The organism is Ruegeria sp. BHSC029, assembly GCF_059613085.1.
On sequence record NZ_JBXWRU010000007.1, the window covers coordinates 1 to 54,171 of the forward strand.

The window sequence follows — 54,171 nt, forward strand, 5'->3', positions numbered from 1 at the left end:
GCCGAAATACTTGGTGATTGCTGCGGTCAGCGTCGTCTTGCCGTGGTCAACGTGGCCAATCGTGCCAATGTTGACGTGCGGCTTATTACGCTCAAACTTTTCCTTTGCCATTCCTCAGGCGCCCTTTTGCGATTTGGGGGACCCTTGGTCCCGTGGTTACATCTGCGCGCGCGAGATATTTGGTTCAAAGCGGAAAATCAAGCACATCCTGAGGGAAATCCTCAAAACTATGCCGGGTTTTGTACCGCCTGTCCGGATTCAATCGGTTGGATCAGGCCGGGGCGCAGGTCGAACCAACCATTGTCCTTGTGCTCTTCAGCCAGCCATTCCTCGACGCGGTCCGCCACTTTCAGTGCCAAACCGCTCATCTGCTCTTCCTTGGTGCGTTCGTTGCCCGAGCCCTTCAGAGCGCTGCCACCGGTGGTATCTTCGAGGACCTGAAACTGCTTGCCCTTGGCCAGAAACTCTTTCTTGCCGACATCATAGACGTTGACCAGAACGATCGCTGTGCTTTTGGGGTTGTAGATCACCGGAATACCAGGAGGCGCCAGCATATAGCCTTCGAGGCTGATCCCGATGTCATACTCCTGCGAGCCCTGATAGCGACCAAGGCGGATATCGACGGCCTTCTGGATCGCTTCGGTCCATTCCTGGGGCGTCGCGTCACGAGACACCGGCCCCTGGACGGCCTTGTCGGCAAACGCATAGTTCACACGCAGCTTGAATTCACCCAGATCTTCCGGTTCTTCGTAGAGTTGCGTCTGCGTGCAGGCGCCCACCAGGGCCAGTCCGGTAATCAGGGTCAGAATGCGCAGCATTGTCTCGTCTCGATAGGCCTGTTTTTCTTTGATCTAGCGCACCGATGCAGCTTGTGCCAAGCCGTATCGGCAGATTTCCACCGTCGTCGGCGCACGATCACGAGAACTTGTAATCGCGCGGGAACCCATAGGGCGGTTTTTTTCCGACGCTTGCGCGCTTTGCCAGCCATTGAGACATATCTGCCTCATGCCGCGTCTTGTCGCCGCCCATTGACCATTTCAAACCGTCCTCCCAGTTGAACGTCGTCAGGTCGGACAGGCCGCCATCCAGCTCCAGCGTGCCCTGGCGCCCGCGCGCCATGTTGTATTTCTGGAGACGCACGCCCTTGCCCCGCGTCATCTCGGGCAGTTCGGAGACCGGGAACACCAGAAACTTGCCGTTCTGTGATACCACAGCGACGTGATCGCCCTCGATCGGCTTGCAGATCACCGCGCGCTCGTCATCCTTGACGTTCAGCACCTGTTTGCCGTTGCGTGTCTGGGCCAGCACCTCGTCCTCGGGCACCATGAACCCGTTGCCCGCATCCGAAGCAACCAGCAGCTTGCGCCCCGGCTTGTGGATCAGGATATCGACGATCTGCGCCTCGTTGGGCAGATCGACCATCAGGCGCAGCGGCTCACCCATTCCCCGGCCACCGGGAAGGTTCGCGGCGCTGACCGTGTAGACCCGCCCGTTCGATGCGAAGACCAGCAGCCGGTCGGTGGTTTCCGCATGGAAGATGAACCGCGGCCCGTCGCCGTCCTTGAACTTCAGCTCGCGGTTCAGGTCGATATGGCCGGTCATGGCGCGGATCCAGCCCATCTGCGAGCAGACGACCGTGATCGGCTCCTTGTCGATCATCGCCTCTAGCGGTACGTCCTCGACCTCGCCTGCTTCGGCAAAGCGGGTGCGACGCGCGCCGCCCTCATAATCCTTGCCGAAGGTCTTCTTGGTCTCTTTCAGCTGCTCGGCGATCTTGGCCCATTGCAGACCCTCATCCGCCAGCAGATCCTCGAGTTCTGCGCGCTCTTCCATCAGCGCGTCACGCTCACGGACCAGTTCCATCTCTTCGAGCCGACGCAGGCTGCGCAGGCGCATGTTCAGGATCGCGTCGACCTGAACTTCGGACAATTCGCCCTCGCCCGGCTTGGGCGAGACATAGTCGGCCTCGCTGGCGGCGCGGACATGGTCGATGCCCCAATTCTCGCGCATCAGCGCGGCCTTGGGATCGTCGTCATAGCGGATGATATCAATCACGCGGTCGAGATTCAGGAAGGCAACGATAAAGCCCTCCAACACCTCCAACCGGTGGTCGATCTTGGCCATGCGGTGACGCGAGCGGCGCAGCAGCACCTCTTGCCGGTGATCGAGGAAGGCGCGCAGTACCTCCTTCATCGAACAGACCTTGGGCGTCACCCCATCGATCAGCACGTTCATGTTCAGGCTGAACCGCACCTCGAGGTCCGAGTTGCGATACAGCATGTTCATCAACACCTCGGGGTCCACGTTTTTCGAACGCGGTTCGAGGATCAGGCGGATGTCGTCGGCGGATTCGTCGCGCACATCGCCCAGGATCGGTATCTTCTTGGTCTGGATCAGCTCGGCGATCTTTTCGATCAGCTTGGATTTCTGAACCTGGTACGGGATCTCGGTGACCACGATCTGCCACTGGCCGCGGCCCAGATCCTCGACCTCGTATTTGCAACGCAGCCGGAACGATCCGCGCCCGGTGCGATAGGCCTGCGCGATATTCTCGGCCGGCTCTACGATGACACCGCCCGTTGGGAAATCGGGCCCCGGCACATAGTTCAGCAGCGTGTCGTCACGCGCGTCGGGCGTCTTGATCAGATGCAGACAGGCGTCGCACAGCTCGGCGATGTTGTGGGGCGGGATGTTCGTTGCCATGCCCACGGCAATGCCTGAGGCGCCATTGGCCAGAAGGTTCGGGAACTGTGCCGGCAAGACGACCGGTTCGGTCAGCGTGCCGTCATAGTTGTCACGGAAATCGACGGCGTCCTCGTTCAGCCCCTCCAGCAACGCCTCGGCAACGATGGTCATCCGGGCCTCGGTGTAGCGCGAGGCCGCCGGGTTGTCGCCGTCGATATTGCCGAAATTCCCCTGCCCGTCGACCAGCGGGTAGCGGACGTTGAAATCCTGCGCCAGACGCGCCATCGCGTCATAGATCGCGGCGTCCCCGTGCGGGTGATAGTTACCCATCACGTCACCCGAGATCTTGGCCGACTTGCGGAACCCGCCCGAGGAGCTGAGTCGCAGCTCGCGCATAGCGTAGAGGATTCGCCGGTGAACCGGCTTCAGCCCGTCGCGCGCATCCGGCAGCGCGCGGTGCATGATGGTGGAGAGAGCATAGGTTAGATAACGCTCGCCAATTGCCCGGCGCAGCGGTTCGGCCACCTCGCCCCCGGCGTCGGGGGCCTCCATGTTGGGGTCGTCGATCGTGTCGTTCATAGATGATGTGATACGACGCCCGGCGCGCGTGGTAAAGCAACCAAGGCATATTTTGCTGGGGACAAGTCGGGGTTTTTGCAACAGGGGGAGCCAACCCGGCGATTTCCCCCGATTTTCGACTCGGGACCCGAACTATGGTAGGATCCCAACAATTGAATGCTGCCTTTTTCTTGTTGTTGTGATTACCGGGGGATGCGCCATGACGCGCCTTATGCTTGTTACTTTTGCCATGCTCGGCTGGTTCTTCTACGTCATGAGCGGTGGTTCCGAATTCGAACCGCGCGGAACCCGCGCCGAGGCACCACCCGTCGTTGCGACGGCTGAGAAACCCGAGCCCAGGCCACTGGTCCCCTCCCCGGCAACCGAGCTTGTGACGAAGGTGGCCCTGCGCCCCGCCAAGCCGTCCGAACCTAAGCCGGAACCGATCCCCGCCGCCGATGCCGTCGATACCGAGGCGTTGCTGGCGCAGATCGCGGCCGGTCTGAATTCTGATCTGTCCAGTTTCGACAATACCGGCGGTACCTTTTCGCTGGCGTCACTGGATGAAAACGCGGCCGTCCAGGTTTTGGACACCGACGCCGAACCGGAAACGGCAGCCGCCCCTGCACCCGTAGAGCCGCCGAAAGACATTCGTATCGTGTCCGGCACCCGCGTGAACATGCGCGACGGCCCCGGCACGATCTATCCGATCATCGGCAAAGCGCGGATGGGTCAGCAGGTCGAAGTTCTGAGCGAGTCCGGAACCGGTTGGCTGCGCCTGCGCGTGTTGCCCGAGCAACAGGTTGGCTGGATTTCCTCCTCGTTGATCCGAAAAAGCACAAATTGACGTGATGCCGTCATTGCCGGAGGCCGATCCTCGCAATAGTTTTTGCCGAGGACGACTTTGGGGCATACATGCAGAAATCCATCCTCATCACCGGATGCTCATCCGGCATTGGTCTGGACGCGGCACACGGGATGCGTGCACGCGGATGGCGCGTGTTTGCCGCCTGCAGACATCAGCGCGATTGCGACAGGCTGAGGGCTCAGGGCTTTGACAGCCCAAGAATCGACTATACCGATGCCGAAACGATCACTTCGGGATTGGCCAGTGTTCTCGAAGCAACGGGCGGCACGTTGGACGCGCTGTTCAACAACGGTGCCCATGGGCTGCCCGGCGCGATCGAAGATGTGCCCACCGACGGGTTGCGCCATATCTTCGAGACCAACGTTTTTGGCTGGCACGAACTGACGCGCCAGGTGATACCCGTCATGCGTGCACAGGGCCATGGCCGCATCGTGCAGAACTCGTCGGTACTGGGTCTGGTCGCCTTTCCCTGGCGCGGTGCCTACGTCGCCACGAAATACGCCATCGAAGGCCTGACCGATACGATGAGGCTGGAGCTGCGCGGCACCGGCATCAAAGTGGTGCTGATTGAACCCGGTCCCATCACCTCTAAACTGCGCGAAAAAGCCATACCGGTTTTTGAACGGTTCATAGATTGGGAAAACTCGGCCCTGCGCGACAAGTATGAGGGGTCGCTGCTCAAACGTCTGTACGAAGACTCGGGTCCCGACCGGTTCGAGCTGCCGGCGTCTGCGGTAACCGAAAAACTTGCCCGCGCGCTCGAGGCAAAGTCGCCCAAGGCTCGATACTACGTGACCACACCGACCTATATCGCGGGTTATCTGCGCCGCATTCTGCCAACGGGCACGATAGACCGCATCCTTTCGGGTATCTGAGACGAAATTACCCGTTCGCTTTCGCGGGCCGCCCCGCTAGATGGTGCGCAAAGGATACAACAAATGCGGACGGTGAGTTCATGGACCTTCTAATGGGCGTACTTCTTTTGGCCATGGCGGCGGTCGTCGTTGTTTTGGCCATCGGCATATCCAATTTCGGCAAGGGCGGCATGGCGGCTGCCAAGAAAAGCAACAAGATGATGCGGCTGCGCATCCTGTTTCAATTCATTGCCGTGGTACTGATCGTGCTCTACGTCTATCTGCGTGGACAGGGAGTGCAGTAGATGGTCGTTCTGAACAAGATTTATACCCGCACCGGGGACGATGGCAAAACCGCGCTGGGCAATGGCGAACGGGTTGCGAAATACGCGGGCCGCGTGGCGGCCTATGGCACGGTGGACGAGTTGAACGCCTTTGTCGGCGTGGCCCGCACCGAGGCCGAGGGCGAGGTCGATGCGGCGCTGGCCCGCATTCAGAACGATCTTTTCGACCTGGGTGCTGACCTGTGCCGCCCCGACATGGAAAAAGACGCCGAGGCCGACTACCCGCCCCTGCGGATCGCACCGGCCCAGATCGACCGGCTTGAGTCGGAAATCGACGCGATGAATGCCGATCTCGAGCCCTTGCGCAGCTTCATCCTGCCGGGCGGATCAAAGCTGGCGGCGCATCTGCATGTCTGCCGCACGGTCTCGCGGCGCGCCGAGCGTCTGGCAGTCGAACTGACCAACATGGAACCGGTTAACGAGGCCGCGGTAAAATACCTCAACCGCCTCAGCGACTGGTTCTTCGTGGCAGCCCGGTGCGCCAACAATGGCGGCCGCGATGACGTCTTGTGGGTTCCGGGCGCGAACCGCTGAAAGCGGCGCAACCTCCAGCGGACGTTGGGGCGACCGGAAGGGCGAAGCCCCGGCCCGAAGGGCAGGCGCTAACCGCTGAAACCCGACCTTATTGAATGCGTTTTCGCACCATCCGGCGCGGCAAAACCGCCCATCGGCCGGGTAACAATCTTTCGTTCCTTCACGTCAAAAAGCGTGAAACGCGACGTCCCCACGACATGACGTGACGATTTTGCCCTGTCCCGACGCCCCGCAAGGCGCTATCTAGGCCGACGAGAGCATTGGTGGAGTCGCATTGCGGCTTGCCGTTTTTGTAAGGAGCGTACGCAAAAATGAAGGTACTTGTGCCTGTCAAGCGCGTGATCGACTACAACGTTAAAGTTCGCGTCAAAGCGGACGGCAGCGGTGTTGATCTCGCCAATGTCAAAATGTCGATGAACCCGTTCGACGAGATTGCCGTCGAAGAGGCGATCCGCCTGAAAGAAGCCGGCAAGGCCGAAGAGGTCGTGGCCGTTTCGATCGGCGTCAAGCAGGCGCAGGAAACGCTGCGCACCGCGCTGGCGATGGGAGCAGACCGCGCCATCTTGGTCGTCGCGGCGGACGACGTCCACCAGGACATCGAGCCGCTGGCAGTCGCCAAGATCCTGGCCAAGGTGGTCGAGGAAGAGCAGCCCGGACTGGTTCTGTGCGGCAAGCAGGCGATCGACAACGACATGAACGCCACCGGTCAGATGCTGTCGGCACTGCTGGGCTGGAGCCAGGGCACCTTCGCGTCCGAACTGGACATCGAAGGCGACACCGCCAAGGTCACGCGTGAAGTTGACGGCGGTCTGCAGACCATCAGTGTCAAGATGCCGGCCATCATCACCGTCGACCTGCGCCTGAACGAGCCACGCTATGCGTCGCTGCCGAACATCATGAAGGCCAAGAAAAAGCCGCTGGACGAAAAAACCGCCGCCGATTACGGCGTCGACGTCACGCCGCGCCTCGAAGTCGTCAAGACCGAAGAGCCGCCGGCACGCGCCGCTGGCATCATCGTGGGCTCGGTCGACGAGCTGGTCGGGAAACTCAAAGAAGCGGGGGCTGTGTAATGGCTATACTTCTGCTTGCCGAAGTCAACAATGGCGAACTGGCGATGGACGCAACCGCCAAGGCGGTCACCGCAGCCAAGCAGCTGGGTGACGTGACCGTTCTGGCCGCGGGCGGCTCGGCCGCCGCTGCCGGCGAAGCCGCCGCCAAGATCGACGGTGTGTCCAAGGTGCTGGTCGCCGAAGACCCGTCGCTGGGCCACCGTCTGGCCGAATCGACCGCCGCGCTGATCGTCAGCCTGGCCGATGGCTATGAACATATCGTGGCGCCCGCCACCACCGACGCCAAGAACGTGATGCCGCGCGTGGCCGCGCTGCTGGACGTGATGGTGATCTCGGACGCTTCGGGCGTGGTGGACGGCTCGACCTTCGAGCGCCCGATCTACGCGGGCAACGCGATCCAGACCGTCAAGTCGAACGACGCCAAGAAGGTCATCACCTTCCGTACGGCCAGCTTTGATGCGGCCGGCGAAGGCGGATCGGCCCCGGTCGAGACCGTATCGGTCGGTGAAAACCCCGGCCTGTCGGAATGGGTCGAGGACAAGGTCGCCGAAAGCGACCGTCCCGAACTGACCTCGGCCGGCGTCGTTGTCTCGGGCGGCCGTGGTGTTGGCTCGGAAGAAGACTTCAAACTGATAGAAGCCCTGGCCGACAAGCTGGGCGCGGCGGTTGGTGCCAGCCGTGCGGCAGTCGACTCGGGCTATGCCCCGAACGACTGGCAGGTGGGTCAGACCGGCAAGGTCGTTGCACCCGATCTGTACATCGCGGTTGGCATTTCGGGTGCGATCCAGCACCTGGCCGGCATGAAGGATTCGAAGATCATCGTCGCGATCAACAAAGACGAAGAAGCTCCGATCTTCCAGGTCGCGGACTACGGCCTGGTTGCGGACCTGTTCCAGGCCGTGCCGGAGCTGACCGAAAAGCTGGGCTGACGGCCCTTCTTTTCGAGAATTCAAGGCCCGCCAAATTGGCGGGCCTTTTTCATTCGAGGTCTCGGATCGCAGGCAGCAAACGTTCGGCAATGGCCCGGTGCGTGGCAGGCCCGATCATATATTCCGCCATCGGTTGCTGCATCGTGCCGAACAGCATGTCCTCAAGATCATCCGAAGCACCTGAAGGGCGCGCCGTCATCTTCACGATTGCCACCCCTCCATCCGACACCCCATCAATCATGACCTGTGTAATTGGCACCGGATCAGATACCCCACGCGCATCCAGCCCGACTGCCGGGCTGTGATCCCAGTCCAGCCACAGCAGCAGAACCCGGCTAGTGACGTTGTCCAACAGGGTGCGAAGAGCCTCTGCCCAAGCCCGCCGCAACTCGGCGGCCACCACTTCGAACCGTGCGTCCGAAAATGCCGACAACCTGGACATAAGGTGCCGCACAAAATGAACGTCCGCGAAGTCAACTTCGGGGTACAAGGCGGAAAGGTCCGATGTTGCCTGGAGCACCCGATCATTACGTCGGGGATGAACACGGTAGAACCGGTTGGACTGATTCAGCGCCGAGGGCAGTTGCAGCACGCAAACCTCGGCGCCATTCATCAGGCTCAGAATTTCCGGATCCCGCGCCAATCCCTCGGCACCCGTGAACAGACTGCCCAGATTCAGACACTGCATTTCCAGCCGCTGCTCCAACACGGTGGGAAACGGAGAATCGACGAACCGACCGAATGTCTCGGTGCCGCCGACGCAGGCCACATATGGTACCTGCAACGCACGCTTTGGCCCGCGAAACCACAGTTTTGACGCCCTGTACCGGCAGACGGATTCCTCGACACCGGTCGCGTCCGACTCATGATAACTCATGTCAACCACCCATTTTCTTCACCCATTTCCCATTCTGCGGCCTTAGGTGTTTAGAAAACTCTAATGTGCGCATTTGAAGCGAATTGGACCGGTCCCAACCCCTTGCCGCCCAACCCGGACTGCCGATAATGTCCCCCTGAACCTTGATGCGGAAGGCAGTTCAATATGGACGTGAAATCAGTCGGAGTAATCGGCGCGGGCCAGATGGGCAACGGAATTGCCCATGTGATGGCGTTGGCAGGGTATGACGTTCTGCTGAACGACATCAGCCAGGATGCGCTGGATGCTGCCATTGAAACGATCAAGGGCAACCTGGCTCGTCAGGTGTCACGCGGCAAGATCGGTGACGACGAGATGCAGGCCGCACTGCAGCGGATCAAGACCACGCTGAACCTTCCCGAGATCGGCCAGACGGACCTCGTGATCGAAGCCGCGACCGAACGTGAGGCCATCAAGCAGGCGATTTTCGAGGATCTGCAGCCGCATTTGCAGGCCCACACGATCCTGACGTCGAACACTTCGTCCATTTCGATCACACGGCTTGCCAGCCGGACGGATCGGCCGGAGCGTTTCATGGGGTTCCACTTCATGAACCCGGTGCCTGTCATGCAATTGGTCGAGTTGATTCGCGGTATCGCCACCGACGAAGAAACCTTCGCCACCTGCAAGGCCGTGGTGGATCGGTTGGGCAAAACCGCCGCCAGCGCCGAGGATTTCCCGGCTTTCATCGTGAATCGCATCCTGATGCCGATGATCAACGAGGCCGTCTATACTCTGTATGAAGGGGTCGGCAGTGTTCAGTCGATCGACCAGTCCATGAAGCTGGGCGCCAATCACCCCATGGGTCCGCTGGAACTGGCCGATTTCATCGGGCTGGACACCTGTCTGGCCATCATGAACGTCCTCCATGATGGGTTGGCGGATACAAAGTACCGCCCCTGCCCGTTACTGACGAAATACGTCGAGGCCGGCTGGCTGGGCCGCAAGACCGATCGCGGGTTTTATGACTACCGTGGCGAGGTTCCGGTCCCGACGCGCTAAGCCGTCAAGAGACCGCCCCGCTCGCCCGCGATTTTTTCGCGCCAATGAACGGTGGATCAGGCTTGTGGTGACTGCCCCAAGCCCAGCGTGTGTTTTCTGAGCCAGGTCATGAATCCGCGCGGGTCGCGTTCGAGCAGTTTCATGTCCTCGTCCGAAATCGGCTCTCCGATCACGGGGCCGACCGGTTTGTTGCAGGACCGGACGATCTCGTGCAGCAGAAGTCCCTGACGCAAAATTGCCGATAGTTTGTTGGCAATCTGGTACCAGCGCGAATTGCTGCCGGGGAAGTAGATGGGCAGAACCTTGGCACCGGATCGCCGGATCATCTTGGCGGTAAACACGTTCCATTCGCGTTCCTGAGCCGGGCCGAACCACGTGTCCGAAGACATCACCACACCGGATGGGAACAGCGCGACGACACCACCGTTCTTGAGGTGCTCCATCGCTTTGCCCCGCATCTCAAGCATCTTGCTCTGGGCTTCGGGGTCATGTGGAAACGGGACCGGGATCATGAACGATGTCGCGGCCTCGTCCAGCCCGGTCAGAACCGAGCGGGTCAGGATGCGATAGTCCTGGCGCACCCGTCCGATCAACTCGGCCAGGATCATGCCGTCCACCATCCCATGCGGGTGATTGGCCACCACCACAACGGGCCCCTCTTTCGGAATGCGCGCAATCTGGTGTTCGGGCGTGGTCAGGTCGATTCCCATGATACCCAGGGCACCACCCCAGAATTTCTGGCCGCGATACTTTTCATTCTGCTTTTCAAACTTGTTGACCATGCGCAGAATGGTCAGCTTGCCTGTGCACCATTCGATCGCCTTGATGGCCGTCGAGGTCCAGGCGTCGTCAAACGAATTTGCGTAGGTCAGCGTGCGGCGGTCGTAGATTTCGCCCGCTTCCGCGGTCTCGGCCACCACCGTGTTGGTCTTGGTATCGTGCGTGGTTTCCGCCAATTCCTGGTCTTCCCGTTCTTGTTTTGTGGCAGTGCCCTGCGTCAGAAACCTTCGCCGAACTTGTCGTTCACCAATGCTTCCAGCGCATCTGCCAGCGCCTCAGCATCCGGCCCGGACGTTTCGACGTCAATAGTCGTTCCACGCGAAGCCGCCAACATCAAAAGGCCCATAATGCTGTCACCCGACGCGGACATGCCGTCTTTGGACACTTCGGCGCGGGCGTCAAACCCTTCGACTACCTCGACCAATTTGGCTGAAGCGCGCGCGTGCAAGCCCTTTTCGTTGATGATTTTCAAGCTTTTGGTGGCCATATTCAATCGATCCGATGTCAGTCCAATGTCACATTTTGCGCATTGATGTACTTTCGTCCAGCCTCCATAGCCCTACGGACGGCGTCCCCGACCGGAAGTTGGCGGCTTTTGGCCAGTTTGATCAGCATCGGAAGGTTGGCGCCGTAAAGAATTCTACGGTCCTGCGGCGCACAGGCGCGCAGGCTGAGATTCGAGGGGCTGCCCCCGAACAGATCGGTCACGACAACAACACCGTCGCCGACATCCACAGCATCCGCGGCCCGACAGATTTCGGCCTGCTTTTCTTCGCGATCATGATCAGCGTCGATCGACACTGCCACAAGGCCGGGTTGCTTGCCCACGACGTGTTGCATGGCCGCCAGGTATTCCTGGGCCAATCCGCCATGCGCCACGATTACAATTCCGATCAATCCGGCCTCACATTCAACGATCGACGTTCCATCTCGCGGTGTCTAATTGCCACCGGCTGCCCCTGCTCTGCAAGGGCTTTTGCGACCGCTTCGGCCATCGCGACCGAGCGGTGCTGACCCCCGGTACAGCCGAAGGCGACCGACAGGTGCGTTTTGCCCTCGGCCTTGAAGGCGGGCAGCAGAGACAGCAACAGCTCCACCACCCGTTCAAAAAAGGCGGTATAGTTCGTGTCAGCCTGAACATAGGACGCAACGTCCGGATTTCGACCATCAGCCTCGCGCAGCTCCGGACGCCAATAGGGGTTGGCCAGAAATCGGCAGTCGAACACCATGTCCAGGCCCAGCGGCAGCCCCCGTTTGTAGGAGAAGGACTCGATAGAAACGGCCAGATGCCGGCCTCCTTCGGGGGCGAACCAGCGTTCGACCTCGGATCGCAGCTGGTGCACGTTGAGCACGCTGGTGTCGATCAGGGTGTCGGCGATCTCGCGGATCGGCTCCAACAATTCCTTTTCCTGGCGGATGCCGGTTTCGGGGCTGGCATCGGTTGCAACCGGATGACGGCGCCGGGTTTCCGAAAACCGGCGCAACAGCACGTCGTCGCTGCAATCCAGATAGAGCGTGGACAGGTCCACCTGGCTCATCCGGCCCAGTTTGGCGACCAATTCGATAAAGCCGATGGTCGAGAAATCACGATTGCGGGCATCGATTCCCAGCGCCATCGGCCGGGATGGATCCGCGCCCTCCATCAGGCGCAGCAACAGGCCCATCGGCAAGTTGTCGATGGCCTCATAGCCCAGATCCTCGAGCACATGAATCGCCGTCGACCGGCCCGCGCCCGACGGACCTGTCACTAGAACGATACGCGTTTGTGCTGTCATGTGCTTGGCCATTGCGGATCGACGCGCCCCATTTTCATCAGTTGAACAAGTGCTGATGCCAAGTTGGGGACGCCGGCGGCACGAAGCAAGGGAACAGGATGTCCCAGCACAAGAACCTGTCGCGGTTCCGGCAGTCGCTGGGATTCCACTTGATCCAGATCCACGATCCATTCCAACGGAACGGGGCCGCAGGCCGTGGCGCGCAGCAGGCCGACGCCGCGGGCCTCGACCAATCCTCGGATCTGAGGGACCGCATCCGCAATCACCCGGTCGCCCGACAGGGTTAGGTTTACACGATCATCGGCGACCATGTCCGCGCCGAAGCCCATCATCTGCAATGCAAGTGCCGATTTTCCGGCCCCGGACGGCCCCGAAATCAGGGCGCCGCGGCCAGCAACGGCAACGCATGTGGCGTGCACGCAGACCGGATCATCGCTGGGCTTTTCCGGAAGGCGCAAAGCCCACATCGCTTAAAGGGGAAGACCCACGACAAACCGCGCACCTTGCGGGTCCGACGTGATGTCCGCCTCGGTCGGGCGGATGTTCTCGGCCCAGATGACGCCGCCGTGGGCCTCGACAATCTGTTTCGAGATCGCAAGTCCAAGACCCGAGTTGTTGCCGAAATGCTCGGCCGGGCGCTGCGAATAGAAGCGCTTGAACACCTTGGTCAGGGCCTGATCCGGAATACCGGGGCCAGTGTCTTCAACAACAACCAGAACCCGGTTTTCGCGTTGGCGCACCCAAACGCGGATCGCGTCGCTTTCCTCGCAGAAGGAGATGGCATTTGTAATCAGGTTCACGAAAACCTGTGCCAGACGGGCCTCGAGCCCGTTTATGACGATGGGCTTGGACGGCAAATCCGTGATGTAGTCGATCCCCTTCGATCGGGCATCTTCGCCCAGGTACTGACTGATATTGCCGATCAGCTTCAGAAGATCGAAGGGCTGCTCCTGCTCTTTGACCAGTTCAGCGTCCAGGCGGGACGCATTCGAGATGTCGCTGACAAGGCGGTCCAATCGGCGGACATCGTGCTCAATAACGCCCAACAATTTCTCGCGCTGATCGTCACGCTTGACCATTCGCAGCGTACCGACGGCCGATTGCAGGCTGGCCAAGGGGTTCTTGATTTCATGCGCGACGTCAGCCGCGAACTGTTCGTTGGCGTCTATCCGGTTGTAGAGCGCCGTCACCATTCCCCGCAGCGCACGGCTAAGCCGACCAATCTCGTCCGGGCGGGCGCTCAGGTCGGGGATGCGGATACGGCCGGGATTGACCCCAGTGCCGCGGTCCTTGCCCATTTCCGCCGCGGCGGCCAGATCCGCCAGCGGGTTCGCGATGGTCGAGGCCAGCACAAGGCTGAGACCCACCGAGACCAGCAGGGCAACGACAAACATCTGTAGAATGCGCTCCTGCTCTTTTCGAGCCAGTGCATCGATTTCTCCGGCGGGGCCAGCCATTGCGACAGCCCCCACAGGGGCGCCATCCAGAACGATTGGCGACGCCGCCACAATCACGGTGTCTCCGGCCGCATCAGACACGGCGTGAACCTGCATGTGGCCGTCCAGCGCGTTTGGTATGATGTCCTGAACCCGCTGTGCCAGCGTCGGCGCCTCGGTTTCAGATCCGGTGGTGAAAACCGAATACAGACCATTCCAGACGGCGGTCAGGGCATCAGAGATCAATGTGCTGCCGGTCGGAACATCCGCCTCGGCCTGAATCAGGCCCGGCAATTCCGACACGGTCGAGGAACCCCGTGTCCAGCCGATCAACGTGCCGGTGCTGTCATAGACGAAGACTTCGCCGCCTTCGGGGATGCTCAGCCCGGCAAGTGTCGCCTTGACGTTCAGGTCAGAAGCGTCCCGCGATCCGGCAACCTGGCGCAGCTGGGCCTCGAAGACGTTGCTGACCAGTTGCGCATCGCCGATCAGGTTCCGCGCCGTTTGCTGGACCCTCTCTTTTCGGGTGTCATCCAGATACAGCAGCCCTGCGACCAGGATCACCAAAGCAATCAGGTTGAACGTGATGATCTTGCGCGCCAGCGGCGAGTTGCGCAGCGTGAACAGAGTACGCCGCGATCGCCGCGCGCGCAGCTCGGCCGACTCGGGGTCTTGCGGGATGACCCAATCATCGCCCAGAACGACGTCACCGTCGCGCAACTCGCTGGATTGCTCGGTGTCACGCACGAAACAAATTCACCTTTGCAGAAAGCCGGCCCGGCTTATTCCTCGTTGTAACGGTACCCGATACCGTACAGCGTTTCGATAGCCGAAAACTCGGGATCAGCCGCACGCATCTTCTTGCGCAGACGCTTGATGTGGCTGTCGATGGTCCGGTCGTCGACATAGACCTGATCGTCATATGCGACATCCATCAGCTGATCGCGGCTTTTGACGAAGCCGGGGCGTTGCGCCAAGGCCTGCAGCAGCAGGAATTCCGTGACCGTCAGCGAAACATCGGTCCCCTTCCAGCTGACCGCGTGACGCAGGGGGTCCATGCGCAGATCGCCGCGCTCCATCACCTTTGCGTCCCCGGTGGTTGCAGCCGACGCATCCCCGTCGGTCGCTTCCTGACGGCGCAGCAGTGCACGGATGCGCTCGACCAGAAGGCGTTGAGAGAATGGCTTTTTCACGTAGTCATCCGCGCCCATCCGCAGGCCCAGAACCTCGTCGATCTCATCGTCTTTGGACGTGAGGAAAATCACCGGCATCTGGGTTTTCTGCCGCAGCCGCTGCAGCAAATCCATGCCGTCCATGCGAGGCATCTTGATGTCCAGAACCGCCATGTCCGGCAGTTTCTTGTTGAACGCATCAAGGGCTGCCTGCCCGTCATTGTAGGTTTCGACCTCGAACCCTTCGGCCTCGAGCGTCATGGATACGGACGTCAGAATGTTCCGATCGTCATCCACCAGTGCAATCTTAGACATAGGGCTGCCCCTTTACCTGCTCACTCACGATGTATTTTTGCTTTTTGTAGGGCATTCTTGGCTTTTTTAAGGCCGCGAATCAATCCGGATGTACGAATCGCGCCACATTGTTCACGATCCTGCGACAAAAAGGTCGTCCTGCGCTTCCGAAAGTGTCCGGGTTTTCCGACCGGAAAATCTTGGTTGCGCTAAACCCGGCCTTGGTTGCGCTAACTGTGCCAAACCGTCCTGTTCATGCCCTAAACGGCCGTGATATGAGGCCCTTATCCGCCGGACTAACCGGCACTACGCCTCATGAGCGCAGACGGCCCCAACCGCCGCAGCGCCGCCACAGGAGAAGACACGAATGACATTTGGACGGGTAAACCCGCAGTTCCGCCTCGAAGATCAAGGCATCGAGGGGCTGGGCAATGTCTATTACAACTTGATGGAGCCGGCGCTGATTCAGAAGGCGCTCAAGCGGAATGAAGGCACGCTGGGCAATGGCGGAGCGTTTCTGGTGTCCACCGGCAAGTTCACGGGCCGGTCACCCAAGGACAAGCACGTCGTCCGGACCGAAAGCGTGGCGGACAGCATCTGGTGGGAAAACAACGCGGAAATGAGCCCCGATGGCTTTGACGCGCTGTACGCCGACATGCTGGCCCATATGAAAGGCAAGGACTACTTCGTTCAGGATCTGGTTGGCGGCGCTGATCCTGCCTATGCGATCAATGTGCGCATGGTTACGGAACTGGCCTGGCACAACCTGTTCATCCGGCACCTGCTGCGTCGCCCGGACCGCGAGGACCTGGACGAATTCATCGCAGATTACACCATCATCAACTGCCCCAGTTTCCAGGCGGACCCGAAAAAGCACGATTGCCGAAGCGAAACGGTGATCGCGCTGAACTTTGACCGCAAATTGATTCTCATCGGCGGCACCGAATACGCGGGCGAGAACAAGAAGTCCGTGTTTACGCTTCTGAACTACCTGCTGCCGGAAAAAGGCGTGATGCCGATGCATTGCTCGGCCAACCATGCGGTGGGCAACCCCGTCGACACCGCCGTTTTCTTCGGCCTGTCCGGCACCGGAAAGACCACGCTTTCGGCTGATCCGGCACGTGTTCTGATCGGCGACGACGAGCACGGCTGGTCGGATCGCGGGACCTTCAACTTCGAAGGCGGATGCTATGCCAAGACCATCAATCTGAGCGCCGAAGCGGAACCCGAGATCTACGCGACCACGTCGAAGTTCGGCACGGTGATCGAGAACATGGTCTTCGATCCCGAGACCCTGAAACTGGATTTCAACGATGACAGCCTGACCGCGAACATGCGGTGCGCCTACCCGCTGGAATACATTTCGAACGCCTCCAAGACGGCGCTGGGCGGGCACCCGAAAAACATCATCATGCTGACCTGTGATGCCTTCGGCGTGCTGCCGCCAATCGCGCGGCTGACCCCGGCGCAGGCGATGTACCACTTCCTGTCGGGCTTCACCTCGAAGGTTGCCGGAACCGAACGCGGCGTGACCGAGCCGCAACCCACCTTCTCGACCTGTTTCGGCGCCCCGTTCATGCCGCGCCGCCCCGAGGAATACGGCAAGCTGCTGCGCGACAAGATCGCCCAGCACGGCGCAACCTGCTGGCTGGTCAATACCGGCTGGACCGGCGGCGCATACGGCGTTGGCAGCCGGATGCCGATCAAGGCCACGCGTGCCCTGCTGACGGCCGCACTGGACGGGTCGCTGGCCGATGCCGAGTATCGCAAGGACGCCAATTTCGGCTTCGACGTTCCGGTGACGGTCCCCGGCGTGCCCGAAGTTCTGTTGGATCCGCGTCGCACATGGGACGATCAGGCCGCTTTCGACAAACAGGCGGAAAAGCTGGTGCACATGTTTGCCGAGAACTTTGAACAGTATTTGCCGTTCATCGACGAAGACATCAAAGCCGTCGCAATCGGCTGAACCGACATGCAGGGGCGCGGTTACGGGCCCCTGCGCGCACAATAACGGGTCCTTGCAGTTGTTTGTTCTTCCTGCAGTTGTAATGTGACATTGGCATGAACAAATTCGTTGCCCGCCTAAAAATCATGCAGTAAATCAAGGACCCATTACAAGGAAATAGCCCGGCGCAAAATGCACCGGGCCGAGACTGAAAAAACCTTTGGGCAGCTCGCGCGCGGACACTCACACTCGCAAGATGAGCAGCCTAATCAAGGCGGTAGTGTATTATCAAGGGGATGAGTGTCAACATGAGATATGCCGTGTGATAGGCGACTATCATGGGTCATTTGACCAAGCGGATATCAACTGGTGGCGCTGGTAAAATCAGGAATGGAAATGACCGAGATCTCGAAACTGGCGGAACTGCGCAAGTTGATGCAGAGCATGGAACGCACGTTGGGGCTCGAAGAGCTTTCTCCGGTAGAGCGTGACATTTATTACGCGGCCGAAGAATTGTCGAAAGACTCGCGCGAAGTCCGGACCTATGGCCTGATCGAGCACACTTTGGTGCAAAGCGTTTCGCGCCCGACCTTCTTCCGCGCCCTCAAGTCGCTGGTACAGAAGGGCTACTTGTCCCAAAGCGGGAACGCCAACCGGGGACGGTATGTCGTCAACGCCCCGCGTTGACCGCTGAGCAATCCTGAAAGAAGCATGACGTGATGCGATCGTGGGCCTCTGACACGTTTTACGCTTCTTTGGCCTATATCGGCGCATCGTTTCTGACATTTTGGGTTTTGATGCCCATGCAGAACGTGTTCTTTCCAGAGTACCCCAGCCGCGCCAGCCTGTTGTTTCTTCCGCACGGCGTGCGGGTCCTTGCGGCGTGGCTCTTGGGGTGGCGTGCGATACTGGCCATGCTGCCCGGTGTCTTTCTGGTTTTCGCGACACTCGGTGGCTCGGACGTTTTTTTGACAAGCCGCCTGTTGGCCATCTTGATTGCGGTCACGACGGCGCCGGCCGTATTCTATTTGTTGAAATGGCTGGGATGGGATCTGTTTCCCGCCGCTGATCGCGCGCCCTGCTGGGCCTGCATCATGGGGGTCGGGGTCATCACGTCAATCCTGGTGTCCGGCCTGACCAACCTGGCTTTTGGCAGCGCGACGGCCGAGTATTTTGCCTTTTTGATCGGCGATCTGTCGGGACTGCTGTTCCTGATGTTCGGACTGTTTTTTGCCTTCCGCTACTTTGAGCGTAAAGGTTGAGCGTTCAACCGAACACCCCCCTGCGCAGCAAGTTCGCACCTGCGATCATCAGAACCAACAAAGTCGCCTTGCGGAACGTGGCCTGATCGATCCGATTATGCATCCGCAAACCCAGCCACATGCCGGCCAAAGCCGGAAGGGTCAGCGCAGCCGAAAACGGCACGGTTTCAGCCCGCAACACGCCTGATCCAATATGCGCCACGACCAGAGCCAAGGCTCCCAAGCCATAGATCACACCCTGAATGCGCAATTGTTCAGATTTGGGGGTATTCAGCGCAGTCAGATAGGCAACGGTCGGAGGTCCCCAAACGCCTGATATGCCGCCAATGAACCCGGTAACCGCACCGACTGCGGCCTCGATCTTCGGCGATTGTTCAGACAGGCTCAGTTTCACGCCCAGCAGTTGGATCGTGGCAAAGAACGTGACGGGAATTCCGATCATCAGAAGGAAAGCCTGCGATGGAACCAAGCTGATCAGCTGAGCGCTCCCCAACAGAAAAACCAGCCCGACGGAAAGAAAGACCCGGAACTGCCGGATGGAAGACATCGCTGCCGCGCGTCCTTCTCTCAAGGCCTGGATCCCGTTCGTCACAACCGTTGGCAGGATCAGCCCGGCCAGCGCAAGCTGGGGCGGCAGCATCATGCTCAGCCCCGAAATCAGGACCATTGGCATGGCGAAGCCGACCATGCCTTTCACCGCTCCGGCCAGAAAGGCGACCGCGAACGCAAGGCAGAGTTCGGGCAGGGACATCAAAGAAAACAGATCCATTGCCCCTACATATCACCGCAGATTTTCTCTGCACCGCAAAATTCGTTACGTAATTTTTGGACCTTTTCGACGCATTTTGTGAATTTTTGTTGCGCTGCAGTTGCAGCATGATATGACCAGACAACCCAGCAAAGGACGTGATTCATGGCCCATGACGGACAAGATATGACGAACATGACTTCTCAGCCGGTTCTGCCTGATCTTCTGACCCTGACGGGGGCCGCGCTGCCGGCGGTTCAGTCCGTCTTTGACCGGGCGCGCGATGCGGTGCGCGAGATGGTCTCGGCCGAAGGCCGAGTCTCGGGCGCTTTGGTCGAGGCGAACCAGACCGCCGCGCATGGGCTGGCCTGGCTGGCCACCTACAATCAGTCGCTGCAGCAGATGCAGAAATGGGCCGAGGCGCTGGACGCCCAGGGCAAGTTCGGCGAGATGGAACAGTTGCTGCACCAGATCGCCTTTGGCGAATATCTGCACCAGGTCGCCGGCGGCATCCCGATGAACCAGGGCGAGGTCGTGCGCCTGCAGGATCTGGGGCTGGGCTGGGATGCGCTGTCGGGCTTTCAATGCGCCGAGGTGCAGACTCTGATGGCACAGGCCAATAGCCAGGCCGCGCGCAGCCGTCTGGTTCAGCTGATGCAAGAGCAATCCGGAGCCACCATGTTCGGCGCCTCGGGCCTTGACGAAGAGCTCGAGATGATCCGCGAGCAGTTCCGCCGCTATGCGCTGGATCGGGTCGAGCCAAACGCCCATGAATGGCACCTCAAGGACGAGCTGATCCCGATGGAAATCATCGAGGAACTGGCCGAGATGGGCGTATTCGGCCTGACCATCCCCGAGGAATACGGCGGGTTCGGCCTGTCCAAGGCGTCGATGTGCGTGGTCTCCGAAGAACTGTCGCGCGGGTATATCGGCGTCGGCAGCCTTGGCACCCGGTCCGAGATCGCGGCCGAGTTGATCATCGCGGGCGGCACCGACGACCAAAAGGCCCAATGGTTGCCCAAGATCGCCAGCGCCGAGATCCTGCCGACGGCCGTGTTCACCGAACCCAACACCGGGTCGGATCTGGGCAGCCTGCGCACCCGCGCTGTCAAGGACGAAAACGGTGACTACAAGATCACCGGCAACAAGACCTGGATCACCCATGCCGCGCGCACCCATGTGATGACGCTGCTGGCGCGCACCGATCCCGAAACCACCGATCACCGGGGCTTGTCGATGTTCTTGGCTGAAAAAACGCCCGGCACCGACGACAACCCCTTCCCGACCCCCGGCATGACCGGCGGCGAAATCGAGGTGCTGGGCTATCGCGGCATGAAGGAATACGAGCTGGCCTTCGACGGCTTCCACGTCAAGGGCGAGAACCTGCTGGGCGGCGAGGAAGGTAAGGGCTTCAAGCAGCTCATGGAAACCTTCGAATCCGCGCGTATCCAGACCGCCGCCCGCGCCATCGGCGTGGCCCAAAGCGCGCTGGACATCGCCATGCAATACGCGCAGGAGCGCAAGCAATTCGGCAAGGCCCTGATCAACTTCCCGCGCGTGTCCGGCAAGCTGGCGATGATGGCGGTCGAGATCATGATCGCGCGCCAACTGACCTATTTCAGCGCCTGGGAGAAGGACAACGGCCACCGCTGCGACCTGGAGGCCGGGATGGCCAAGCTGCTGGGCGCCCGTGTCGCCTGGGCCGCGGCCGACAACGGGTTGCAGATTCACGGCGGCAACGGCTTTGCACTGGAATACAAGATCAGCCGGGTGCTGTGCGACGCCCGCATCCTGAACATCTTTGAAGGTGCCGCCGAGATTCAGGCGCAAGTCATCGCGCGGCGTCTGCTGGCCTGAACGCCCGCCCGTCGCGGTTTCCCCAACTTGACCCGGCCCAGCGCCGGGTCTTTTCTTTTCTGGCAAGCCAAAAGCGCCGAGTGACCAGATCTGCCCTGTTCATTTCACCCAACCGGACCCGCCGGACACATGGGCCGGGAAAATTCCCCCTTGGGTCCTGGTACAGGTTTCGGCTAAGTAGCGGTCGAACCGCATCGTGCTGCGCCGCGGCTACGCAGATGCCGAACCGATCTTTGCGGAGTGACCATGGCGCGCCTACTGATCCTTGTTCTTGGCCTCCTGTTTGCAGGATGCAGCACGCCCTCCGGCTCGACCTCGGGCGATGTTGCCGGTCTGACCCGCGCCATTCAGAACCTCGGCCCCGATGTCGATCCGCAGGAAGCCGCCCGCGCGGCGCAGATCGCCCATGACTATGCGCTGCAGCTGAGGGCCGAATACCGGGTCACCGATCCGGCGATCATCCACAACGCCAAAGTCATCAACGGTTTTCGCGAACGCGGGCTGTGCAATGACTGGGCCGAGGACATGCTCAAGCGGCTGCGGCAAGAGAATTTCCGCACGCTGGACCTGCACTGGATCACCTCGCCGCCGACCCCGTTCCGGATCATCCACCATTCGGCCGCGATCAGCGCCAAGGGCGAGGGGCCCTATGACGCGATCGTTCTGGACGGCTGGCGCAACGGGGGTGACCTGTTCTGGGCCCCGGTGCGCGAGGACACACGCTACAACTGGCGCCCCCGGATGGAGGTGCGCGCCGAACTGCTGGCGCAATGACGCCTAGTCGCGGTAGAAAACCCTCATGCTGCGCCTGAGCCTGATCCTGCCCGCCCTTGCCCTGCTGCAATGCGACCGCGACGAGAGCGTCGCCGCCTACGGCGCGGCCGACCGCACCTGGGTGCTGCAGGAGGTGAACGGCCAGCCCTATGAGGCCAGCGCCCTACTGCGCTTTCCGGAGGAAGGCAAGATTGCCGGCAACGCGCCCTGCAACAGCTACTCGGGCACATTGAACGCGCCCTATCCGTGGTTCGAAATCACCGACCTGTCCGCCACCCGCGCCGCCTGCGCCGGGCTTGAGGCCGAAGGGTTCTATTTCGCCGCGCTGCTGGCGATGACGCAGTCCGAAGTGTCGGGCGACGTGCTGATCCTGCGCAACGAGGACGGGCACGAGATGGTGTTCAAAGCCGCCGAGTGAACTGATCGACAAAGCGGGCACGGGATTCGGGCAGCGGCGTGTGACCCAGCGATGGCGCCACGCAATGCGCCAGGAAATAGCCGGTCGTGCGCAGCCCGGCGGCGATCTCGCCATCCGGGGCAGCCCCCTGCCCGCGCAGCACCGGCGGCAGAGGCAACAGCCGGTCGGCCCATTCCCCGGCGCCTTCGGCGCTGACCGCCCGGCCGGTCTTGGGCGAGACATAGGCCAGCCCCTCGGTGGTGCCGGTCACGGCGCATCGGGTCAGGTCTAGCCCAAAGCCCAGCTCTTCAAGCAGGGCCAGTTCCCAGCGCAGGTAAGCCAGCGGCCAGATCTCGTCCTGGCCCAGCAGATCCATCAGCTGTTCCGTCTGTCGATAGATGCCGGGGTGCGGTTCGCGTTCGGGCAGGCAGAAGGATAGCAGCGCCACGACCGCGTTCAGCCCCGACAGCGCCAGCCGCCCCGAAAACGCCGCCGCCGCGCGCGAGCGCAGCGGTTCGACCTGGAAAGTGCCGATATGTTCCTGCAGCCGCGCCCGCCACAGCACGTCCAACTGCGCGCCGGGCTGCAGGATGGGCCCGATCTTGCGGCTGGCACCCCCGCGCACCACGCCCGCATGGCGGCCATGGGTTTCGGTGAACACCTCGATGATGGCCGCGGTTTCGCCGTGGCGGCGGGCGGTCAGTAGAATGCCATGGTCGCGCCAGTCCATGCGGGGCCCTTGGGTTGCCTTGAGAACGCGTCGGACCGCGACGGTACGGCGCGGCGCGGAAAGAAGCAAATTCAATCGGAAGACGCCGGCTGACGTGCCGGAATTGTGGACTTGGACCCGGGGCGATATTACCCAGAACAGGCAGCCACGAGACCAGACATGACCGACGCGACCTTTCCTAGCATTTCCCCCGCTTTCCGCCGCGCGGACATGACGGTGCATGCGGTGGGCCTGACGGTGATCTTGATTGCGGGCGGCCTGCTGGTGGCAAAGGCGGCAACCCATCTGCAAGGTCCGCTGGTTGCTGCCGTCGTGGTTTACGTCTTGTGTGCGCTGGCGTCGAACCTGGCGTCCTGGGCCTATCACTTTCTACCGCTGCACGAGCGGCGCACACTGCTGCGGCGCATTGATCACGCGGCGATCTACCCCAGCATAACAGGCACCTTCACACCGTTCTTCGTTCTGGCTGGCACGACCTGGACCCTGGGCCTGCTGGTGGTGTGTTGGGCGCTGACAGCGGTGGCAGTTTGGAACAAGATCACCAACGAGACGGTGAAATCACGCTGGTCGACGGCATCCTACCTGGGGTTGGGCGCGCTGGGGCTGCTGGCCTTGCCCGACCTGCGGGGCGTACCAGTGGCAACGTTGTGGTGCATTCTGGCCGGGTCCGGCTGCTATGTGATCGGAACCGCGTTCTACGCCCGCAAGACGCTGCCCTACCGCTATGCGATCTGGCATATCTGGGTGAACCTGGGCGGGATCGCCATGTTCGCGGGCGTCTGGCTGGCGCTGTCGCCTTTGTGGTAAGGCAGCCCTAGTCCAGCCCTTCCTCGTTCAACAGATGCCGGCCTTGCCGGTCTTCGACCTCGATCACCCAGAGATCGGGGTCAAAGCTGCGCTGACGGGCGATGGCCTCGTCCACCTCGACCTCGGGACCTTTGGCCAGTTCGATCCATTTGCGCGCGCCGCTGAGCAGGTCGAAGCTGCGCTGAAAGGCGGTGGCATTGCCGTCAAGCGTGTTGAGCTTGACCAGAACCGCGCCGGCTGTGTCGTCGCCATGGGCTACGACAAAGGCGGGGATCTCGTGCAGGCGCAGCCGGGCTAGGTAGGCGTGGACCCAGAACTCGGCAGTCAGGCGGGTCATGCGTTGCCGTCTTTGAAGTCCAGCCCCATTTCCGAGTAGCGCTCGGCCTCTTCCAGCCAGTTGGGCCGGACCTTCACCTGCAGGAAAAGGTGGACCTTGCGATCAAGGAATTCCTCCAACTCGGCCCGAGCGGCCTGGCTGACGGCCTTGATTGTCTCGCCGCGCTTGCCCAGCACGATGCCCTTGTGGCCGTCGCGCATGACATAGATGACCTGGTCGATCTTGGCCGAACCATCCTTGCGCTCCTCCCAGTTCTCGGTCTCGACCGTCAGCTGATAGGGCAGTTCCTGATGCAGGCGCAGGGTCAGCTTTTCGCGCGTGATCTCGGCCGCGATCATGCGCAGCGGCAGATCGGCGATCTGGTCTTCGGGATAAAGCCAGGGGCCTTCGGGTAGATGCTGTGCCAGCCAGGCACGCAAGTCCTCGACGCCGTGGCCCTTTTCGGCCGAGATCATGAAGGTTTCGGCAAAGGGGAAGCGGTCATTCAGGTCGCGGGTCAGAGACAGCAGCGCGGGGGCTTCGACCCGGTCGATCTTGTTGATCGCCAGCGCCACCTTGCGGCCCTGCGCGATCTCGGACAGGCCATCCAGGATGCGCTCGACGCCTTCGGTGATACCGCGATGTGCTTCGACCATCAGCACGATGATGTCGGCATCGGCCGCGCCGCCCCACGCCGCCGCGACCATCGCGCGGTCAAGCCGGCGGCGGGGTTTGAACAGGCCCGGCGTATCGACGAAGACCAGTTGCGCATCACCCTCCATCGCGACGCCGCGGATCCGGGCACGCGTTGTCTGCACCTTGTGCGTCACGATCGAGACCTTGGCCCCGACCATGCGGTTCAGAAGGGTGGATTTGCCTGCGTTGGGCTCTCCGATCAGGGCGATGAATCCGGCGCGTGTCGTCATTGTGTGGTGATCCTGTTTTCAAGTGCGCATCCCTATCGCAGAAAGGCACAGCGGGCCAGAGGCATTTGTCGCATTGCCGGGCCGGTACGGGAATGGCAGGACAGGCGCACAGGCCAAGCCGATCCCAGCCAGGCCGCGACCCGCATCTTGAGGATCAGGCATGAAACGACGGGAGTTTCTTTTATCGGGCGGCGCCGCAATGGGGGCCGCGGGCTTGGGTGGACTTGCATTCGCGTCCAATAGCTCCGATCAGGCACTGGTGGTTCAAAGCGCCAGCTACATGTTTCGGGACCAGCCTACGCAAGGAATGGTCAGCCTGAGCCCCGACGCTCCGCCGCCCGTCCTTTTTGGACGTCAGGGTGAAGCGATGAGACTGACGGTCAAAAACACTTTGTCCGACTATACCTCGATGCACTGGCACGGGATGCGCATCCGCAATGATATGGACGGCGTGCCTTATCTGACCCAGATGCCGCTGGGACAGAACGAAAGCTTCACCTACGAGTTCACACCCCCAGACGCCGGAACCTACTGGTATCACCCGCATTGCATGACGATGGAGCAGATGGCGCACGGCCTGACCGGAGTGATGGTCATCGCCGAGCCTGAAGACGTCGGATTCGACAGCGAGCAAGTGATCAACCTGCGGGACTTTCGCCTGGGCGAGACGGGGGCATTTCTGCCCGCCTACACTCAGCGGGGCGCGGCCAGAGCCGGAACTTTCGGCAATGTGCAGACCGCGAACTGGCTCCAGCATCCAGTCTATGATCACGCGGCCGGAAGCCTCGTGCGGCTGCGACTTCTCAATTCGGATACGACCCGGATCTACAAGTTGCACCTGACGGGCGGAAACGCGCAGATCATCGCGTGGGACGGTCACCCGGTCACCGTCGAACTGCCGATGCCGAGTGCAGATGATCCCTTGCTGGCGGGCCCCGGTCAGCGTGTAGACTTTGCCGTTGCGATGCCGGACGGCGAAGGGGCACAGGTCGATCTTATGGCCAAACTGCCCGGTCAGCCCATGCGGACGATGGCCAGCCTGCGCTCGGTAGGACAATCCGCGCACCGGGACCTGAGAGAACTGAAGCCTTTGCCGAAGAACCCGGTCGCCCTGCCCGATCTCGGCAACGCTCAGGTGCACGAATTCGTCTTCGGCTGGACGCCAGAAGGTGAACTGCCGGACAATGGGTTCTGCGGGTCTCTTGGATACAATTTCTGGTCGATCAACCGGGTTCCCTGGCCCGGAGATGCTGCCGCGGACGTCGGGCCACTGGCGACGCTGGAACTGGGCAAAAGCTATGTCTTGAGGCTGCGCAATGAATCTCCGAACCTGCATCCGATCCATCTGCACGGGCTGGTCTTTGTGCCGTTGCGATCAAACCTGCGAGAATTGCCGCCGCTGTTGACGGACACCATGCTGCTGTTGAAAGACGAGGTCGTCGAAATCGGGCTGGTCGCAGACAATCCGGGCGACTGGGCCTTTCACTGCCATGTGATCGAACACCAGAAGACTGGGCTGACCGGGTTCTTGCGGGTCGTCTGAGCCGCAAGGTCTAGCCGCCGCAGACGCGGTTCGTGATAGGTGGACAACCCTCACGGACATTCCCGGGCAGATGAAGAGCAGGCAACGCCGCGATCGAAGAGATCAGCTTGTCACACGATCCAGCAGAGCCTGCGCGGCCGCCTGTTCCGCCTGACGTTTGGAGCCGGCGGTTGCCTGGGCCTCGGATCCGTCCTGCAGGCGGGCCGCGATGGTGAAAACAGGGGCGTGATCCGGGCCGCTGCGCGAAATCTCGACATAGGCGGGCGGTTTCTGCCCGCGCGCCTGCGCCCATTCCTGAAGCGATGTCTTGGCATCGCGCGCATCCGCTTCGACCGTGTGGATCCGGTCGCCCCACAGCGACAGGATCACTTTCTGCGCGGCCTCAAAACCGGCATCGCGATAGACCGCAGCGATAACTGCCTCCATGGCGTCGCCCAAAAGCGCCTGCTTGCGGCGCCCGCCCGACAGCATCTCTGACCGGCCCAGCTTCAGAACCGCGCCGATATCGATCTGGCGGGCAACGTCGGCACAGGTTTCCTTGCGCACCAGCGCGTTGAATCGGGGGGCCAGTTGGCCTTCGGTGGCCTTCTGATCGGCCTCGAGCAAAGCGGTGGCCATCACAAGCCCCAGCACACGGTCACCCAGAAACTCGAGCCGCTGGTTGTCCGGACGCGTCGAAGACGAGACCGAACCATGGGTCAGCGCCCGAACCAGTAGTTCGGGATTGGCGAACCTGTGTCCAAGGCGTTTTTCGAACGCCTTCATGTCGGTCGACAGCTTCAATTGACCGCCTTGAAGAACCGGTCACCGCGCCAGGTCCAGAAAAACAGCATCGAACGCCCGGCGGACGAGAACATGATGCGGTCGGCTCGACCGATCAGGTTTTCATAAGGAACGTAGCCGACGCCGCCTGCGACCTGCGGCACGCGGCTGTCACTGGAATTGTCACGGTTGTCGCCCATGAAGAAGTAGTGCCCTTCCGGCACGGTGTAGACACCCGTGTTGTCAGTGCTCTGATTGCCGATATTCAGGATTTCATGCGACACGCCGCCCGACAGCGTTTCGATCATCCGGGTCTTTTCACAGGTGCCGCCGACACCGACCGGGCCATTTTCACAGCGCGGCCGAAGACGTTGAGGCCCTTGCGGCTCGGCGATTTCGGTAAAAGTGCCATCCGGGGTCTGCTTGGCTTCGGTACCGTTGATGTAGACCACGCCATCCTTGATCTGGATCTTGTCTCCGGGCAGGCCGATCAGTCGCTTGATGTAGTCACGCCCCGAAACCGGATGGCGGAACACGATGACGTCGCCCCGCTCGGGCTCGCCGCCCAGCAGTCGGGTATTGTCGCCCCCCATCCAGCCGCAGATGTCCTCGGCATCGACATCGAGGCCGACGCTGGGGATGATCAGACTGGGGCAGGACGCGTAGGAATAGCCATAGGCCATCTTGTTGACGAACAGGAAATCACCGATCAGCAGCGTGGGTTTCATCGACCCCGACGGAATCCAGAACGGCTGAAAGAACAGAGTGCGGAAAACGCCCGCGATCAGCAGGGCATAGACGATGGTCTTGATCGTCTCCCAGATGGCGTTTCCGGATTTGGCTTGCTCGGCCATACTGCTCTCCAGTCCTTGCTCGGCTCGGGGGGTTACATGCGGCGCGGTCGCGGGGGTGTCAAGGCCGCTGCGTCGGGATCACCAAGCGGGCGCGCCTCGATCACCACGAAGGCCTGCGCCCATGGATGATCGTCGGTCAAGGTGACGTGGATGATCGCCTCGTGCCCTTCGGGCGTCATTTCCTTCAGCCGTTCGGCGGCCCAGCCGGTCACATGCATCACGGGCTGACCTGTGCGCAGATTGGTAACTGCCATGTCCTTCCAGGCGATGCCCATACGCAGCCCCGTGCCCAGCGCCTTGGAGCACGCCTCTTTTGCGGCCCAGCGCTTGGCGTAGGTTCCGGCCGTATCCCGCCGGCGCTCGGCCTTGCGCTGCTCGGTCTCGGTGAAGACACGGTTGCGGAACCGGTCACCGAACCGATCGAGCGTGCCCTGAATGCGCTCGATATTCGCAAGATCCGTACCAATGCCGAGTATCATGAGTGCGTCTCTTTCTTTGCCCTTTCAAGAGCCTTGAACGCAGACCGGGCGCCCACCCACAGGAATAGTCGCGAAATGAGAAACGCCACGACAAAGGTGATCGTGAAACCGATCACCAAAAAGTTCACCGGGATACCGGCCAATCCCTCGGACATGCCTGGAACGACAAGAAAGAACAGCCCAGCCATGACCAGGTTAGCCAACATGCCGACGATGCCCATCCATAGTGCGGCGCTCCACATGTCGCCGCTGCCCGGCATGGTCTGGTGCGTCTGAACCTGTCGGTGTCCTTCGAAAGTCGCGGCGGCCAAAAAGGGGATGAACGGCAGGAAACTGCTGGACAAGTCAATTCCGAACACCGCCGAAACGCCAAACAAAACAGCCGGGACCGCGATCGATGTGATCACGAAGACGACAAGAAACCTGGGAGTGTTCAAGCGCATCGGAAGATCCAGAAGAAGGAGGCTTCAAGGCAGTGGCTCATTGGCGCGCCTCATCCATTAGGCGGCGCATTTCCTGAATGGCTGGGGTGAGGCCCCGGAAGATGGACTCGCCGATCAGGAAATGACCAATGTTCAACTCGCGCACTTCGGGAAAGGCGGCAACGGGCTGGACCGTGTCATAGGACAGGCCATGGCCGGCATGCACTTCAAGGCCCAGCGAATGGGCAAAGGTGGACATCTTGCGCAGAGCCTCCAGTTCGCGTTGCGCGTCGTCCACCCGACCCTCGGCATGGGCGTCGCAATAGGCACCAGTGTGCAGCTCGATCACTTCGGCGCCGATGCGGTGGGCGGCCTCGATCTGCTTGGGGTCTGCGGCGATGAAGATCGACACCCGGCAACCGACGTCACGAAGCGGCGCGATGAAATGCGCCAGACGGTTTTCCTCGCGCGCGACTTCCAGGCCACCTTCGGTGGTACGTTCCTCGCGCTTCTCGGGGACGATGCAGACGGCGTGCGGCTTGTGGCGCAGAGCGATCTTCTGCATCTCATCCGTAGCCGCCATTTCAAAGTTCAGCGGAACAGTCAGAACCTCCATCAGCCCGTCGATATCCGCATCCGAGATATGCCGCCGGTCTTCGCGCAGGTGCGCAGTGATGCCGTCGGCCCCGGCCTCTTCGGCAAGCTTTGCGGCGCGAAGCGGGTCGGGATAGGCGCCGCCACGGGCGTTGCGCACGGTGGCAACATGGTCGATATTCACGCCCAGGCGCAGAGGGGTGTCAGACATCCTTCGAATCCTTTTTGTTCGCGTCGCCCGAGCCTATCGGGTTTGGTCGGGGAACGGCAGAGCTTGCTTCGGCCAAGCGTTTGATTTCTTCGAACTTCGCCTTGATCTTTGCGCGGCGGCGCATCTGATAGGTTCGGATCACCGGCAGGCTGATATAGGTGCAGATCACGCCGGCCACGATGCCGGGAATGATGCCGCCAATCATGTAGGGAAAGAACACTTCGTCATAAAATTGCGACAGCCCGTGCCAGTCAGCGACCCGATCGGAAAACATCGCCAGGAAGTTATCCTTGAGGTCCCCCATCGCGCTGGCAAATTTGCCCATCAGCCCCTTGGTGTCGCCCTCTTCGTATTCGGTGCCCAGCAGGAAATGCCCAGTTTGCAGGCAGACCACGCCGATCGGAACGTAGGTTAGCGGGTTGCCGAAAAACGTGCCGCTCAACGCGGCAAGGATGTTGCCGTTCAGCAGCCGGGCCAAGACCGCGGCAACCAGAAAATGAAGGCCGTAGAATGGGGTGAAGGACGCGAACACCCCGGCCCCTACCCCACGGGCAATGCGTTCGGGCGAGTCCGGAAGACGACGGACGCGGTGTTTGACATAGTGGAAGGCGCGGGTCCAACCGCCGCGAGGATAGACCAACTCGGACAGGACCTGGAGTACCGAGCGGCGATCACGGCGCTTGAAAACCACTCCTGATCACCCCTTCTCAGCCAGCTGCGACCGCAGCGCTTGTCATGTCCCGATACCGTTCGACCGCAGCCACGTCACTTTCCGCCTCGAGCATCAGCATCAGCGAATGCAGCTGTTCAAGATCCCGCACCTCGATACTGATAAGCAGACGATAGAAATCTGGCTTCCGGTCCACGAATTCCAGGTTCGAGATATTGGCCTTTTTCTCGCCGATCAATGTGCAAATACGTCCCAGCACGCCGGCGTCGTTGCCGATGGTCAGCTCCAACGTGGCGCCATAAGCGGCCGGGTGCGTGCCGGTATGCCAGTGAAGGTTCACCCACCGTTGCGGCTGATCCTCGAATTCGGCAAGGCGATCGCAATCGATGGAATGCACCACCACGCCCTTGCCCCGAGACGTGATGCCCACGATGCGTTCGCCCGGCAAAGGCTGGCAGCACGGCGCGCGTTCAAACCCCTGCCCCGGCTCAAGCCCGATCACGGCGCGACGCAAGGGGATTGCTTCGCCCTCGTCGCGGGTCAGGTCGGGATAGACCGCGGCCACTACATCATGGGCGGTCAGTTCGGCACTGCCGACGCGGGCCAGCAACTCATCGCTGTTCTTGATGCGCAGGTGTTTGGCGGCGGTTTCCAATGCCTTGTCGGTCGCCTTGCGGCCAACATGTTCGAACCCCGCGCGGACCAGTTCGCGTCCCAGTTTGATGAACCGTTCACGGTCAACCTCGCGCAGGGCGCGGCGGATGGCGGTGCGGGCCTTGCCGGTCACGGCAATCTCAAGCCAGGTCACCTGCGGGGTCTGGCCGTCGGCGGTGATGATGTCGACCGATTGGCCATTCTTGAGCCGCGTCCACAGCGGCACACGGATACCGTCCACCTTGGCTCCGACACAGGCATGGCCGATACGCGTATGGATCGCGTAGGCGAAATCGATCGGGGTCGCCCCGCGCGGCAGTTTCACCACGTCGCCCTTGGGGGTGAAGCAGAAGACCTGGTCCGAATACATCTCGAGCTTCACCGCCTCGAGGAAATCTTCGTGGTCTTCCTCGGTATCGAACTGCTCGGTCAGGTTGGCGATCCACTTGGCCGGATCGACCGCAAAGGGGTTTTCCGTCCGCACACCGTCACGATAGGACCAGTGCGCGGCCACACCTGTCTCGGCGACGTCATGCATCTGACGGGTACGGATCTGCACCTCGACCCGCTTGCCGTCACGGCCCGAGACCGTCGTATGGATCGAGCGGTAACCGTTCGATTTCGGCTGGCTGATATAGTCCTTGAACCGCCCCGGCACCGCGCGCCAGCGCTGGTGTATGGCCCCAAGGGTGCGATAGCAGTCTTCTTCGGTCTGGGTAATGATGCGGAAGCCATAGATGTCGGACAGGCGCGAAAAGCCCTGATCCTTTTCCTGCATCTTGCGCCATATCGAGTAGGGTTTCTTGGCGCGACCAAAGACTTCGGCCTCGATCCCCGCTTTCTCAAGCTCGTGCCGCATGTCGCCGGTGATCCGGTGAATCACGTCGCCGGTTTCGCGCTGCAGCGTGATGAAGCGGCGGATGATCGACTGGCGGCCTTCGGGATTGAGGACGCGGAACGCCAGGTCCTCAAGCTCTTCGCGCATCCACTGCATGCCCATCCGGCCGGCCAGCGGCGCGTAGATGTCCATCGTTTCGCGCGCTTTCTGCACCTGCTTTTCAGGGCGCATTGCCTTGATCGTGCGCATATTGTGCAGGCGGTCGGCCAGCTTGACCAGGATCACCCGCAGGTCCTTGGACATGGCCATGAACAGTTTGCGGAAGTTCTCGGCCTGCTTGGTTTCGCGACTGGAAAGCTGCAGGTTGGTCAGCTTGGTGACACCGTCGACCAGCATCGCCACCTCGTCACCGAACAGTTCGGCGATCTTGGAATAGCTTGCCTTGGTGTCCTCGATCGTGTCGTGCAGCAGCGCGGTGATGATCGTGGCATCGTCTAGGCGCTGCTCGGTCAGAATGGCGGCAACTGCGACGGGATGCGAAAAATAGGGCTCGCCCGAGTGCCGGAACTGCCCTTCATGCATCTGCATTCCGAACTCATAGGCCCGGGCGATGCGATCGGCATTTGTCTTGGGGTTGTAGTTGCGGACCAGCGCAATCAGGTCTTCAACAGAAATCATCCGGTCCGCACCTTCGCTTGCAGGGCTTACCCCTGCCCCTGGGCCTCCATCAGGGCACGCAGGAGTTTCTCTTCGGACATGTCGTCATCTGCCGGCTTGTCCGACTCTGCACCCATCAACAGCGCCATCTGATCTTCTTCGGGCTCGTCGACCTCGATCTGTGTCTGGTTGGCCTCGATCAGACGTTCACGCAGCTCGTCCGCCGTCTGGGTTTCTTCGGCAATCTCGCGCAGAGCCACGACGGGGTTCTTGTCGTTGTCGCGGTCAACGGTGATCGATCCGCCAGTGGAAATCTCGCGCGCACGATGGGCGGCAAGCATCACCAGTTCGAACCGGTTCGGTACCTTGTCTACGCAGTCTTCGACCGTCACGCGGGCCATGAGGCGCTCTCCACAAATGAATCCGTGTCAGGAAGGGGTTTATCTAAGCGCGATTCTCTGCCTTGACAAGCGGGAAATGCCCAGCATTGGCGGCTCAGAGGGGGGTTACGGCGGCAACCTCGTCCGCAGGCAGCTGTCCGATCATTTCCCGGACGGTCAAATCCAGCACCGGATGGCGCCAATCGGGCGCGACGTCAGCCATCGGAACCAGCACGAATGCCCGGTCCTGCAGGCGCGGGTGCGGCACGATCAGTTGTTCGGGCGCGGATCGCACCTGCTGCTCCATCGGCAAATCCAGCCAGCGGCGGTATCCGTCCAGGTCCGGCAGAACGCGGTCGTCCCAGCAGACAAGATCAAGATCAAGTGTGCGCATACCCCAACGCTGAACCCTGGCGCGGCCGAACTCGGCCTCGACCTCGTGCAGCAGGTCCAGAACACCGCGCGGATCCAGTTCCGTCTCGATCACAGCGGCTGCGTTCACGTAGTCCGGGCCGGCGCCCGCAGGGAAGCAGGGGGTCGAAAACAGCCGGCTTTTGGCCCGAATCACCAGCCCCTTGGCCTCCATGACCTCGAGAGCCTGCGCGAGTGTCACCTTGGGCCCGTTTCCTCTCAAGGTGAGATTTGCCCCCAACGCCACGACCACTTTTGACATGGATTTGACCACTTTTATCCCCGTATTCCGTTCAGAGAATACTTGCGATACAGGTCAAATAGCCTATTTTAAAGGCATCAATGCGCGAATTTATTTTTTTCACTCACAGACACCTCCGCGCGTTGAGCGATACCGGAAGGACAAATTAATGTTTTACAAGGACGAACGGCTTGCGCTGTTCATCGACGGCTCGAATCTGTACGCCGCCGCAAAAGCACTGGGGTTTGACATCGATTACAAGTTGCTTCGCCAGGAATTCATGCGTCGAGGCAAGCTTCTCAGAGCCTTCTACTACACAGCGCTGCTAGAAAACGACGAATACTCACCGATCCGTCCGCTTGTCGATTGGCTGCATTACAACGGCTTCACCATGGTGACCAAGCCGGCCAAGGAATACACCGACAGCATGGGGCGCCGTAAGGTCAAGGGGAACATGGACATCGAACTGACCGTCGATGCCATGGAGCTTGCGCCGCGCGTGGATCATATCGTGCTGTTTTCGGGTGATGGGGATTTCCGCCCGCTGATTGCCAGCCTGCAACGTCAGGGCGTGCGCGTGTCGGTCGTCTCGACCATCCGCAGCCAGCCGCCGATGATTTCGGACGAGCTGCGTCGTCAGGCGGACAATTTCATCGAGCTTGACGACCTGCGCGACGTGATCGGACGCCCTCCGCGGGACGTGTCCGATGAACCGCGTACGGTAGCCGTCGCAGGAAAATAAGAACTCCGCCATCCACCACTCACACATGTGGAGCAATCCCGCGGTCAGGACTTCGTGTCCTGGCCGCGCTTCTTTAATCAAGAACCCGTGCTCAAACGGGTATTGGCTAACAGGACTTCATGTCAGCATGGTGACAAGGCTGTCCTGACTGGACCAACAGGTGGAAAAGCCTTACCTGTCCCTTTCAAGGAGACAGACGCATGACCAAGCCCCCCCTGACCCTGTATCTGGCCGCCCCGCGCGGGTTCTGCGCTGGCGTGGACCGCGCGATCAAGATCGTGGAAATGGCCCTGCAGAAATGGGGCGCCCCGGTCTATGTCCGGCATGAGATCGTGCACAACAAGTTCGTCGTGGACGGGCTGCGCGCCAAGGGTGCCGTCTTCGTCGAAGAGCTGGACGAATGCCCCGATGACCGGCCGGTGATCTTTTCCGCCCACGGCGTGCCCAAATCGGTGCCCGCCGCAGCAGCCGCGCGCGAGATGATCTATGTCGACGCCACCTGCCCGCTGGTGTCCAAGGTCCATATCGAGGCCCAGCGCCACGCTGAGGCCGGGTTGCAGATGATCATGATCGGGCACAAGGGCCACCCAGAAACCGTCGGCACCATGGGCCAGCTGCCCGAGGGCGAAGTTCTGCTGGTGGAAACGGTTGACGATGTGGCCGGGGTGCAGGTCCGCGACCCCGAAAAACTGGCCTTTGTCACCCAGACTACCCTGTCGGTGGACGACACGCGCGACATCGTGGCCGCGCTGCAGGACCGGTTCCCGGCCATCGTCGGCCCGCACAAGGAAGACATCTGCTATGCCACCACCAACCGGCAGGAGGCAGTGAAGACCGTTGCGCCCAGGTCGGATGCGCTGCTGGTGGTAGGTGCGCCCAACTCCTCGAATTCGCGCCGCCTGGTCGAGGTGGCGTCCAAGGCGGGCTGCACCTATGCCCAGCTGGTGCAGCGCGCCACCGACATCGACTGGCGTGCGCTCGAGGGGATTTCCAGCATCGCCATCACCGCCGGTGCCTCGGCCCCCGAAGTTCTGGTGAACGAGGTGATCGACGCCTTCCGCGACCGCTATGACGTGACCGTCGAAACCGTCGAAACCGCCACCGAGAATGTCGAGTTCAAGGTGCCCCGCATTCTGCGCGTGCCCGCATGAGCGGCATCCCCCGCGCACCGTTGGTTCTGGGCCTGGCCGGTCTGATCCCTTTTGTCTGGGGCGCGCTGACCTACCTGAGCGGAGACCTGAACGACTGGGGCAGCCGCGCGCTGGGTCCTCGGTTCGTGGGACCCTATGTACAGCTGTTTTATGGCGCTGTGATCCTCAGCTTCATGTCCGGCGTTCTGTGGGGCTTTGCCACCAAGACCGCGGGCAGCCGGGCGGCGCTGTGCTATGGGCTGTCGGTCCTGCCGGCGCTGTGGGCGTTCTTCACCACCGGCGGCGGGCCGGTCGACGCGGGCACCAACCTGATGATCGGCTTTGCCGGGCTGCTGGTGCTGGACGCATTGTTCTGGTCCTGGGGCCTGACCCCGCGCTGGTGGATGAAACTGCGGTTGCTGTTGAGCGCCGTCGTACTGGCCTGCCTGGCCGTTGGAGTAGTCCTGTGAGCGACAAACGAACCATCGACGCCTACACAACCCGTGTGGACGACTATCTGGCAGTGCCGCTGCCACCCGAACAGATCGAATCGCGCGCAGCATTTGCGCAGGCGGTCGGAGACGGGCTGGTGCTGGATCTGGGGTCGGGTCCGGGTTCGGACAGCGGTTTCTTTCTGCGCCAGGGGCTGCGGGTTCGGGCGCTGGACGCCACACCTGCCTTTGTCGAACACGCCCGCGCAAATGGCGTGGACGCGCATTTGGGTACGTTCGACGACGTGACCGAAACGGCCGAATACGATGGGGTCTATGCCAGCTTTTCCCTGCTGCACGCCCCGCGCGCCGAATTCCCGCGACATCTGGCCGCCATCCACCGGGCCCTGAAGCCGGGCGGCGTGTTCTTTCTGGGCCTCAAACTGGGCACCGGAGAGCATCGCGACGAACTGGACCGCTACTACACCTATTTCACGCGCCCCGAGATCGAGACCGCGTTGGTCGAGGCCGGGTTCGTCATTGACCGTGTCACCACCGGTATGGGAAAGGGGCTGGCCGGTTCTTATGACGGTTTCATTCTGGTGCTGGCCCATGCCTGATCTGTTTGCCTATACCGATGGTGCCTGTTCCGGCAATCCCGGCCCGGGGGGCTGGGGCGTGCTGCTGCGGGCGATGGATGGAGAAACCGTCCTGAAAGAGCGCGAGTTGAGCGGCGGCGAGGCCGAGACCACCAACAACCGGATGGAGCTTCTGGCCGCGATCAGCGCGCTCGAAACATTGGAGCGGCCCTCGAAGATCACAATCGTGACCGACAGCGCCTATGTGAAAAACGGGGTGACGGGCTGGATCCACGGGTGGAAGCGCAACGGCTGGAAGACCGCAAGCAAGAAGCCCGTCAAGAACGTGGACCTGTGGCAGCGGCTGGACGAAGCCCAACAGCGCCATGACGTGACCTGGGAATGGGTCAAGGGCCATGCCGGCCACCCCGAAAACGAACGCGCAGATGAGTTGGCACGCGCAGGCATGGCCCCTTTCAAGCCGAAAAAGGCCCGCACATGAGCGGTCTGGCCCTGCTGGACTATGCCTCGGTTCTGGTCTTTGCGCTGACCGGGGCGCTGGTGGCCAGCCGGGCGCAGCTGGATCTTGTGGGATTTGCCTTCATCGCCTGTCTGACGGCGGTGGGCGGTGGCACGGTGCGTGATCTGCTGCTGGATCGGCACCCGGTCTTCTGGGTGGGCCAACCTGACTATATCCTGATCGCGGTGGCGGCGGCGGTGGTCGTGTTTTTCACCGCGCATCTGGTGGAAAGCCGCTACAACTGGTTGGTCTGGCTGGACAGTTTCGCGCTGTCGATCGCCGCGGCCGCGGGAACTGGCGCGGCGCTGGCGCTGGGTCAGTCGGGCGTGATCGTGGTGTTGATGGGTGTGACCACCGGTTGCCTGGGCGGGCTGATGCGCGACGTGGTCTGCAACGAGGTGCCGCTGGTGCTGAAACAGGGCGAGCTCTATGTCTCATGCGCCTTCACCGGGGCGCTTGTGGCCGTGTTGGCCACCCGTCTGGGGCTGGAGACGCTGCTGGCGCTGGGCCTGTGCGCACTCTCCTGCTGGGCATTGCGGGCCGGATCGCTGCTGTTCGGCTGGCAGTTGCCGGTCTACAAGGCACGCCCGCCGCGGAGCTAGAGGCCGCGCCAGACCTCTTCCTCGGTCAGGTTCAGAGATGTGAAATCTTCGGCCCGCAACGATCTGTCAGCCTCCCACTCCATGAAAAACTCATCCAATTGCGGCGGAGCGATCATCGTGTCCGAAAGCATCGAATGCACTTGTCCCCGATGGTGAATCTGGTGCTGCAGCAAGTGCAGGATCGTGCGGTCGTACCGCTCGACTTGCACCAATTCCCCACGTGGAATCCTGACGCGTGCAGTTTCATCCAAAACCTTCTCATCGCGGCAAACATCCACGAAACGTCGGTCGATGGCGCGTTGGTGCGCCGAAAGCTCGGGCAAGTCGGGATAGGGAGTTTCCGGGTCGAAGGCGTCCAATCCCATTGGCCGGCCTTCCAGAGCGGTGACGTAGAAAAGATCAACCGTAAAAATGTGATTGAGAGTCTCGATGATGGACGGGAAGAAACCAGTACGGTGCTTCGCCAGTTCTTCGGGGGGCAATTGCGCGCAAGCCTCCAGAATTCGGTGGTTGGCCCATGCGTTGTTATAAGCTTGTGGGAAAAAATAGTTTTTCATTGCCGATGCCTAGTTGATTGCCAAAGCACTGTCTAGCGTGGCCTGCGGCCTGCCGCATCAACGCCGGAAATAGGTCTTCCAGATCCAGATCAGCAGCAGCGCGCCCAGCACCGCGCCGACGAATCCGGGCATCCAGCCCATGACCGTCAGCAAGGCGCGCATGATCAGCCCGCCCACCACGGCCCCGGCGACACCGATCAGCAGGGTGGTGGGGATGTCCGCCTGGATCCGCATCAGGCGGGTGGCCAGAAATCCGGCCGCGGCGCCGATGACGATCAAGGCAAGGACGGGCATCTCATTTCCTCCAGTGCGTGGGCACGATGATCAAGGCCCCCACCGACGAGATCACCGCATCCAGCCCAGGCGGTCCAAAGCTGATGCCGAACATGATGCGGATGAAATAGAACAGGAACGCCCCGCCCACGCAGATGATGATGGATTGCAGATAACCGTTGTGGGTAAAGCCCGTCACCTCGGACAGATAGCCGACGATGCCGGCAATCACGACGGTACCCATCATCACCATGAACATCAGGACGTCTCCGAGCCGAGGCGGGTTCCGGCCGGGATCGGCCAGCCCCGCAGGAAGGTTTCCCTATCCTGCGCCGCCTTGCCCGCCCGTTGCAAGCGCAGCAGTTCGACTGCGCCGGTGCCGCAGGCCACGCGCAGCGCGTCGTCCAGCACCTCGCCCGGCATGCCCTGCCCGTCCGACAGGCGCGAGGCGAGCAGCTTGATGCGCTCGCCCTCAATCTGAGTCCAGGCGCCGGGAAAGGGCGACAGGCCGCGGATCTGGCGATCGACTTCGACAGCTGGGCGCGACCAGTCCACGCGGGCCTCGGCCTTGTCGATTTTTGCGGCATAGGTCACGCCGACCTCGGGCTGCGGTTCGGGAGTCAGCTCGGGCAGGCGGTCCAGAGCCTGCACGATCAGATCGGCGCCCATCGCCGACAGGCGGTCATGCAGCTGGGCGGTGGTTTCCTCGGGTCCGATCGGGGTGGCCTGACGCAGCAGGACGGGGCCGGTGTCCAGGCCGGCCTCCATCTGCATGATACAGACGCCGGTCTCGGCATCGCCCGCCATGATCGCCCGGTGGATCGGCGCGGCCCCGCGCCAGCGCGGCAGCAGGCTGGCGTGGATGTTCAGGCAGCCATGTCGGGGCGCGTCCAGGATCGGCTGCGGCAGGATCAGCCCATAGGCCACGACCACGGCCACATCGGCCTTCAGCGCAGCAAAGGCAGCCTGTTCCTCGGGCGATTTCAGCGAGGTGGGATGGCGCACCGGCAGGCCCAGCGCCTCGGCGCGGGCATGCACCGGTGTGGGCCGGTCCTTCTTGCCGCGACCGGCCGGGCGCGGGGGCTGGCAATAGACGGCGGCGATCTCGTGCCCGGCCTGCACCAGCGCGTCCAGCACCGGCACCGAAAACTCGGGCGTTCCCATGAAGATGACGCGCATACCGCCCTACCCCGCCTTTTTCGCCTTGCGCAGCAGCATGTCGCGTTTGACCTTGCTGAGACGGTCAAAATACATCCGGCCGTTCAGATGGTCGATCTGGTGCTGCACGCTGGTGGCTTCGATGCCGACGAAATCGCGCCGGTCGATCTCGCCTTTTTCATTGAGGAACCGGACCGTCACCGCACGCGGACGTTTGATCTTGGCCGACACGCCCGGCAGGTTCGGGCTGGCCTCGTCATGCTCGCGCAGTTCGATCGAGCTGTGCAGGATTTCGGGGTTGGCCAGGCGCACCGCGCGGCCACGCTCGGCCGAGCCGTCCACGACCGCCAGCCGCAGCATCACGCCGATCTGGGGCGCCGCCAGGCCGACGCCGGGCATCGCCTCCATCGTGTCGATCATGTCGTCCCAGATGGCGCGGATCTCGTCGGTAATTTCAGTCACCGGTTCGGCCTTGGTACGCAGGCGCTTGTCGGGCCATGGCAGGCAGGGACGGACGGTCATGCGCGGGCCAGCTCACGCTTGAGCTTGACCATCTTGCGCGTGATCATCTGCCGTTTCAGCGGCTTGAGATAGTCGATGAACAGCTTGCCGTTCAGGTGGTCGATCTCGTGCTGCACGCAGGTGGCCCAGAGCCCGTCGAAGGTTTCGCGCTGCGCCTTGCCGTTCTTGTCCATCCAGGCAACCTCGACCTCGGTCGGGCGGGTGACCTCGGCGAACTGATCGGGGATCGACAGGCAGCCTTCCTCGTAGACGGTGGTTTCGTCCGAGGCCGAGATGATCTCGGGGTTGAACATCACCAGCGGGCGGGGGGTGGCGCCTTCCTCTTTGACGCAATCCAGAACGATCAGCCGTTCCAGCACGCCGATCTGGGGCGCGGCCAGCCCGATGCCCGGCGCATCATACATGGTTTCCAGCATGTCGTCGGCCAGCGCGCGCAGCTCGTCCGACAGGTCGTCCACGGGCGCACAGACCTTTTTCAGGCGGGGATCGGGATGGATCAGGATGTTGCGTTTCATGGGGCTGATTTAGGTCATCGCGCGCGTGGCCGCAACGCCCCCCTTGCGCCGGGCGAATTTCCCGATAGCTTTCAGGCCAACGAATGGAGCAGACATGACTTTCAACGACCTCATCGACCGCCGGGGCACCTTCAGCTCGAAATGGGACAAGATGGAGCAGCTGTTCGGCGTCTCGCCCGAGGACGGGCTGGCCATGTGGACCGCCGACTCCGACTATGCCACCGCGCCCTGCGTGATTGAGGCGGTGCGCCGTGCGGCCGATCACGGGGTGTTCGGCTATTCCTGGCAGCACCCGGCCTATCTGCAGGCGGTGCAGTGGTGGATGCAGAACCGCCACGACTGGACGATCGACACCGATTGGATCCTGACCTCGCAAGGTCTGGGCAACGCCATCGCGCTGAGCCTCGATGTCTGGACCGAGCCGGGGGACGGGGTAGTGATCTTCACGCCGGTCTACCACGAGTTTGCGCACAAAGTGAACAAGACCGGCCGCCGGGTGGTAGAATGCCCGCTGGTGCGGGCCGGCGATACCTATGAGATCGACCTGGACGACGCGCAGTCGCGGCTAGACGGGTCGGAAAAGCTGTTGCTGTGGTGCTCGCCACAGAACCCTTCGGGGCGGGTCTGGACACCGGACGAGCTGCGTGCGGTGGCGGCCTTTGCCGAACGCAACGGGCTGATCCTGATCTCGGACGAGATCCATCACGATCTGGTCTATCCCGGGCACAAATTCGTGCCGATGGACGTGGCCGCGCCGGATGCACGGCCCTGGACGGTGACGCTGACAGCGGCGTCCAAGACCTTCAATATCGCAGGCCAGCGCACCGGGAACATGATCATTCCCGACGACACGCTGCGGGCGCAGATGCGTCACCGGCTGAACACGTTGGACTATGACCCCAGCGCACTTGGCGTGGCGATGATCACCGCGGCCTACACGCCCGAAGGTGCGCAATGGGTGGATGCCCAGATCGACCACCTGAGGGGCAACCGCGCGATATTCGATGCAGCGATCTCCGAAATCCCCGGTCTGTGGTCGATGCCCTTGCAGGCAACCTACCTGGCCTGGGTCGATTTCTCGGGCACCGGCATGGATCACGCCGAATTCGTGCGCCGTCTGCGCGATGATGCGCGGATCGCAACGTCATCCGGCCCAGGTTTTGGAACGGGAGGCGAGACCTTCGAACGGTTCAATCTCGCTACTCAGCGGGCGCGGGTCGAGGACGCGTGCGCCCGTTTGAAACTTGCTTTTTCCGACCTTCAATAAGGCCGCGTGAACGATCTGCCCTAGTCGTCTTTGCCGAGAAGGGCGATTGGGGCATCCGGCGCGCGATAGAAATCCAGTGGCGCCTTGTCCGCCGCGACGGTGCTGCGCTTGAACTCATATCGCATCTGGCCGCCGTCTTCCTCGTCAGCGACGATCAGGCATTGATACAGGTGGTTGGCGCCATCAAAAATATCGACCAGTCCACGCAGACGCGGTGTTGTCTCGGCCTCGACGGCGAAACCATCCTTCCACAATTTGAGGATTCTGTAGGTATTGTCGCCCATTTCCACCCGCAGGCGGCTGGACTTCTTGAGCGATGCGATTCGGGCCGCATCCAATTCGGCGCTAATTTCCTTGGAAACATAAGTACTCATCAAAATTCCCCCCAAGCTATGCTATCTATTGTGGGGGTATCTTCGTAAAAATCCAGTGAAGTCCGACCGTTGACGCGGACCTGTGGGCGATTTGTTGCACAGACATCCCGGGCGGCACTGTGCGACTGCGCAGAGATGCTGCGCGCCGTCGGCGATGTGAACTGCGGCGCTGTCGCACTAAGCTTTGTCCGGACTCGGAAACGGAGGATCCAAGATGGGCCTGTTGGTCGACGGCACCTGGCACGACACCTGGTACGACACGAAATCCACCGGCGGAGCGTTCAAACGTTCGGCGGCCCAGTTTCGAAACTGGATAACGACCGATGGCAGTGCGGGTCCCTCGGGCAAGGATGGTTTCAAGGCTGAAGCCGGGCGATATCACCTGTATGTCAGCCTGGCCTGTCCATGGGCGCACCGGACGTTGATCTTCCGCCAACTCAAGGAACTTCAGGACCTGATCACCGTATCGGTGGTTCATCCGGACATGCTGGACCGCGGATGGACTTTCCAGACCGACGATCACGGCGCCACCGGCGATGCTTTGTATGGGCTGGACTATGCCTATCAGGTCTACACACGCGCCGACCCGAACTACTCGGGCCGGGTGACGGTGCCGATCTTGTGGGACAAGGTGCAAGAGACCATCGTGTCGAATGAAAGCTCGGAAATCATCCGCATGTTCAATTCGGCCTTCGACCAAATCACTGGCAACACCGACGACTACTGGCCCGCCGAGATGCGCGACGCGATCGAAGAGGTCAATGCGAGGGTCTACTCAAACGTGAACAACGGCGTCTACAAATCCGGCTTTGCCACCTCGCAGGAGGCCTATGACGCGGCCGTGCGCCCCCTGTTCGACACGCTGGATTGGCTGGAAGATCGGCTGTCCACGCACCGATACCTGATGGGGGATCGCCTGACCGAGGCCGACTGGCGCCTATTCACGACCCTGATCCGGTTCGACCCGGTCTATCACCTGCATTTCAAGTGCAACCGCAGGCGGCTGATCGACTATCCCAACCTGTGGGCCTACACGCGCGAACTGTATCAATGGCCGGGCGTGGCGGGCACGGTAAACATGCACCATATCGTGCGGCACTATCACTACAGTCACGACAGCATCAATCCGCACCGGATCATCCCGATCAACCCCACCCTGGACTATTGGGAGCCGCACGGACGCGATCAACGCCCCGCGGCGTAGTGTTCGACCATCGCCGCCAGATCCTCGGGCGGCGTTCCGCTCTGGACATAGGCGCAGGCGTTGGGGCTGTGCGCAAAGATCGATCCGTCGGAAAAGAACGTTGTGTTGGTGACGAAGATCACCCGGGCATCCGGGCGGCGATAGCTGGCGAAATCCGCGACCGCCAACGCGCTGCCTGAATCCAGAACCAGGTCCAAGATTATGATGTCGAAGGGCGTGCCGTAAAGTGCAAGGATCGCTGCTTCCTGGCTTTCGACCAGAGAAACCTCAGCCCCCTGCCGTTCCAGGTGCCGCTGCCAGACCCGACCCAGGTCGGGGTTACTCTCAACAATCAGAACTTTCATTTGCAACAACCTCGGCACTTGATAAGGTGAGTGGTGCCGACCCCCATAAGCTGTGATCACGTTATTTCGTTAACAAAGGGTTAACGGTCGCTTCAGCGCTCAACTATGAACCGGATTTGCTTGTAAAAACGGCGTAAATCCGCTTGAAGCGGGGTAATTTCGGCGTTTTGGACGATTCCGGCATGACTGACCGCACTGACGACTTGAACCCGCGCGGCAAGCGTGACCACGGCGGTGGGTTGGACGACGCCATTGCCCGTCATGGCGGCGAGCGAGGCGATTGGATCGACCTGTCGACCGGGATCAACCCGCAACCCTACCCTGTCGAGGGGCTTTCGTCTGACGACTGGACCGCCCTGCCGGATCACGGGGCATTTGCCCGGCTGAGCAATGCGGCCCGTCGCTTCTGGGGTGTGCCGGAGAGCGCGGCAATCCTACCCGCACCGGGGGCCTCGGCCCTGATCGCGCGGATCCCGGCGCTGGCCCCCGTTGGTGCGGTCCAGATCACCACGCCCACCTACAACGAACATGCCGCTGCCTTTGCCGCGCAGGGCTGGACGGTGCAGCCCGGCGGCCCGACGCAGGCGCGGGTGATCGTGCATCCCAACAACCCCGACGGCCGAATCTGGCAGGCTAAGGACGCCGATGCGCCGCTGACCGTGATCGACGAAAGCTTTTGCGACGTGACGCCCGATGCCTCGCTGATCAGCCTGTCCGAGCGCCCCGGCGTGATCGTCCTGAAAAGCTTTGGCAAGTTCTGGGGTCTTGCGGGCCTGCGGCTGGGCTTTGCCATCGGGCATCCCGACCTGATCGCGAGGCTGAACGATCTGACCGGTCCATGGGCGGTGTCCGGCCCGGCCCTGCGCATCGGCGCGCAGGCCCTGAATGACACGACTTGGGCTGAAACCACGCGCGCGCGACTGGCCCGTGATACGGAACGGCTGGATACGCTGATGACCGGCAAGGGCGCGCATTTGGTCGGCGGCACCACGCTGTTCCGCCTGTACGAAGTGGACGATGCCGCCGCCTGGCAGGACCGGCTGGCACAGGCCCATATCTGGAGCCGCATCTTCCCCTATTCCGATCGGTTCCTGCGGCTGGGCCTGCCGCCCGAGCATGGCTGGTCGCGGCTCGAGGCGGCGCTGTGAGCACCGCCCTGACGCTGGCCTTGGCGATGCTGCTGGACGCCGCATTGGGCGAGCCCGACTGGCTGTGGTCGCGCCTGCGGCACCCGGCGGTTTTGATGGGCAACGCTATCGCCTGGCTGGACCGCCGCCTGAATCACGGCAAGCATCGGCGGGCCAAGGGCGTGCTCGTCGCCCTTCTACTGGTCTTGGGCGGCTGGGTGGTCGGTGCGGCGCTGGCGTGGCTTGGCTGGGTGGTCGAGGTCGTGGTCTGCGCGATCCTGTTGGCACAGAATTCTCTGGTGGCGCATGTCCGCGCCGTGTGCGTCGCGCTGCGGCAATCCCTGCCCGAGGGGCGCGCGGCGGTGGCGATGATCGTGTCACGCGACACCTCGCAGATGGCCGAGGCACAGGTGGCGCGCTCGGCCATCGAGAGCGCCGCCGAGAACCTCAGCGACGGGGTGATCGCCCCGGCCTTCTGGTTCCTGCTGGGTGGCTTGCCGGGGCTGCTGGTCTACAAGGCGGTGAACACCGCCGACAGCATGATCGGGTATCGCAACGAAACGTACCGAGACTTCGGCTGGGCCGCCGCCCGGCTGGACGATCTGCTGAACTTGATCCCGGCGCGGCTGACTGGACTGATGATCCTGGCCCTGTCGGGGCAGTGGCGCCAATGGCGGGCCATCGTCGCAGACGCGCAGCGCCACATCTCGCCCAATGCCGGCTGGCCCGAGGCCGCCATGGCCCGCGCGCTGGACGTGGCACTGGCCGGGCCCCGCAGCTATGACGGGCAGTTGCGCGATCTGGCCTGGGTCAATGGTGAAGCCCGGCGCACGATCGGCGCAACGGAGGTTTTCCGCGCATGCGGAATGCTTTGGCAGGTTTGGGGGCTTGCGTTGGCGGGGCTGACGGTGTGGGTTGGTCTGAACACGGTTTTCTGAGGATGGTTTTCGTCATGCGCTTTGTCTCGGGCCTTGTGGCCGCTTGCCTGTTCGCTGCCCCGGCCCTTGCCCAATGCGGCGGCGGCTTCAACGCCTTCGTTCGCGGACTGAAGGCCGAAGCGGCACAGCAGGGGTTCGATACGGCCACGGTCGATGCGTTCTTCAACGGTGCGCAACAGGACCCCAAGGTGCTGAAGGCCGACCGCGCGCAGGGCGTATTCCAGAAACCGTTCATCGAATTCTCGCGCCGCCTGATCTCGCAGGATCGGATCAGGCGCGGCCAGGCGATGGCACAGAAATACGATGCCGTGTTCGACCGGATCGAGGCCGAATACGGCGTGTCGCGCGGGGTCCTGTTGGCCTTCTGGGCGTTCGAGACAGATTACGGCGCGTTCCAAGGCGATTTCAACACCCGCAATGCGTTGGTGACGTTGGCCCATGATTGCCGCCGCCCCGAGCTGTTCCGGCCGCAGATCTTCGCCGCGATCGAGCTGTTCCGGAACGGCGATTTCGACCCGAACCGCACCACGGGCGCATGGGCGGGCGAGATCGGCATGGTGCAGATGCTGCCCCGCGACATTCTGGAAAACGGCGTGGACGGTGATGGCGACGGGCATGTGCGGCTGAAAACCTCGGCCCCCGATGCGCTGATGTCGGGTGGCAAGATGCTGTCTCATCTGGGCTGGCAGCCCGGTCAGCCTTGGCTGCAGGAGGTCACCGTGCCCGCACAGATGGACTGGTCGCTGAGCGGGCCGGGCAAACCGCGCCCGGTGTCAGACTGGCAGGCGATGGGCGTGCAGGCGCGCAGCGGGACATTGGCCAACCTGCCGGCTTCGCTGATCCTGCCGCAGGGGCGCAACGGGCCAGCCTTTCTGGCCTATCCGAATTTCGATGTCTATTTCGAGTGGAACCAAAGCTTTGTCTATGTCCTGACCGCTGCCTATTTCGGAACGCGTCTCGAAGGCGCACAAGTCTATTCTGCGGGCAACCCCGATCCAGGCCTGACCGGTGCCCAGATGAAACAGCTGCAGGGGAAACTGCAGGCGCGCGGCCACGACGTGGGCAAGATCGACGGCATCTTGGGGGCCGGAACGCGCGCTGCAGTACAGGCTGAACAGGCCCGGCTGGGACTGCCTGCGGACGCATGGCCGACGGTTGACTTGCTGAACCGGCTCTAGCCGCTCAATCCGTTGGGTCGTGGAACACCAGCGTGAATCCCTCCTCAGGCGTCGGTTCGGCGTAATGCATGGAAAACCGGCGGAACTGTTCTTCGGTCGCGGCAAAGGCGTGGTCGCCCGCTGCGTTTCGTGCTTGCAGTCGGGCCAGACAGACGGCGTCGGGCGTGGTCAGCACATGCATCTGATGCGCGGCATCGGTCTGATCCAGAATTTCGCGCATCGAGGCGCGGGTTTCGACCGTGTTGGCCGGGAAATCCAGAACAACCGACATGCCCGCCTCAAGCAGAGTCGTGACATGCGGTCCCATCGCCGCGCGCAGACGCGTGGAACAGCGCAGATAGTCGGCACCTGTCACCATCTGATCGGCAAAAAGCGGCTTCAGCCAGGCGTCCTCGGAAATCAGAACTGTGCCGGGCTGCCTCGCGAGCTGGGCGGCAAGCGTCGATTTTCCCGCGGCGATCTTGCCGCAAAGCATGTGCAGGGTCGGAGCGGGTCGGGTCATCGGTCGATTCCTGGTTGGGCACGGCGGGTGAAGGAGAGGCCCCGATCACTCGGGTCGCACCGGGTAACGTTCACCTTTTTCGGTGATCAGGATCAACCGGCCATTGTTGCGCACGTACAGATCGCAGCGGTCGAACCCGTTGCGGTACTGCACACAGATGCTGCCATCAGCGGCGATTCTGTAGGTTCCGAAGGCCGTTCCGCCGCCATTGACCGCCGAATAGGTATAGGAATAGGCCCCACCGGCCGAGTATTTCGACTGCCCGTCGTCATAGAAAGTCAGCGTTCGCCCGGCCAGCGCGTTCAGTTCAGCGGGGCTCAGGGGGATATCACCGGGGCGTACAGCCCATTCGGCAGCCCAGAGCGGCGAGGCGGCGCAGGCCGCGGCGATCAGCAACAGGTGTTTCATGCAGCCAGCCTAGCCCGGCCCGGCCCGATCGCGGAATAACGTTGCAGTGAGCGGTCAGGCGACCATCTGCTCGGCCTTCTTCAGATCGACCGAGACCAGTTGGCTGACGCCCTGTTCCTGCATGGTCACGCCGAACAGACGGTCCATCCGTGCCATGGTCACCGCGTGGTGGGTGATGATCAGGAACCGCGTGTCGGTCTGGCGGCACATCTCGTCCAGCAGATCGCAGAACCGGGTCACGTTGGCATCGTCCAGCGGCGCATCAACCTCGTCCAGCACGCAGATCGGCGCGGGGTTGGCCAGGAACACGCCGAAGATCAGCGCGGTGGCAGTCAGGGTTTGTTCCCCGCCCGACAACAGGCTGAGGGTCGACAGCTTCTTGCCCGGCGGCTGGCACATGATCTCGAGCCCCGCATCCAGCGGGTCGTCGCTCTCGACCATCACCAGGTTGGCCTCGCCGCCACCGAACAGATGCTTGAACAGCATGGCGAAGTTCGCGTTGACCTGTTCGAATGCAGTCAGCAGGCGCTCGCGGCCCTCACGGTTGAGGCTGGCGATGCCGCTGCGCAGCGCCTTGATCGCCTCTTCCAGATCGGATTTCTCGCTGTTGAGCGTGTCGAACTCCTCCTGAACCTCCTTGGCGTCTTCCTCGGCCCGCAGGTTCACCGCACCCATCGCGTCGCGCTGGCGCTTGTGGCGGTTCACCTCAGCTTCCAGGGCATCGGCGGCGGGCATGTCGTCAGGGTTCACGTCCAATTGGTTCAACAACTGGTTCGGGGTCAGTTGCTGATCCTCGGCGATGCGCTCGGCAGCGGCGGCGACACTTTCCTTGGCCGCCTCGAACCGCGCCTCAGCCGCGGCGCGGGCTTCGCGCGCCTCCGAGGCCTTGCGCTCGGCCTCGCGCTCGGCAAGCACGGTCTCGCGTTGCAGCGCTTCGGCCTGGGTCAGCTTGTCGGCGGCTTCGGCGCGGCGGGCCTCGGCGGCCTCGATCATCTCGTTCAGCTCTTCGCGTGCCTCGGCGATCTCGGCGGGCGCGGCCATCGCTTCGGTCAGCTCTTCCTCGGAACTGGCTTTGCGCTCGGCCAATTCGGCGATGCGCTTCTCGGCTGTTTCCAGACGGTGTTTCCAGCCGCTCAGGTCCTTGGCCACCTCCTGTGCGCGGCGGGTGCGGGCCTCGCCCTCGCGGCGCAGCTCGTCATGGGTCGAACGGTGCGTCAGCATGGTGATCCGCGCGGCCTCGACCGTCTGCTTGATGTCCTCGACCCGGGCACGGGCGGTGTCCAGATCGCCCAGCTCGGCCAGCGCGGCCTCGGCCTCGCGCAGCTGGGCGCGGGCCGCCATCGCATCCTGCTTGTGGCGGTCGACCGCAAGCGTCAGGTTCTCCAGCTTGCCCTGCGCCAGGTTGCGGTCGGCCTCGGCCCGGCTGAGCGCGCGGGCCGCTTCGGCCATGCGCTGATCGGCGGCGCGGCGGGCCTCGCGGGCGCGACGGTCGGCCTCGGTCACCTCGGCCAGTTGCCGCGACAGGGCCTCGTGCGCGGCGCGGGCGCCGTCGGCCTGCGCTTCGACCTGCGCCAACTGCTGTTTCAGCGCCTCAAGCTTGTTGAGCTGCTCGAGCCGGAGCGCCGCGGCGCTTGGGGCATCCTCTGCCCAGGCGCGGAACCCGTCCCAGCGCCACAGATCGCCCGAGCGTGACACCAACCGCTGGCCGGGTTTCAACAAGGGTTGCAGCCGCGCACCCTGATCCGCGTCGATCAACCCGATCTGCGCGATGCGACGGCTGAGGCGGTCCGGCCCCGAGACGTGCAGCGCCAGCGGCTCGGCTCCGTCCGGCAACGGCTGATCGGCATCATAGCCCGGCACCTGCACCCAACCCGACGGCCCATCGCCTTCGACCAGCGGGGCGCGGAGGTCATCCGCCAACGCGGCACCCAACGCCTTTTCAAAGCCCGGCTCGACCCGCAGCAGGTCCAGCACCTGCCCGCCCTCGGCGGTGTCGCGCTCGACCAGCTTGGCCAGCGCGGTGGTCTCGGCCCGAATCGCGCCCAACTCGCCCTCGGCCTCGGAGCGTTGGGCGCGGGCCTCGGCCTCGCGCGCCTGCGTTTCACCGCGCAGCTCGTCGGCGGCGGCCAGCGCTTCTTCGGCGGCTTCGGCGGCCTCGCGCGCCTCTTCCTCGGCGGCTTGCGCGGCCTCGAACGCTTCGTCGGCGCGGGTCAGCGCGGCGCGGGCCTCGGCAACGGCCGCGCGTGCTTTTTCCTCTTCGGCCTCGGAGCGTGCCAGCGTCTTGCGGCTGTCCTCGACCAGGCGCTGCGCCGATTGGTGACGCGCGACCAGGCGGGCGGTGTCCTCGGTCTCCTGCGCCAGCAGATCCTCACGCTCCTGCAGAACCGCGGCGGCCTCTCGGGCAATTTCGGCGGCTTCGGCCAGCTTGTCGTCATGGCCCTCGGCGGCCTTGGCCAGTTCGCGGGCCTCCCATTCCAGCCGTTCGATCATCTCGCCGGCGTCGCGGTTCAAACCGGTTTCCCGCTCGATGTCGCGGCCCAGCTGCTGGATGCGGGCGGTCAGGGTTTCGATGGTCTGGCGCGCGCGGGTTTCCTGATCGGACAGCTGATCGCGCTGCACCTGCTGGCGCTGCAGCACGGCGGCGGCAATGGCCTCCTCCTCGCGCAGCGGCGGCAGGGTCTCTTCGATCTCGGCGCGTTTCGCGCTGGCGGCGCGGGCCTCGGCCTCGGCGCGCGCGGCTTCGGTGGTGCGGTCGCGCAGACGCTCTTCGGCCTGCTGGCGGGCCATGTCGGCCTCTTTCCATCGGCGATACAGCAACATTCCCTCGGCCTGGCGCAATTGCTCGCCGATCTCACGATACCGCGCGGCCTGACGGGCCTGCCGCGCCAACTGCGCCAGCTGGGTGCCCAACTGTTCCAGCACGTCATCCACGCGGGTCAGGTTGGCCTCGGTGCCCTTGAGCTTCAGTTCGGCCTCATGCCGGCGCTGATACAGGCCCGAGATACCGGCGGCCTCTTCCAGAATGCGGCGGCGGGCGCGGGGTTTGGCGTTAATCAGCTCGGCGATCCGGTTTTGCCCCACCAGAGCGGGTGAATGCGCGCCGGTCGAGGCGTCGGCGAACAGCATCTGCACGTCGCGGGCGCGCACGTCCTTGCCGTTGGCCTTGTAGGCGCTGCCCACGTCGCGGGTGATGCGGCGCACGATTTCGATCTGGTCGCTGTCATTGAACCCGGCCGGAGCCAGACGTTCCGAATTGTCCATGGTCAGGACGACCTCGGCGAAGTTGCGCGCCGGACGGGTGGCGGCACCGGCAAAGATCACGTCCTCCATCGCACCGCCGCGCATCGATTTGGGGCGGTTCTCGCCCATCACCCAACGCAGCGCCTCGAGCAGGTTGGACTTGCCGCAGCCGTTGGGCCCCACCACACCGGTCAACCCGTCCGCAATTATCAGATCGGTCGGGTCGACGAAGCTTTTGAAGCCGGTGAGTTTGAGTTTGGTGAAGCGCAAAGGCCGATTTCCATGATTCCCGTTCCCTGAAAGTCTGGACAAGGGAATGCCCGCGAGTCAACGAAGTTGCGCAGGATATGGGATATTGGGCCGAGTTATCCACAATATCTTGCTGATTTGGGCGGAATTGCGCAGAGTCAATAAGGCGAACACTCGAACACCTGGTATCCGGTGTCCGACCCACTGTCATAGGTTCCGAAGTCGATGCATTCATAGTTGATCGGCGTGACCGCAGCCAGCAACAGCCGGTCCGACGCCCTGCGGTCGCAGTCGAGGATGCCCACGGTCACCGCCGCATCGCCCAACACGTCGGCGACCGGACATCCCGAGACCTGCGCCATGGCCAATGCGGCCCGATCCCGGATCGGCCCCAGCCGCGGGGCATATTGGCTGTTGACGCGGACCGCCTCGGCCAGGTCACCGCGCAGGCGCACGTCGAACACGCTGCCGTTCACGGCCACGCGGGTTGCGGGCAGGTCGCGGAAATGGGGCGTGCCGGCCGAGCAGCCGGCCAGCACCAGCAAGGCGAGGAACCGGATCATGCCGCAGCTTTGCGGCAAAATGGTTAACGAAAACTTTCCGGAACTTACCCGCGCAGGACCGTGCCCAACCGGGCAATACCCTCGGCAATCGTAGCCTCGTCCGAGTTGGAGAAACTCAGCCGGATCGTGTTGGCGCCGCTGCCATCGGGGTGAAAGGCCTGGCCTGGCACAAAGGCGACCTTGACCGTCTCAAGCGCGCGGGCCAGCAGTTGCGCGCCATCCGAGCCGGGCGGCAGGGTCAGCCAGATGAACATGCCACCCTCGGGCCGGGTCCATTGCACGCCTTCGGGCATGTGCCGATCCAGCGCCGCCAGCATCGCGTCGCGGCGCGCACGGTAGGTTGCGCGCACTTTCGGGATGTGGCTGTCAAAACAGGTTTGGGCCACCTGGTGAACAGCCATCTGGTTGATGGTGGCCGAATGCAGGTCTGCGGCCTGTTTCATCAGCACAAGCTGCGCGATGACGGACCGCGCCGCCACGACCCAACCCACCCGCAACCCGGGCGACAGGGTCTTGGAAAAACTGCCGCAATAGATCGTCCGGCAGGCTTGCAGATCGCCCTTCCGCGCCAGTTCCAGCGCTAGGATCGGCGGTATCGCCTGCCCGTCATAGCGCAGAGCCTGATAGGCGCCGTCCTCGATCAGGGCGCAGTCCAACTCTTCGGCCAGATCCAGAAGGGCCTCGCGCCCTTGCCGATCGACGGTCTCGCCGGTCGGGTTGGCAAAGTCGGGCGAAAGATACGCGTATTTGACCGCCCCCGGCCCCGCCGCGCCCCGGTATTGCGCCGCGCCCGCGTTGCCGCCTGCGCGCAACCGGTCAAAGCGTGGCTCATAGGCGTTGAACGCCGCCAAAGCCCCCAGATAGGTCGGCCATCCGACCAACGCCGTGTCGCCCGGTGACAGAAACAGCTTGCCCAGATAGTCGAGCGCCTGCTGCGAGCCTGAAGTGATCAGAACGTCGTCGGTGCCGCAGTCGATGCCGATCTGGCGCATGTGGCCTGCGATCCATTCCCGCAGCGGCAGGTACCCTTCGGACACGGAATACTGCAGCGCCTGCGCCCGGCTGTCGGCGCCAAGCGCCTGTTGGAATGCGTGGGCAAACGCCTCGGCTGGAAACAGCGCCGGGTCGGGGATGCCGCCGGCAAAGGAAATGATGCCGGGTTGATCCAGCAGTTTCAGCAGCTCTCGGATTTCGGATGCCTTCATTCGCGCGGCGCGCGTTGCAAATAACTGGTGCATGGGCCGAGCCTCCTCCGCTGGGTCGGACTGACGCTATGACCTCTGCGCTTAAAGTCAACAATGCTGACCTAGTGTTTCAGCCAATGTGATCGCGGCCCGTTCTTGCGCGGGCCGGGCATGTGTGGTCATATGATTTGACCAATTTTCAGCGATGATCCGATGCCCTTTCAGAAAGTCCAGACCGAGAAACTGTCCCTGGCCGTGGTCAAACAGATCGAGTTGCTGATCCTGCGCGGGATCCTGCGCCCCGGTGAACGCCTGCCGTCCGAGCGCGAGTTGGCCGACCGGCTTGGCGTGTCGCGCCCGTCGCTGCGCGAGGCGATCTCGCAACTGCAGGAGCAGGGCCTGCTGACCGCCAAGGCCGGATCAGGCATCTATGTGGCCGAGGTTCTGGGCTCGGCCTTTTCTCCGGCGCTGATCCGCCTGTTCAGCAGCCATGACGAGGCCGTGTTCGATTACCTGTCGTTCCGGCGCGACATGGAAGGGCTGGCGGCCGAACGCGCCGCGCGGCTGGGCTCGGACAGCGACCTGAAGGTGATTCAGGCGATCTTCGACAAGATGGAGGCTGCCCATGCCCGCAACGCGACCGATGACGAGGCCCATCTGGACGCGCAGTTTCACATGGCGATCATCGAGGCCAGCCACAACGTGGTGATGCTGCACATGATGCGGTCGATGTTCGATCTGTTGCGGCAGGGCGTGTTCTACAACCGCCAGATCATGTTCCACCAGCGCACGACGCGCGACGCGATCCTGAACCAGCACAGGGCAATCAACGCAGCCCTTCAGGCCCGCGACCCCGAAGCCGCCCGGCAG

64 protein-coding genes (1 of these 64 only partly in view) are annotated in these 54,171 nt (G+C 62.4%); 27 read left to right on the forward strand and 37 right to left on the reverse strand.

The window, feature by feature from the left end:
* The 3 genes from AC2FML_RS17095 to AC2FML_RS17105 all read right to left on the reverse strand — a co-directional run.
* Window positions 1-111: GTP-binding protein (locus tag AC2FML_RS17095; protein ID WP_170611170.1), on the reverse strand; the 111-nt coding region annotated here is incomplete at its 3' end.
* A 116-nt stretch (window positions 112-227) separates the two neighbouring features.
* A complete protein-coding gene (locus tag AC2FML_RS17100; protein WP_170361569.1) occupies window positions 228-818 on the reverse strand; it encodes a hypothetical protein in 591 nt (196 codons plus the stop codon).
* A 97-nt stretch (window positions 819-915) separates the two neighbouring features.
* The gene (locus AC2FML_RS17105) at window positions 916-3,264 is read right to left on the reverse strand and encodes a DNA topoisomerase IV subunit A (RefSeq protein WP_496783943.1); all 2,349 of its coding nucleotides are present in this window, start codon (window positions 3,262-3,264) and stop codon (window positions 916-918) included.
* 199 nt (window positions 3,265-3,463) lie between these two features.
* Here AC2FML_RS17105 and AC2FML_RS17110 point away from each other — a divergent pair, with 199 nt between their 5' ends.
* The 6 genes from AC2FML_RS17110 (at window position 3,464) to AC2FML_RS17135 (ending at window position 7,842) form a co-directional block, all read left to right on the forward strand.
* Window positions 3,464-4,090: an SH3 domain-containing protein gene (locus tag AC2FML_RS17110; protein WP_496783944.1), complete on the forward strand. Its 627-nt coding sequence runs from the start codon at window positions 3,464-3,466 to the stop codon at window positions 4,088-4,090.
* Between the two features lie 68 nt (window positions 4,091-4,158).
* The gene (locus AC2FML_RS17115; protein ID WP_170541967.1) at window positions 4,159-4,986 is read left to right on the forward strand and encodes an SDR family NAD(P)-dependent oxidoreductase; all 828 of its coding nucleotides are present in this window, start codon (window positions 4,159-4,161) and stop codon (window positions 4,984-4,986) included.
* An 80-nt stretch (window positions 4,987-5,066) separates the two neighbouring features.
* Window positions 5,067-5,270: a twin transmembrane helix small protein gene (locus tag AC2FML_RS17120; protein WP_093965306.1), complete on the forward strand. Its 204-nt coding sequence runs from the start codon at window positions 5,067-5,069 to the stop codon at window positions 5,268-5,270.
* A complete protein-coding gene (locus AC2FML_RS17125; protein ID WP_480755120.1) occupies window positions 5,271-5,843 on the forward strand; it encodes a cob(I)yrinic acid a,c-diamide adenosyltransferase in 573 nt (190 codons plus the stop codon). It begins immediately after the preceding gene.
* 311 nt (window positions 5,844-6,154) lie between these two features.
* Window positions 6,155-6,913 carry an electron transfer flavoprotein subunit beta/FixA family protein gene (locus AC2FML_RS17130; protein WP_093965302.1) on the forward strand — a complete coding sequence of 253 codons (759 nt, stop codon included), beginning with the start codon at window positions 6,155-6,157 and terminating at the stop codon, window positions 6,911-6,913.
* Window positions 6,913-7,842: an electron transfer flavoprotein subunit alpha/FixB family protein gene (locus tag AC2FML_RS17135; RefSeq protein WP_496783945.1), complete on the forward strand. Its 930-nt coding sequence runs from the start codon at window positions 6,913-6,915 to the stop codon at window positions 7,840-7,842. Before AC2FML_RS17130 ends, AC2FML_RS17135 begins: the two co-directional genes overlap by 1 nt.
* Window positions 7,843-7,891: 49 nt before the next feature.
* On the opposite strand, the gene AC2FML_RS17140 is transcribed toward AC2FML_RS17135, so the two are convergent.
* Window positions 7,892-8,719: a DUF6473 family protein gene (locus AC2FML_RS17140; protein WP_496783946.1), complete on the reverse strand. Its 828-nt coding sequence runs from the start codon at window positions 8,717-8,719 to the stop codon at window positions 7,892-7,894.
* A gap of 165 nt (window positions 8,720-8,884) precedes the next feature.
* On the opposite strand from AC2FML_RS17140, the gene AC2FML_RS17145 reads away from it, so the two are divergent.
* On the forward strand, window positions 8,885-9,760 hold the full coding sequence (locus tag AC2FML_RS17145) for a 3-hydroxybutyryl-CoA dehydrogenase (RefSeq protein WP_170361563.1): 876 nt from the start codon (window positions 8,885-8,887) through the stop codon (window positions 9,758-9,760).
* Window positions 9,761-9,816: 56 nt separating this feature from the next.
* Here the strand turns inward: AC2FML_RS17145 and AC2FML_RS17150 are convergent, their stop codons facing one another.
* From AC2FML_RS17150 to AC2FML_RS17180, 7 genes are read right to left on the reverse strand one after another with little or no spacing between them, the layout of a single operon-like run.
* Window positions 9,817-10,716 carry a lysophospholipid acyltransferase family protein gene (locus AC2FML_RS17150; protein WP_170343441.1) on the reverse strand — a complete coding sequence of 300 codons (900 nt, stop codon included), beginning with the start codon at window positions 10,714-10,716 and terminating at the stop codon, window positions 9,817-9,819.
* A 41-nt stretch (window positions 10,717-10,757) separates the two neighbouring features.
* A complete protein-coding gene (locus tag AC2FML_RS17155; RefSeq protein WP_170343440.1) occupies window positions 10,758-11,027 on the reverse strand; it encodes an HPr family phosphocarrier protein in 270 nt (89 codons plus the stop codon).
* Between the two features lie 17 nt (window positions 11,028-11,044).
* Window positions 11,045-11,437 carry a PTS sugar transporter subunit IIA gene (locus AC2FML_RS17160; protein ID WP_093965293.1) on the reverse strand — a complete coding sequence of 131 codons (393 nt, stop codon included), beginning with the start codon at window positions 11,435-11,437 and terminating at the stop codon, window positions 11,045-11,047.
* A complete protein-coding gene (rapZ, locus tag AC2FML_RS17165) occupies window positions 11,434-12,315 on the reverse strand; it encodes an RNase adapter RapZ (RefSeq protein ID WP_496783947.1) in 882 nt (293 codons plus the stop codon). Before rapZ ends, AC2FML_RS17160 begins: the two co-directional genes overlap by 4 nt.
* The gene (locus AC2FML_RS17170; RefSeq protein ID WP_496736561.1) at window positions 12,312-12,782 is read right to left on the reverse strand and encodes an HPr kinase/phosphorylase; all 471 of its coding nucleotides are present in this window, start codon (window positions 12,780-12,782) and stop codon (window positions 12,312-12,314) included. The genes rapZ and AC2FML_RS17170 overlap by 4 nt, the downstream gene beginning before the upstream one ends.
* Window positions 12,783-12,785: 3 nt before the next feature.
* Window positions 12,786-14,498 (reverse strand): sensor histidine kinase, encoded by a 1,713-nt coding sequence (locus AC2FML_RS17175; protein WP_170361560.1) that lies wholly within the window; start codon window positions 14,496-14,498, stop codon window positions 12,786-12,788.
* Window positions 14,499-14,533: 35 nt separating this feature from the next.
* The gene (locus AC2FML_RS17180; RefSeq protein WP_170342637.1) at window positions 14,534-15,238 is read right to left on the reverse strand and encodes a response regulator transcription factor; all 705 of its coding nucleotides are present in this window, start codon (window positions 15,236-15,238) and stop codon (window positions 14,534-14,536) included.
* Window positions 15,239-15,584: 346 nt separating this feature from the next.
* On the opposite strand from AC2FML_RS17180, the gene AC2FML_RS17185 reads away from it, so the two are divergent.
* The 3 genes from AC2FML_RS17185 (at window position 15,585) to AC2FML_RS17195 (ending at window position 18,424) form a co-directional block, all read left to right on the forward strand.
* A complete protein-coding gene (locus AC2FML_RS17185; RefSeq protein WP_170372751.1) occupies window positions 15,585-17,183 on the forward strand; it encodes a phosphoenolpyruvate carboxykinase in 1,599 nt (532 codons plus the stop codon).
* A gap of 375 nt (window positions 17,184-17,558) precedes the next feature.
* Complete coding sequence (locus AC2FML_RS17190; RefSeq protein ID WP_170361573.1) at window positions 17,559-17,849, forward strand: hypothetical protein; 291 nt, start codon at window positions 17,559-17,561, stop codon at window positions 17,847-17,849.
* 32 nt (window positions 17,850-17,881) lie between these two features.
* Entirely contained in the window at window positions 17,882-18,424 is a 543-nt protein-coding gene (locus AC2FML_RS17195) for a hypothetical protein (RefSeq protein WP_254430024.1), read from the forward strand.
* A 4-nt stretch (window positions 18,425-18,428) separates the two neighbouring features.
* On the opposite strand, the gene AC2FML_RS17200 is transcribed toward AC2FML_RS17195, so the two are convergent.
* Window positions 18,429-19,193 carry a sulfite exporter TauE/SafE family protein gene (locus AC2FML_RS17200; RefSeq protein ID WP_170434808.1) on the reverse strand — a complete coding sequence of 255 codons (765 nt, stop codon included), beginning with the start codon at window positions 19,191-19,193 and terminating at the stop codon, window positions 18,429-18,431.
* Window positions 19,194-19,337: 144 nt separating this feature from the next.
* Between AC2FML_RS17200 and AC2FML_RS17205 the strand changes: the two genes are divergently transcribed.
* From AC2FML_RS17205 to AC2FML_RS17215, 3 genes are all read left to right on the forward strand, one after another.
* A complete protein-coding gene (locus AC2FML_RS17205; protein WP_496783948.1) occupies window positions 19,338-21,029 on the forward strand; it encodes an acyl-CoA dehydrogenase family protein in 1,692 nt (563 codons plus the stop codon).
* Window positions 21,030-21,275: 246 nt separating this feature from the next.
* Window positions 21,276-21,803 carry a hypothetical protein gene (locus tag AC2FML_RS17210; protein WP_480638252.1) on the forward strand — a complete coding sequence of 176 codons (528 nt, stop codon included), beginning with the start codon at window positions 21,276-21,278 and terminating at the stop codon, window positions 21,801-21,803.
* A gap of 25 nt (window positions 21,804-21,828) precedes the next feature.
* The gene (locus AC2FML_RS17215; RefSeq protein WP_480638254.1) at window positions 21,829-22,221 is read left to right on the forward strand and encodes an META domain-containing protein; all 393 of its coding nucleotides are present in this window, start codon (window positions 21,829-21,831) and stop codon (window positions 22,219-22,221) included.
* On the opposite strand, the gene recO is transcribed toward AC2FML_RS17215, so the two are convergent.
* Window positions 22,205-22,930 carry a DNA repair protein RecO gene (recO, locus tag AC2FML_RS17220; RefSeq protein ID WP_496783949.1) on the reverse strand — a complete coding sequence of 242 codons (726 nt, stop codon included), beginning with the start codon at window positions 22,928-22,930 and terminating at the stop codon, window positions 22,205-22,207. The genes AC2FML_RS17215 and recO overlap by 17 nt on opposite strands.
* A 159-nt stretch (window positions 22,931-23,089) precedes the next feature.
* Between recO and trhA the strand changes: the two genes are divergently transcribed.
* On the forward strand, window positions 23,090-23,737 hold the full coding sequence (gene trhA / locus AC2FML_RS17225; RefSeq protein ID WP_496783950.1) for a PAQR family membrane homeostasis protein TrhA: 648 nt from the start codon (window positions 23,090-23,092) through the stop codon (window positions 23,735-23,737).
* 7 nt (window positions 23,738-23,744) lie between these two features.
* Here trhA and AC2FML_RS17230 read toward each other — a convergent pair whose 3' ends face one another.
* Together AC2FML_RS17230 and era are read right to left on the reverse strand one after the other, a co-directional pair.
* Window positions 23,745-24,074 (reverse strand): DUF1491 family protein, encoded by a 330-nt coding sequence (locus AC2FML_RS17230; RefSeq protein WP_496736574.1) that lies wholly within the window; start codon window positions 24,072-24,074, stop codon window positions 23,745-23,747.
* On the reverse strand, window positions 24,071-24,979 hold the full coding sequence (gene era / locus AC2FML_RS17235; protein ID WP_170342652.1) for a GTPase Era: 909 nt from the start codon (window positions 24,977-24,979) through the stop codon (window positions 24,071-24,073). The genes AC2FML_RS17230 and era overlap by 4 nt, the downstream gene beginning before the upstream one ends.
* Before the next feature lie 160 nt (window positions 24,980-25,139).
* Between era and AC2FML_RS17240 the strand changes: the two genes are divergently transcribed.
* Entirely contained in the window at window positions 25,140-26,522 is a 1,383-nt protein-coding gene (locus AC2FML_RS17240) for a multicopper oxidase family protein (protein WP_496783951.1), read from the forward strand.
* A 102-nt stretch (window positions 26,523-26,624) separates the two neighbouring features.
* Here the strand turns inward: AC2FML_RS17240 and rnc are convergent, their stop codons facing one another.
* The 9 genes from rnc to folK all read right to left on the reverse strand — a co-directional run bounded on the left by rnc (window position 26,625) and on the right by folK (window position 33,728).
* Window positions 26,625-27,305, reverse strand: coding sequence for a ribonuclease III (rnc, locus tag AC2FML_RS17245; protein ID WP_170343425.1), 681 nt, complete (start codon window positions 27,303-27,305; stop codon window positions 26,625-26,627).
* Complete coding sequence (lepB, locus tag AC2FML_RS17250) at window positions 27,302-28,138, reverse strand: signal peptidase I (protein WP_170361538.1); 837 nt, start codon at window positions 28,136-28,138, stop codon at window positions 27,302-27,304. The genes rnc and lepB overlap by 4 nt, the downstream gene beginning before the upstream one ends.
* A 32-nt stretch (window positions 28,139-28,170) precedes the next feature.
* Window positions 28,171-28,617: a holo-ACP synthase gene (gene acpS / locus AC2FML_RS17255; RefSeq protein ID WP_093965271.1), complete on the reverse strand. Its 447-nt coding sequence runs from the start codon at window positions 28,615-28,617 to the stop codon at window positions 28,171-28,173.
* Entirely contained in the window at window positions 28,614-29,060 is a 447-nt protein-coding gene (locus AC2FML_RS17260) for an ABZJ_00895 family protein (protein ID WP_170439874.1), read from the reverse strand. The genes acpS and AC2FML_RS17260 overlap by 4 nt, the downstream gene beginning before the upstream one ends.
* 37 nt (window positions 29,061-29,097) lie before the next feature.
* A complete protein-coding gene (locus AC2FML_RS17265) occupies window positions 29,098-29,844 on the reverse strand; it encodes a pyridoxine 5'-phosphate synthase (RefSeq protein ID WP_170343422.1) in 747 nt (248 codons plus the stop codon).
* The gene (locus AC2FML_RS17270) at window positions 29,837-30,535 is read right to left on the reverse strand and encodes a DUF2062 domain-containing protein (protein ID WP_170361532.1); all 699 of its coding nucleotides are present in this window, start codon (window positions 30,533-30,535) and stop codon (window positions 29,837-29,839) included. Before AC2FML_RS17270 ends, AC2FML_RS17265 begins: the two co-directional genes overlap by 8 nt.
* A gap of 16 nt (window positions 30,536-30,551) precedes the next feature.
* Window positions 30,552-32,684, reverse strand: a complete 2,133-nt coding sequence (locus AC2FML_RS17275) for a RelA/SpoT family protein (protein WP_170343420.1) — start codon at window positions 32,682-32,684, stop codon at window positions 30,552-30,554.
* A 26-nt stretch (window positions 32,685-32,710) separates the two neighbouring features.
* Complete coding sequence (gene rpoZ, locus AC2FML_RS17280; RefSeq protein WP_170343419.1) at window positions 32,711-33,064, reverse strand: DNA-directed RNA polymerase subunit omega; 354 nt, start codon at window positions 33,062-33,064, stop codon at window positions 32,711-32,713.
* 94 nt (window positions 33,065-33,158) lie between these two features.
* Window positions 33,159-33,728 carry a 2-amino-4-hydroxy-6-hydroxymethyldihydropteridine diphosphokinase gene (gene folK / locus AC2FML_RS17285; RefSeq protein ID WP_496735360.1) on the reverse strand — a complete coding sequence of 190 codons (570 nt, stop codon included), beginning with the start codon at window positions 33,726-33,728 and terminating at the stop codon, window positions 33,159-33,161.
* A gap of 136 nt (window positions 33,729-33,864) precedes the next feature.
* On the opposite strand from folK, the gene AC2FML_RS17290 reads away from it, so the two are divergent.
* The 6 genes from AC2FML_RS17290 to AC2FML_RS17315 all read left to right on the forward strand — a co-directional run bounded on the left by AC2FML_RS17290 (window position 33,865) and on the right by AC2FML_RS17315 (window position 37,698).
* On the forward strand, window positions 33,865-34,437 hold the full coding sequence (locus AC2FML_RS17290) for a LabA-like NYN domain-containing protein (RefSeq protein ID WP_093965260.1): 573 nt from the start codon (window positions 33,865-33,867) through the stop codon (window positions 34,435-34,437).
* Between the two features lie 200 nt (window positions 34,438-34,637).
* Window positions 34,638-35,588 (forward strand): 4-hydroxy-3-methylbut-2-enyl diphosphate reductase, encoded by a 951-nt coding sequence (ispH, locus tag AC2FML_RS17295; protein ID WP_170441980.1) that lies wholly within the window; start codon window positions 34,638-34,640, stop codon window positions 35,586-35,588.
* A complete protein-coding gene (locus AC2FML_RS17300; protein WP_170584917.1) occupies window positions 35,585-36,037 on the forward strand; it encodes a DUF3429 domain-containing protein in 453 nt (150 codons plus the stop codon). The genes ispH and AC2FML_RS17300 overlap by 4 nt, the downstream gene beginning before the upstream one ends.
* Window positions 36,034-36,618: a class I SAM-dependent methyltransferase gene (locus AC2FML_RS17305; RefSeq protein WP_496783952.1), complete on the forward strand. Its 585-nt coding sequence runs from the start codon at window positions 36,034-36,036 to the stop codon at window positions 36,616-36,618. Before AC2FML_RS17300 ends, AC2FML_RS17305 begins: the two co-directional genes overlap by 4 nt.
* Window positions 36,611-37,078 (forward strand): ribonuclease HI, encoded by a 468-nt coding sequence (rnhA, locus tag AC2FML_RS17310; protein WP_170343414.1) that lies wholly within the window; start codon window positions 36,611-36,613, stop codon window positions 37,076-37,078. Before AC2FML_RS17305 ends, rnhA begins: the two co-directional genes overlap by 8 nt.
* Window positions 37,075-37,698: a trimeric intracellular cation channel family protein gene (locus AC2FML_RS17315; protein WP_170343413.1), complete on the forward strand. Its 624-nt coding sequence runs from the start codon at window positions 37,075-37,077 to the stop codon at window positions 37,696-37,698. The genes rnhA and AC2FML_RS17315 overlap by 4 nt, the downstream gene beginning before the upstream one ends.
* On the opposite strand, the gene AC2FML_RS17320 is transcribed toward AC2FML_RS17315, so the two are convergent.
* The 6 genes from AC2FML_RS17320 to def (AC2FML_RS17345) are packed head-to-tail and all read right to left on the reverse strand — an operon-like array spanning window position 37,695 to window position 40,723.
* Window positions 37,695-38,255 (reverse strand): DinB family protein, encoded by a 561-nt coding sequence (locus tag AC2FML_RS17320; protein WP_170370060.1) that lies wholly within the window; start codon window positions 38,253-38,255, stop codon window positions 37,695-37,697. The genes AC2FML_RS17315 and AC2FML_RS17320 overlap by 4 nt on opposite strands.
* A 57-nt stretch (window positions 38,256-38,312) precedes the next feature.
* Window positions 38,313-38,549 carry a GlsB/YeaQ/YmgE family stress response membrane protein gene (locus AC2FML_RS17325; protein ID WP_496783953.1) on the reverse strand — a complete coding sequence of 79 codons (237 nt, stop codon included), beginning with the start codon at window positions 38,547-38,549 and terminating at the stop codon, window positions 38,313-38,315.
* Window position 38,550: 1 nt separating this feature from the next.
* Window positions 38,551-38,787, reverse strand: a complete 237-nt coding sequence (locus AC2FML_RS17330) for a hypothetical protein (RefSeq protein ID WP_005981317.1) — start codon at window positions 38,785-38,787, stop codon at window positions 38,551-38,553.
* Window positions 38,787-39,707 (reverse strand): methionyl-tRNA formyltransferase, encoded by a 921-nt coding sequence (gene fmt / locus AC2FML_RS17335; RefSeq protein WP_496783954.1) that lies wholly within the window; start codon window positions 39,705-39,707, stop codon window positions 38,787-38,789. Before fmt ends, AC2FML_RS17330 begins: the two co-directional genes overlap by 1 nt.
* A 6-nt stretch (window positions 39,708-39,713) precedes the next feature.
* A complete protein-coding gene (gene def / locus AC2FML_RS17340; RefSeq protein WP_005981313.1) occupies window positions 39,714-40,208 on the reverse strand; it encodes a peptide deformylase in 495 nt (164 codons plus the stop codon).
* The gene (gene def / locus AC2FML_RS17345) at window positions 40,205-40,723 is read right to left on the reverse strand and encodes a peptide deformylase (protein ID WP_496783955.1); all 519 of its coding nucleotides are present in this window, start codon (window positions 40,721-40,723) and stop codon (window positions 40,205-40,207) included. Before def (AC2FML_RS17345) ends, def (AC2FML_RS17340) begins: the two co-directional genes overlap by 4 nt.
* Window positions 40,724-40,817: 94 nt before the next feature.
* Between def (AC2FML_RS17345) and AC2FML_RS17350 the strand changes: the two genes are divergently transcribed.
* Window positions 40,818-41,990: a MalY/PatB family protein gene (locus AC2FML_RS17350; RefSeq protein ID WP_496783956.1), complete on the forward strand. Its 1,173-nt coding sequence runs from the start codon at window positions 40,818-40,820 to the stop codon at window positions 41,988-41,990.
* Window positions 41,991-42,010: 20 nt separating this feature from the next.
* Here the strand turns inward: AC2FML_RS17350 and AC2FML_RS17355 are convergent, their stop codons facing one another.
* Entirely contained in the window at window positions 42,011-42,364 is a 354-nt protein-coding gene (locus tag AC2FML_RS17355) for a hypothetical protein (protein WP_093965240.1), read from the reverse strand.
* A gap of 214 nt (window positions 42,365-42,578) precedes the next feature.
* On the opposite strand from AC2FML_RS17355, the gene AC2FML_RS17360 reads away from it, so the two are divergent.
* Window positions 42,579-43,568: a glutathione S-transferase family protein gene (locus AC2FML_RS17360; protein WP_496783957.1), complete on the forward strand. Its 990-nt coding sequence runs from the start codon at window positions 42,579-42,581 to the stop codon at window positions 43,566-43,568.
* Here AC2FML_RS17360 and AC2FML_RS17365 read toward each other — a convergent pair.
* Complete coding sequence (locus tag AC2FML_RS17365) at window positions 43,550-43,912, reverse strand: response regulator transcription factor (protein ID WP_170342693.1); 363 nt, start codon at window positions 43,910-43,912, stop codon at window positions 43,550-43,552. The genes AC2FML_RS17360 and AC2FML_RS17365 overlap by 19 nt on opposite strands.
* Window positions 43,913-44,094: 182 nt before the next feature.
* Here AC2FML_RS17365 and cobD point away from each other — a divergent pair, with 182 nt between their 5' ends.
* From cobD to AC2FML_RS17380, 3 genes are read left to right on the forward strand one after another with little or no spacing between them, the layout of a single operon-like run.
* Window positions 44,095-45,060 carry a threonine-phosphate decarboxylase CobD gene (gene cobD, locus AC2FML_RS17370; protein WP_496783958.1) on the forward strand — a complete coding sequence of 322 codons (966 nt, stop codon included), beginning with the start codon at window positions 44,095-44,097 and terminating at the stop codon, window positions 45,058-45,060.
* Complete coding sequence (cbiB, locus tag AC2FML_RS17375; RefSeq protein ID WP_496783959.1) at window positions 45,057-45,977, forward strand: adenosylcobinamide-phosphate synthase CbiB; 921 nt, start codon at window positions 45,057-45,059, stop codon at window positions 45,975-45,977. The genes cobD and cbiB overlap by 4 nt, the downstream gene beginning before the upstream one ends.
* A gap of 14 nt (window positions 45,978-45,991) precedes the next feature.
* A complete protein-coding gene (locus AC2FML_RS17380; RefSeq protein ID WP_496783960.1) occupies window positions 45,992-47,155 on the forward strand; it encodes a lytic murein transglycosylase in 1,164 nt (387 codons plus the stop codon).
* A 4-nt stretch (window positions 47,156-47,159) separates the two neighbouring features.
* Here the strand turns inward: AC2FML_RS17380 and AC2FML_RS17385 are convergent, their stop codons facing one another.
* From AC2FML_RS17385 to AC2FML_RS17405, 5 genes are all read right to left on the reverse strand, one after another.
* Window positions 47,160-47,657: a P-loop nucleotide/nucleoside kinase family protein gene (locus AC2FML_RS17385; protein WP_496783961.1), complete on the reverse strand. Its 498-nt coding sequence runs from the start codon at window positions 47,655-47,657 to the stop codon at window positions 47,160-47,162.
* 45 nt (window positions 47,658-47,702) lie between these two features.
* Complete coding sequence (locus tag AC2FML_RS17390; protein ID WP_496783962.1) at window positions 47,703-48,065, reverse strand: hypothetical protein; 363 nt, start codon at window positions 48,063-48,065, stop codon at window positions 47,703-47,705.
* Window positions 48,066-48,119: 54 nt separating this feature from the next.
* Window positions 48,120-51,575 (reverse strand): chromosome segregation SMC family protein, encoded by a 3,456-nt coding sequence (locus tag AC2FML_RS17395; protein WP_496783963.1) that lies wholly within the window; start codon window positions 51,573-51,575, stop codon window positions 48,120-48,122.
* 137 nt (window positions 51,576-51,712) lie between these two features.
* A complete protein-coding gene (locus tag AC2FML_RS17400) occupies window positions 51,713-52,117 on the reverse strand; it encodes a hypothetical protein (protein ID WP_496783964.1) in 405 nt (134 codons plus the stop codon).
* Between the two features lie 44 nt (window positions 52,118-52,161).
* Entirely contained in the window at window positions 52,162-53,355 is a 1,194-nt protein-coding gene (locus AC2FML_RS17405; RefSeq protein WP_496783965.1) for an aminotransferase-like domain-containing protein, read from the reverse strand.
* Window positions 53,356-53,514: 159 nt separating this feature from the next.
* On the opposite strand from AC2FML_RS17405, the gene AC2FML_RS17410 reads away from it, so the two are divergent.
* A protein-coding gene (locus AC2FML_RS17410; protein WP_496783966.1) for an FCD domain-containing protein crosses the window boundary here: on the forward strand, window positions 53,515-54,171 show its 5' portion. The gene runs 120 nt beyond the window's last position; 657 of the gene's 777 nt are visible here — the first part of the coding sequence; its start codon is at window positions 53,515-53,517; its stop codon lies off the right edge, out of view.

Coding starts and splice junctions, on each gene's coding strand:
- AC2FML_RS17100 (WP_170361569.1), bottom strand. CDS start 818: ATGCTGCGCATTCTGACCCTGATTACCGGACTGGCCCTGGTGGGCGCC.
- AC2FML_RS17105 (WP_496783943.1), bottom strand. CDS start 3,264: ATGAACGACACGATCGACGACCCCAACATGGAGGCCCCCGACGCCGGG.
- AC2FML_RS17110 (WP_496783944.1), top strand. CDS start 3,464: ATGACGCGCCTTATGCTTGTTACTTTTGCCATGCTCGGCTGGTTCTTC.
- AC2FML_RS17115 (WP_170541967.1), top strand. CDS start 4,159: ATGCAGAAATCCATCCTCATCACCGGATGCTCATCCGGCATTGGTCTG.
- AC2FML_RS17120 (WP_093965306.1), top strand. CDS start 5,067: ATGGACCTTCTAATGGGCGTACTTCTTTTGGCCATGGCGGCGGTCGTC.
- AC2FML_RS17125 (WP_480755120.1), top strand. CDS start 5,271: ATGGTCGTTCTGAACAAGATTTATACCCGCACCGGGGACGATGGCAAA.
- AC2FML_RS17130 (WP_093965302.1), top strand. CDS start 6,155: ATGAAGGTACTTGTGCCTGTCAAGCGCGTGATCGACTACAACGTTAAA.
- AC2FML_RS17135 (WP_496783945.1), top strand. CDS start 6,913: ATGGCTATACTTCTGCTTGCCGAAGTCAACAATGGCGAACTGGCGATG.
- AC2FML_RS17140 (WP_496783946.1), bottom strand. CDS start 8,719: ATGAGTTATCATGAGTCGGACGCGACCGGTGTCGAGGAATCCGTCTGC.
- AC2FML_RS17145 (WP_170361563.1), top strand. CDS start 8,885: ATGGACGTGAAATCAGTCGGAGTAATCGGCGCGGGCCAGATGGGCAAC.
- AC2FML_RS17155 (WP_170343440.1), bottom strand. CDS start 11,027: ATGGCCACCAAAAGCTTGAAAATCATCAACGAAAAGGGCTTGCACGCG.
- rapZ (WP_496783947.1), bottom strand. CDS start 12,315: ATGACAGCACAAACGCGTATCGTTCTAGTGACAGGTCCGTCGGGCGCG.
- AC2FML_RS17170 (WP_496736561.1), bottom strand. CDS start 12,782: ATGTGGGCTTTGCGCCTTCCGGAAAAGCCCAGCGATGATCCGGTCTGC.
- AC2FML_RS17180 (WP_170342637.1), bottom strand. CDS start 15,238: ATGTCTAAGATTGCACTGGTGGATGACGATCGGAACATTCTGACGTCC.
- AC2FML_RS17185 (WP_170372751.1), top strand. CDS start 15,585: ATGACATTTGGACGGGTAAACCCGCAGTTCCGCCTCGAAGATCAAGGC.
- AC2FML_RS17190 (WP_170361573.1), top strand. CDS start 17,559: ATGACCGAGATCTCGAAACTGGCGGAACTGCGCAAGTTGATGCAGAGC.
- AC2FML_RS17195 (WP_254430024.1), top strand. CDS start 17,882: ATGCGATCGTGGGCCTCTGACACGTTTTACGCTTCTTTGGCCTATATC.
- AC2FML_RS17200 (WP_170434808.1), bottom strand. CDS start 19,193: ATGGATCTGTTTTCTTTGATGTCCCTGCCCGAACTCTGCCTTGCGTTC.
- AC2FML_RS17205 (WP_496783948.1), top strand. CDS start 19,338: ATGGCCCATGACGGACAAGATATGACGAACATGACTTCTCAGCCGGTT.
- AC2FML_RS17210 (WP_480638252.1), top strand. CDS start 21,276: ATGGCGCGCCTACTGATCCTTGTTCTTGGCCTCCTGTTTGCAGGATGC.
- AC2FML_RS17215 (WP_480638254.1), top strand. CDS start 21,829: ATGCTGCGCCTGAGCCTGATCCTGCCCGCCCTTGCCCTGCTGCAATGC.
- recO (WP_496783949.1), bottom strand. CDS start 22,930: ATGGACTGGCGCGACCATGGCATTCTACTGACCGCCCGCCGCCACGGC.
- trhA (WP_496783950.1), top strand. CDS start 23,090: ATGACCGACGCGACCTTTCCTAGCATTTCCCCCGCTTTCCGCCGCGCG.
- AC2FML_RS17230 (WP_496736574.1), bottom strand. CDS start 24,074: ATGACCCGCCTGACTGCCGAGTTCTGGGTCCACGCCTACCTAGCCCGG.
- era (WP_170342652.1), bottom strand. CDS start 24,979: ATGACGACACGCGCCGGATTCATCGCCCTGATCGGAGAGCCCAACGCA.
- AC2FML_RS17240 (WP_496783951.1), top strand. CDS start 25,140: ATGAAACGACGGGAGTTTCTTTTATCGGGCGGCGCCGCAATGGGGGCC.
- lepB (WP_170361538.1), bottom strand. CDS start 28,138: ATGGCCGAGCAAGCCAAATCCGGAAACGCCATCTGGGAGACGATCAAG.
- acpS (WP_093965271.1), bottom strand. CDS start 28,617: ATGATACTCGGCATTGGTACGGATCTTGCGAATATCGAGCGCATTCAG.
- AC2FML_RS17260 (WP_170439874.1), bottom strand. CDS start 29,060: ATGCGCTTGAACACTCCCAGGTTTCTTGTCGTCTTCGTGATCACATCG.
- AC2FML_RS17265 (WP_170343422.1), bottom strand. CDS start 29,844: ATGTCTGACACCCCTCTGCGCCTGGGCGTGAATATCGACCATGTTGCC.
- AC2FML_RS17275 (WP_170343420.1), bottom strand. CDS start 32,684: ATGATTTCTGTTGAAGACCTGATTGCGCTGGTCCGCAACTACAACCCC.
- rpoZ (WP_170343419.1), bottom strand. CDS start 33,064: ATGGCCCGCGTGACGGTCGAAGACTGCGTAGACAAGGTACCGAACCGG.
- AC2FML_RS17290 (WP_093965260.1), top strand. CDS start 33,865: ATGTTTTACAAGGACGAACGGCTTGCGCTGTTCATCGACGGCTCGAAT.
- ispH (WP_170441980.1), top strand. CDS start 34,638: ATGACCAAGCCCCCCCTGACCCTGTATCTGGCCGCCCCGCGCGGGTTC.
- AC2FML_RS17300 (WP_170584917.1), top strand. CDS start 35,585: ATGAGCGGCATCCCCCGCGCACCGTTGGTTCTGGGCCTGGCCGGTCTG.
- rnhA (WP_170343414.1), top strand. CDS start 36,611: ATGCCTGATCTGTTTGCCTATACCGATGGTGCCTGTTCCGGCAATCCC.
- AC2FML_RS17315 (WP_170343413.1), top strand. CDS start 37,075: ATGAGCGGTCTGGCCCTGCTGGACTATGCCTCGGTTCTGGTCTTTGCG.
- AC2FML_RS17320 (WP_170370060.1), bottom strand. CDS start 38,255: ATGAAAAACTATTTTTTCCCACAAGCTTATAACAACGCATGGGCCAAC.
- AC2FML_RS17325 (WP_496783953.1), bottom strand. CDS start 38,549: ATGCCCGTCCTTGCCTTGATCGTCATCGGCGCCGCGGCCGGATTTCTG.
- AC2FML_RS17330 (WP_005981317.1), bottom strand. CDS start 38,787: ATGTTCATGGTGATGATGGGTACCGTCGTGATTGCCGGCATCGTCGGC.
- fmt (WP_496783954.1), bottom strand. CDS start 39,707: ATGCGCGTCATCTTCATGGGAACGCCCGAGTTTTCGGTGCCGGTGCTG.
- def (WP_005981313.1), bottom strand. CDS start 40,208: ATGACCGTCCGTCCCTGCCTGCCATGGCCCGACAAGCGCCTGCGTACC.
- def (WP_496783955.1), bottom strand. CDS start 40,723: ATGAAACGCAACATCCTGATCCATCCCGATCCCCGCCTGAAAAAGGTC.
- AC2FML_RS17350 (WP_496783956.1), top strand. CDS start 40,818: ATGACTTTCAACGACCTCATCGACCGCCGGGGCACCTTCAGCTCGAAA.
- AC2FML_RS17355 (WP_093965240.1), bottom strand. CDS start 42,364: ATGAGTACTTATGTTTCCAAGGAAATTAGCGCCGAATTGGATGCGGCC.
- AC2FML_RS17360 (WP_496783957.1), top strand. CDS start 42,579: ATGGGCCTGTTGGTCGACGGCACCTGGCACGACACCTGGTACGACACG.
- AC2FML_RS17365 (WP_170342693.1), bottom strand. CDS start 43,912: ATGAAAGTTCTGATTGTTGAGAGTAACCCCGACCTGGGTCGGGTCTGG.
- cobD (WP_496783958.1), top strand. CDS start 44,095: ATGACTGACCGCACTGACGACTTGAACCCGCGCGGCAAGCGTGACCAC.
- AC2FML_RS17380 (WP_496783960.1), top strand. CDS start 45,992: ATGCGCTTTGTCTCGGGCCTTGTGGCCGCTTGCCTGTTCGCTGCCCCG.
- AC2FML_RS17385 (WP_496783961.1), bottom strand. CDS start 47,657: ATGACCCGACCCGCTCCGACCCTGCACATGCTTTGCGGCAAGATCGCC.
- AC2FML_RS17390 (WP_496783962.1), bottom strand. CDS start 48,065: ATGAAACACCTGTTGCTGATCGCCGCGGCCTGCGCCGCCTCGCCGCTC.
- AC2FML_RS17400 (WP_496783964.1), bottom strand. CDS start 52,117: ATGATCCGGTTCCTCGCCTTGCTGGTGCTGGCCGGCTGCTCGGCCGGC.
- AC2FML_RS17405 (WP_496783965.1), bottom strand. CDS start 53,355: ATGCACCAGTTATTTGCAACGCGCGCCGCGCGAATGAAGGCATCCGAA.